Raw genomic sequence first — 53,197 nt, forward strand, 5'->3', positions numbered from 1 at the left:
TCAGTAGGCCTGCCAAGCAAGCAAGGACACCAGCAAACCGCTGCACGAGTACCCTGAGCATGCTGCAAACCGAGACGACGACAAAGCAGGCAGATAGCTAACAAAAAAGCGCCCCGAAGGGCGCCAAGGTGTTACCTGCCGCATTGCGCAGCCGCATGTACATTGAAACCGACTACTGCAGGGCGGCAGGCTGCATCATAAAAAGGCGTGGCGCCGTTGACAGCCATTGAGCCAGAAGATGCTTTATGTGCTCAGCAGACAAACGCTCGGCCAACTCAAGCCCTCGCTCAAAGTTAACCGGGTCGGCGTCCAAGCCGGTGCTTTGGGAAAGTGCTTGAGCCCATGAGGCAGCATCGTCCAAAGCCCGCCTCCTTGCATCTAGCCACTGCCCTTTAATATGATCAAGCTCAAGTCGGCTTGGGCCTGTCCGCGCCAAGGCCAGCACCGCCTCCCCGGTCATGCTTGCCAGCTCATCAAGGCGACGAGGGTTTGCACTGAACCGAATCCATAACATGAATGCCTCCTCAGGATGGCGAAGCAGCAAAGGGGTCGCGCCTACGGCATATACGGCGGACTCTTCACGACGTAATCGCTGCTGGACTCGCTCCCGCACCAGCTGACCGATCCAGTCTGCCGCAATGGCATCCGTCGGGGACCAAACAGCCGGAGCAATATATTGTAAATTGAGCACCCCTTTATCTTCGATACCCGCCGCCAGAACATGTCGACCACTACCTGTTTTAGGTTTCAGCCCACGAGAAGCAGACAGCACCGGAGCACTCCCCTCCTCTTCCAGACCAGCCAGCCATGTCTCAGCCAAACGCACCACCGATAAAGGATCAACATTGCCAACTACGGTAATCATCCAGTCCTTGCGGCTGCCAAACAATTGCCGGTGCCTGCCCAAAAGCTTGGGCACCGTCATTGCTTGTAATTCATCAAGCGTCGGTTCGCTGCCGACATCGCCACTTTGCAGGCCGTTCTTATAAATGAAACGAGTGAACGCAAGCTCGGCATCTTCAACGCGCTGTCGCGCAGGCCACTCTTGCCGAATCTTATCCAGCATCGTCTGCTGTATTGCTGGCGGTCGCAGCTTTACGCTCAGCAAAGCAAACAGATCTCCCAACCGCGCAACGGGCGCCGAGCCGGACAAACCATGCTGCATAGACAGAATGAACGGGCTGAGATCCAGCTGACGTTCACGAGACCAACTGTTGAGTAAACTGCTGTCCATCCCTGCATAGCCACCACGCTCGGCAAGCAGTATGGACAAGTTACCCATATGCCTGTCGATAGCAGACTCATCAGTCAAACCTCCAGCCGCCGTCGCTCGTAACTGAGCGCGCCCTTTAAAACCGGGACGTGCAAGCACCTGAATTTTCATACCGTTAGATAGCCGCCACTGGCCAAAACCTGGCAAGCCTGACCGCGGAATTGGCACAGCATTACCCATGGGCGGCCTCGGCAGGGAAATAGCTGGCATACGGGCCGGTAACTCACCTGGTGAAGGCGGCTTTGCCTTTAGTGAGGCACGGATCTTCGCCACGTCATTTTCGTCGAGTGCCGGGTCATCAGGCCGTGCTATCTGCAGAACCTGCATAGGCAAATCGTCCATACTCTGCCATACAGCACGCACGTGCTCTACAGCTGCTTTCGGAGCCCATTGCTGATGAAGCTCGCGCCATTGCCTGGGTGAAAGCCAAGGCAGTCGATAGTGCAGACTCTCGGTCAACCTGTCTGCCACCGTTGCCGGGTCTTGCTGCTGTCTTTCGACAGCCAGTGCGTTGTTCACCTCTTCATCAATCACAGTTACAAGCTCTTCTCGAAATGAGCCATGAACGCTCAAACGTTCAATTTCGGTCAGGACAGTTTGCAATGCCGGAACAGCATCAGACCCCACCGGTTCAAATGAGAGCTGATATTCGACACGACCTGGCGCAATCAATACCGACCCAGGCACCATACGCGGCGCTCGAATCGGCGCAGCGGGTTGTTGAGCCACACGTTCCAGACGCCGCACCAGCAAACGCAGTGCATGGCCCTCAAGCCAATCACGCCATACTGAAGCGCCTTCGTCCGGAGATGCATCCAATGTCCTCTGCCAGCTGATCACCACTTTGCGTCGATGATTCTCCGGGTCGACATACCGCTCAACCTGAAGAGCAGGACGGGGCGAAAACGTGGATGGCGGCAGCGCTGGCAGCGGCGCACGAGACTTGATGCCGCCAAAGGCATTGTCAATCATCGCCTTGACCTCAGCCACCTTCACATCTCCCACCACTACCACTGTCATACGCTCGGGGCGGTACCAAGCATCATAAAAGGCACGCGCCTGCTCAACAGGCGCATTACGCAGTACATCCTCCATGCCAATCACTTCACGATGGGAATACAAGCTACCTGCATAGCGCATTGCATCCTGAACCAAGCCCAGGCGATAAGACAAACCACGCCTCATCCGCCACTCTTCCAGAATTACACCCCGCTCCCCCTCGAATGCATCAGGTGCCATAGTCAGGCCAGATGACCAATCAGCCAATACCTGCAAAGCCAGTTTTGTTTTTACAGCACTGGCATTGGTCAGCGAAAACTTGTAGCGCGTGCAGTCATAACTTGTTACCGCATTGGCATGTGCCCCGATTGAGAGACCCAACTCCTCCAGCACCTGCAAGCCACCCGAACCAGGAAGCTGCGAACCAGGAAACAGGCGAGAACCTTTGAATGCCATGTGCTCGACTGCGTGTGCCAAACCGCGCTGCCACTCCGCTTCATGTAATGAACCTGCTGCTACGTTCAAGCGAAGCTCTAGATCACCTTTTTTACCGGGCGTTGGCAAGATTGCATACCGCAAGCCGTTTGCCAGTTCACCCTGTATCAGCGCCGGGTCAACCGCAATCGGAGCCGCACGCAACGGACAAGACAACAGCACCCACACCAACACACTCAACCGCATCAAACGGGGCATGCAATCTGCTCCTTTTTGTCGGTCGACAGCTGCCAAAACATATGCCGGGTATAAGCCATGCGGGGCAGTGACTGATGACTGATGGTTAAACTTGTTAGTTCTGGTAGCTCGCGGTACAGCTGCGCCAGTAAATCACGTGCACTGGCATCGTCCAGCTTATTGACAGGCTCATCCATCACGACCCAATCCGGACGGTGCAAGATGAGGCGAGCGAATGCAAAGCGCTGCTGCTCGCCTCCCGATAAGCGACGCATCCAGTCAGTACTTTCATCCAGGCAATCAACCAGGTTTGCCAGGCCACACGCACACAAAACTCGCTGGCAAGCGTCTCGCATCAATACAGAAGGCAAACGGGGGTAAGATAACGCAGCCATAAGCGTTCCCTCGGCAATATGGCTGTTCTGGGGAAGAAACATGCCGTTGCCGGCAGGCTTGCAAACAGATGATTCTGCTGCCAATGGCCACAGACCTGCCAGCAAACGGGTGAGCGTGGTTTTGCCGGCGCCCGAAGGGCCCTGCAGCCACAATCGTTCATGCAGACCAACCTGCAAAGACAAGGGTGCAAGCTTGGCGCCGTCGGGCAGTGCTACCACACCGCCGAATGCCAAGCACTCGTCACAGGCATGCGGTAACACCTCATTCTTCTGCACCTCATCAAGCGCCCGGCCAAATCCCGACAGACGCCGGAAGGTTGCGGCCAACTGCGCCAGATCCTTATACGCAAAAATAAACCAGCTTAATGCCATGCTCACCTGCACAAATGCCTGGCTGGTCTGCATCAGCCCACCCAGCTGCATTTTTCCTGACAAAAAGATGGGGATCGCAAAAAAGACGGGCACCAGTGCAGAGACTTGCCCGTATGTGATCGTAAAGATGCCGAGGCTTTTTTCTTTACGGATACGTGCGCTCTGCACACCTGCCACCTCATACATACACGCCATGGCACGCACTTGCTCAGCTTGTTCTGCACGCTGAAAGCTGATCGATTCTGCATGCGCTCTCTGACCAAGCAACACCCGCCTGAACTCCGCCTCTTTGCGCTGAATGCCGAACTGGATATCAACAAGCTCCGCACCCAACCAATGGGTTACCAGCGTACCGGCCAAGGTATAGATGACACAGGCCCAAACCAGATAACCCGGAACAGACGCACCCACACCAGGCAACGGCATGCTTGCGGACAGCTGCCAGAGAATGACACCAAACGACAGCAGAGACAGCAGCGAACTTAGCAAGCCAAAGCCCGTATCCAGCACGCCACGAGAAAACAAGGCCGCATCTTCAGCCACACGTTGGTCAGGATTGTCGTGGCCCGCCATCGCCTCCAGGCGATAGTGCCGCCCTGCATTCAGCCATCGCCCCAGCATCTGCCCGGTCAACCAGACTCGCCAGCGCAATGCCAGGCACTCCTTCAGGTAGGTCACAGCCACCCTCGACACAACAATGCCCGCCAGCAAAAACAAATAGTTCCCCAGCAGCGCATAGGTCTTGTCGGCATCCAGCACCTGCAGCGCATTGTAGAAATTGCCGCTCCAGCGATTGAGCTCAACCCCTAAGTAGACGCCCGCAACGGCAAGCCCTGTCGCCAGCCCCAGCAACAGCACATCGCCACGGCCCCGCACATCCCGCCAGTAACCAAACCGATCCGATATGTTCATGAAAATATACGCAAAATGTTAAAAATTATAAATGAGTATGATACATTGTAATTGCAACTAGTTCTCATTGCAAGTTTGCACAGCAGTAAACCATATTTCGCGCGATTTTACATTCATTAACGCGCAAAAACCGAGCAATTACACCAACAAAAAACCATAACTCAACATCATGTCTCATCCAACATTTCGCTACAAACCACTGATAGTCCTGCTTGCTTGTGCATCGCACCAAGCCTTGGCAGCAAAAGAGAGCGCCGAGTTACCTACTGTTCAGGTGGTAGCTCCGCGCAAAGACAAGCAAACCGGCAAGAGCATACTGGACGCCGAAAGCATAAAGGAACGCACCACTCAGAACGGCAATCTCACCGATTTGCTCAAAGACAACCCGGCTGTGCAGTTCTCCAATGCATCAGGAAACAGCATGACGCCGGGCGAGATAAAACCAGACCAGATTTCCATCCACGGCAGCCCTTACTGGCAAAACCAATTCAGGCTGGATGGCATGGGCGCCAACAATGATCTGGATCCAGCCGACACAGGCCAAGGGCAACTGGTAGTCAGCACAGGTTCGGACACACAAGGCTTTTATGTCGACAGCAGGTTGCTGGAATCCGTCACCGTCATGGACAGCAATGTTCCTGCCGAATATGGCGGCTTTACTGGCGGGGTGATTGATGCCAAAACCAAGCGTTACAGTGGCAGCGACCGTTTCGCTGCCAGTTGGCGAACCACCAGCGACAGCTGGACAAAGCAGCCGCTGGACCCCGAACTGGGGACGACCGCTAAAAGCAATGATGCAAGCGCACCGTCACGTTTCCAGCAGCAGTTCAAGAAAGACTTCTACACCCTGTCTGGCGAGAAAGGCCTGAGGGATGACCTCGGGGTGGTGATGTCGCTATCAAGGAGGGAATCGAGCATTCCATCAGAAGAAAACGGTGGCATTCTCGTTGGCGCCCCCGGACGACCAATGGTGGCGCTGGTTGACGACAGCAACAAACAACAAAAGCGGATCATCGATAACGCACTTGCAAAGTTTAGCTGGCAACCCGATGCTGGCACGACCGTGGACATTTCGCTGAACACTGCCAAAAGCAAAGAGTCGCTGTTTCTCAATGGCCTGAGCAATTCCGACTACACGCGTCATCACAACTCTTACGGTGCATCAATCAGCTGGGCACAAAACCTGGAAATTGGCCGCTTCGAAGCTATAGCAGGCATGGGGCAGCAAGATGACCAACGCAACACCGCTGCCAAAGAACGTCGCAAGATAGGTGATCTTGCAGAGCTGCGAGAACTGTTGACCCGCCAGGCAGATACCATGCCCTCACCCGGCAAAGAGCAATGGCTGGATATTCTGGACCGCGCGCCCATCCTTAATGAACATGGCGGTTACGGCAACCTGCAAAGCCGTCAACGTACATACGAGGCCCGCTTCAAATTCGAATCCAGGCCCGTAAATACCGGGTCCACCAGCCATACGCTTTCCACAGGGATACAACTGGCAAAAGTAAAAGCCGGCTACATGCGCCCCGAAGATAGCGTACAGGTTACCTATGGCTGCCGATACGATACAAATGGCTGCAGCGGTATTTTCGACCCGGCGTCCCGCACGGTCTTTCCCAAAGGAGAATCTGGCACCAGCTTTGCCAGCAACGGTATCTGGCTGGAAGACCGCCTCGACTATGGCCGCGTGGAGGCACGGCTTGGCATACGTGCCGACCGCGACGACTTCCTGCATCAGACGAATTTTGCACCCCGACTGGCCCTGAGTTGGGATGTCAACGGCGACGGTCGCTGGCTAATGAATGCCGGCATGAACCGCTACTACGGCCGATCCATGCTGGCGTACAAACTTAAGGAAGCAGAAAACCGGGGGCTTTATCAAGAAACGCTTGACTGGTCTTCTGGCGGCAGCGAACCCGACATCTACCGAACAGACCTGGGCCAGGACTATGGCGGCTACGATGGCTTGCGTGCTCCTTATGAAGATGAAGCCCTGCTTGGCTTGGCCTATCGTGGCGACAGTGCCATCACCGGCATACGTTACATCCGCCGAGACGGACACGACCCGGTAACAAGAGACCGGCAATATCCGGAGGCCATTGCCTTGCAAACCCGATTGCGGCTGCTGGAAGACCGATTGCGCAGCCCCGGCCTGAGCAATACAGAACGCACCGCACTTCGACGGGAAATCGCCCAGTTCCGTCGCGATAATGCCGACATGCTGAACAAGGCCACCTTTCTTAAATACACCAACCGCGGACAAAGCCGCTACGACGCGGCAATCGTAGAACTGAGAAACGCCAAGCCGTTCACCCTGGCAGGCAGTTACACGCAAGCATCTTTGTCTTTTACCCTCAGCCGGCAAAGAACCAGCTTGCAAGGCAGCAATGGCTACAACAGCATCACCGCTGACTATCATGTCAGAACGGACAAGGTTTGGCATAACAACCAACTGGTCGATATCAGTTCGCTAAACTCGCCAGACTTTAACCGTCCGCGCGCCCTAAACCTGAACATTTCGACACAGTGGCCTGCGTACGGCCTGAACCTGAACCATCAGCTACGCTGGCGCAGCAAGGTCACCCAACCCGAGCAAGACCGCAACAGCATCAAAAAAGTGGGCAACGACTACTTCTACTCGATTAGGGATGAGCACCTGCCAAGCACCTTTACCTGGGACGCAAAACTCTTGTGGAAGCCCGCCTTTGCTGCCGGTGCCTATGCATCACTGGAGGTCAGCAACCTGCTGAACAAGCGTAATGTAACGGGAACCTATACCTATGGCGACAAACGCTATCGTCGCTACGAAACCGGCCGGCAGTTCTGGGCCGAGGTAGGATACGAGTACTGACGTTCAGACCAAGGCCTGTTAACACTTGTTTTATCGCAGCGGCCGGTTCTGCCCGGATGCAGCGCGCGAAAAACGGCCCGCCGCAGGGTCATTCCCTGCCAGGGCCGTTTGACAAAGCGATGCGCCGGGCAAAACCAGGCCCCGAGGGCCTGGTGACCCATTTTTCATCGCCACCAGGTTTTCGGCGGCTTGCAGCGGGTGTGGAAAACCCGCAGTACATGGAGTTCGTCGCCTGCCACGCGGTACGGGACGAGGTACGGATAGTGGTCAATAACCAGCTCTCGCGTACCAGGTACTCGGCCAGCTCGGCCGGCGGCAGGAAAGTCGGCCAGCGCGTCGACCTTGGCTTTGACGTACTCGAACATCTCGGCGGCGGTTGTCGGGTTCTCCTGAGCAACGCACTCCGCCTCGGCGTTCAGGTTCTGAATCGCCTTGCGCAGCCACCTAACCTGCATTGCGTTTCCACTTCGCGCTGATGGCATTCACTTCGTCGTCACTGGCGAAGTCCCCTGCGTCGGCCTCACTGATGGCCTGTTGAATCTCGGCGATCTGCCAAGCCTCGCGGTCGATGTAGTCGCGGATAGCCTGTCCGGCCAGGAAAGACTTGGTGCGGCCGGTGGCCGCTGCCAGTGCGTCGAGCTGACGGGTCAGCTCGTCTGGCAGGCGTAAAGACATCATGCCCATGACGTACTCCTTGCGTTGTATTACAGTGATTTCATTGTAAATCATGGTGAAGTGAGAGTCATGGCGAGGAAGATGATGAGCGCCGTGATGTGGCAGGCAAGCCAAAATGAAAAATGGGCTCAGGGCTTTTCAGAATCAGCATCAACAGTGCATTTATACGAATTTTTCGTACACTTTCCACACAAGCTGTTTCAAACAAGAAACAAATTGATAATTATTCTCAATGATGCTAGCATCTTGAGTTGCTTTGCAACAATAGAAATGCTACACGATGGAACGCCCCTCCCCATTCACTGCGTTGCGTGCTTCACCTCTATTTGACGACGTAGACGATTCTGCGCTGCAAGCACTGGCATGCACAGCCCAGTGGCTACCGGTGCGCCATGGGCAGCAAGTATTTGCTATCGGAGAGCCAGCAGACCACTTCTACACCATTGTTAGCGGGGAGATTCAACTCTACCGCCCGTCCTTTCGTGGCCACGATACGCTGTTTCAGGTTCTGGAGGCTGGTGCGCTGCTAGCCGAGGCGCCAATGTTTCTCAAACCACCACTCCACCCGCTGACTGCGCGCGCCAGCAAGAAAACACAGCTGTATGCCTACCCGCGAGAGGCACTTCTTGCGCTGTGTAATACATCCCCGGAACTGATGCAAACCCTGCTTGCCGCCTTGGTACGACGGCTATACCGGGCAGTAAGCCGTATCGAGTGCCTGTCACTGAACAATGCCAGTCAGCGCCTGGCTACCTATTTGCTGGAGCTGCACTGCCCCCACGACGGGCACTGCGTCAACGGGCCGGTCAATATCAATTTACCAATAAACATCACGATGCTTGCCGGCCATCTTGCGATGACGCCGGAGACCTTGTCGCGGCAACTGCAAAAGTTCCGGCAACAAGGGCTGCTCCGTGGCAAAGGACGCGCGCTAACGCTGCTTGATCCAGCGAGACTGTGCGAATACGTTGGCCTGAATGCTTCTGATTTTTCCGGCAAGACAACACCTCTGACGGCCGGTTGTTGCAACCTGGCACCGGATTAGCCGGCCCGTCTGTTTATATATGAAAATTGCAATTAAAAATTAACAATAGCTTCCTGCCAAGCAAAAAATATCAATTTTCCACAAAAACGGCATGTAAATAGCAAAAATACAAATCATGACAATTATCATTGGTATCTGAATTGCATTGAATGATAATTGCTCTCATTGGCCATTTTGGCTTTCAAGGAGCTACGTTCATGCCATTCAAACCAAAAAAATCAGCCTTGTTGATATCAAGCCTGTACCTGCTAAGTCCGCTAACACTGACACAGGCCGCAGAGCCCGCCGCGCCGGCACCCGGGAAAACAGAAACCGCCAGGAAAGCCGAGGTCGAGCTGCCTACCGTCGTGGTCAAAGGCAAACGGAACACCGATGCCGCTGCCAAGAAGAAAGTCTACGAAGAAAACATCACCAGCACTTACATTGACCGCGAGGACCTGACACGTACCCAGATCACCTCTCCCGCGGACGTACTCAAAGGTATGAACGGCGTTTACAGCATGGACCCGCGCAACGGCAGTTCCATTACGCCCAATGTGCGTGGTTTGTCCGGTGAGGGACGGGTGCCGCTGACCGTGGATGGCACGGAACAATCCACCAACGTCTTTTTGCAGGTCTACGGCGTAGGCAACCGCAACTACGTCGATCCGGCGATGTTCCGCAGCGTCGAAGTAGAAAAAGGCCCGTCGCTTAGCCGGGGAATCAAGAGCGGTGTGGGCGGGGCAATCAATGTCCGCACCATCGAGGCTGGCGACATCATTCCCGAGGGCAAGAACTTCGGCATCGAGGTCAATGCCGAAATCTCGGGCAACAGTACCAAGCCGCAGGTCGATGCCAGTTCCTACTTCGGCAGGGACTACCGCAGTATTCCCGGAGCTGGCCTTGGTTCGAATTACAACGTAATGGTGGACCAGCCGGTACCGAACACCAAGGGGAAAAGCAGCCTCCTCAACCTCAACGACCATTCGGAAATGATATCCATCGCCGGGCGCAACGAGGTCACCGACATACTGTTTGCCTACAGCCAGCGCGACAAGGGCAACTACTTTGCCGGCAAGCAGGGTGCCGAACGTTATACCAATAACGATGCGTATGCCGAAAACAGCACTGCCCAGTATTTCCCCAACCTGACCAAGCTGTATTTCCCCGGCAACGAGGTGCTCAGCACAGCCAGCCACACCGAGACCACCCTGCTCAAAAACAACTGGTACCTGCCCAATGCGCACAAGATCGGCCTGAGCGTCATGCGTACCGACATGGAGTATGGCGAAACCAACGCCGGCCAATCCATTCTGTCGCTCGGCTTTGCCGAGGCGCTGGCCAGGAATAAAAACCCGATCGGCCAACTGGTGGCCGAGTGGCCGCGCTCCAAGCTGCGGCTGGATACCTACAAGCTCAGCCACGAATGGAAACCCGAAGGCTCGCCCTGGATCAATCTGCAGGCCAACCTGTGGCAGACCAAGGCGAACGGCGTGCGCCACCAGACCGGCAACAGCCCGTACTTCATCAATAAAAGCGCCGCAATGGAAAGTTACACCAAACTGATCGGCGACTGGCGTACCTGCCGCACCGGTTCGATCGCGGACATCCTGACCAATAATCTGCCCAGCGGCAGACCGGGCCAGGACTGCTATTTCAGCCCGGACCTCAGCCTCAGCATGGGCGCCACCGAGCCGGTGGAGCCGGACCACGACGGCACCATCATCGCCGGCAGCGCGCAATGGACGCGCCACGAACGTACCGGCTTCGACTTCAGCAACCAGATGCGGCTGGCCAGCAACCTGCGCCTGACGGTGGGTGGCGGCCTGCAGCGCGAAAAGCTGGACGAGCGCGTATCCAATATGGAGATTTCCGGCTGGTTCTTCCCCGGCGGGCAAGCCTTCCACTACGCCGCGGCCAACTACGGCCCGCGCTCCGGCGAGCGCCGCGAAGCCACCGGCACGTTCAACTTCGAATGGGAGCCAACCCCCTGGCTCTCGCTGAGCGCCGGCGCCCGCTACAACCGCTATTCGGCCAACGACACCGGGCTGGCGGAGCGCCGACGGCAGCAGATCGCCACCGCCCAGGCCACCCGGCTCAAGACCGGGGTGCAGCTGAAATACGCCACGCTGATGACCGAGGCGGAATGGGCCAAATACAAAGAGCTGGCGAATGCGATGGAGGATGCACGAAGCAAGATCAATTATGACGACCCCAGTGTTTATAAAACCTGGGATGTTTACGCTGATGCGTCCGGTGCGAAAATCCCGGTCCGGATAACACTGCCTACAGAAGACCCGGCGTTCAAGGCCGCGTATCAGGCGCTGGCCGATTACGCCGGCCAACACAATGCAAACCCGTTCCCCAATATAGGGCAAGGTTATTATGGTAGTTGGGGGGGGGCGGGGGTGACGCACGGCGATGGCTATAGATCCTTTTATACTAAAGCGACAGAAAACGGGACTGACCCCGATCCTTATTCGTCTGATAAAACGGCACCCTATTGGCAAACGACGCTTGTCCTGCCCGTCGTCAACGGCAAGGTCGATTCGTCGAAGAGCCCGTTTGCCAATGGTGAGCTGAGCCTTGACCAGACAGCCAGCTATACCGAAGGAGGACAGACAGGGACTTTCCACAAGGTCATCCAGGCATCCGGCACCAACAACAAGGGCGAGACACTTTACACAAACATTACGGAGGCCGAGTCCTGGAGCGCGCCGGATACCCAGTCCGGCCATGCCTGGTCGCCGGTGCTGTCCGCCACGCTGCGGCCAACCCTTTACGGCACCGTCTTCCTGCGCCATGCCCAGACCACGCGCTTCCCCAGCCTTTTCGAGCTGGCCTCTACATCAACGAATCTGGAGGGCGTCGGCATGCTGGGCGTCAGCGGCGCCAGCAAGCCGGAGCGCAGCACCAACTGGGAGATCGGCTACGCCCACGACCTGACGCAGTTCTTCCCCGATCTGCGCATGGCCGATGCCCGCCTGAGCTATTTCGATACAGAGATCAAGGATTTCATCGAACGGGATTCACACCTGGCCGTCATCCAGTACGACAAAAAGAAGACCAGCGGCATCGAATTCCAGTCGCGCTTCGACAGCGGGCGCTTCTTCGGCAGCCTGGGCGCCACTTACCGGCGCAAGCAGGAGCTGTGCGACAAGGATTACGCATACCAGTTCGACATGTACCGCAACCGCATGCCCGAGTGCATGACCGGCGGTTTCCCCGACACGCTGACGGCTACCAGCCTGCAGCCCAGATATTCGGTCAACCTGGAGCTGGGCACCCGCCTGCTCAACGAACAGCTGGAGCTGGGCCTGCGCTCGACATACCACGCCAAGGCGCAAAACAAGCAGATGGACGATCTGCTGAGCAAGCCTTATTTCAAGGAAATCTGGACTCAAAACACCATGTCGCAGCTGTACTGGCACTCGGTGGTGCTGCATGACTTCTACTCGCGCTGGCGCGTACGCAAGGACCTCGACCTGAGCCTGAAGATCAGCAACCTGACCGACCGTTATTACATGGACCCGATGTCGAAGATCGCGGCGCCAGGGCCGGGCCGCACCCTGACCGTGGGGATGCGCGCACGCTTCTGAAACCCTTACCGGATTTTGCTGGCTTTAATCAAACCAGTGTTCATGCAGTGCTTTTCTTTAAACCCAAGGAGTAATCTCATGCAAAAAACCGTACTGACCCTGGCCCTGGCCCTGTCCTTCGCCGGTACTTCCGCCGTTGCCGCTACCGTGGCTGGCGGCTCGACCAACACGGCTACCGTTGTTGCCGGTTCGTCTACGCTGTTCGGCTCGGGCAATGCCGGGCTGAAGCTGGCTGGCTCGTCAGCCTACATCAACCTGGCCGGCGGCCCGGTGACGCAATCCAACAACGCCATTGCCCGCGGCCCGGAATCCAACGGCAAGACCTACCTCAAGGGCAAGGACATCAACATTCTGGCCGGGCTGGTGATGGGCGATACCAAGATCGCGCAGGTGTGGAAGAACAATGTCAGCTACAACGGCGACACCACCAGCATCAACAGCGTGCGCCAGATGATCGTACCGCCCGCGCTGGTATCGTCGATCATGCCGAACTTCGGCGGTCTGGTGATCGGCAAGGTGGAAGGCAGCAATGTCTATTTCGGCGAGTGGTCGCCCAAAGGCAGCAACTATGCCGTAGAGGTCAGCACCGACCTGAACATGGGCAGTGCACAGCACACGGCGTGGTACGTGGGTGAAAACCCGACCACCACCATGCCGACCCTGGTCAACGCCAAGTACAACGTGGTGGGCATCAACCAGCACAACCCGGAAAGCCCGAATGTCTACAAGGGGGTGCTGACTGCCAACTACACAGCGGGTGACAAGTCGCTGACCGGCAGCCTGGTTCGTGGTTCTTCGACGCTTGACTTTGCCAACACTGTCATCAATCCCAACGGTAGTTTCTCGAAAGGAACCACCATCTCCGGCCAGTTCTACAACAACGCCAATGCCCTGGCAGGCGTCTACAAAGCCGGTGCAGGTGCACAGGGTGACGTCGCCTTCGGCGGCGCGCGCCAGTGAGGCTTGCTGATGTTTGACCGCTCCCTGCCGGCAGCCACCGGCAGAGAGCGTCAAACGGGCAAGACCGGGTGGTACCTCATCCGGGCATGATTTGCACAGGTCGCACCTTGGGAGGCCGGCTCGCCGGCCTCCATCTTATTCTAAAAACCTCAATTGGCCACGAAACCCACGAAAGAATACGAAAAAATCAGTGCGATAGTGAGCGCGAGCGGCTCACCCGATGGATGTGCAGCCACCGGCCGGCAATGACTTGAATTTTCGTGTTTTTCCGTGGGTTTTGTGGCAATAACTGCGGTTTTCAGGTTTCTTGCACACATTGCCATTTCCGGGGTTTGTTTGATGATGTCTTGCCGTTTTTGTGCGGGCTGGCTGCTGCTGGCTTGCCTGGCCCGGTCTGCCGCCGGGGCCGACGACGATAGCACCCGCTTGCTGCGGGAGCAGACCAGCCGCGCCATTGAGCAGAAAACGCAGGCTGTAGAAGCACAGGAACCGCCCCCCGGCACCCTGCTCTACGAAGGGCAGATTTACCAGGTGCCCGACCAGCTGGATGCGCTGGAGCCTGCCATCTACGTCGCCATCAATAGCAGGCAATGGCGCCAGCTGCCGGATTTCATTTCCCGCTATCGCCAGCTGGCTGGGCATCGCCCGGCACTGGCGGCAATGGCGGAAGGCCTGCTGGCACATTCACAGGGCAATTACCCGCTGGCGCTGCGGCATATGCAGCTGGCGAGCGAGCAAGAGCCGGACGATATACGCATCGCACTGGAGCTGGCCCGGTTGCAGTTCGAGGATAATCAGGACAGCAACGCGCGCAAGGGCTTTGCACGTGTGCTGGAGGCGGATTTGCCGCCACAGGCGCAGATGCAGGTGCGGCAGTTCCAGCAGGCGCTGGATGCGCGCAGCGGCTGGCACGGCAGCGCGGCGCTGGGCTGGGGGTATAACGACAACATAAACCAGGGGAATGGCTACCACAGCTGCTTGCAGTCCCTGGCGAATATCTGCCTGTTCGAGCGGCAGATGCCGCAAGCCATAAGCACGCCGTTGACCAACTATGAATTGTCGCTACGGCGGCGCATTAATCTGTCTGGCAACCATAACCTGCAGATCATGCCGATGAGCTATGGTAGTTATTACTCGCGGATCAACCCATCCGAATCCGCCAGCATCCGGGACTACAGCAACAATCTGGCGATGCTGCAACTGGGGTATCAGTATCTGGATAGCGGGGATAGCCTGTCGTTCACGCCCTATCTGGAACACTTTTACCGCAACCGCCACAGTGATTATCTGGCCCACGGCGTACAGCTGGAGTGGCAACACACCCTGAACAGGCAGTGGCAGCTGGGAAGCAGCCTGGATGCCAAGCGCTATGAATACACAAGCAAAGGGCAGCAAACCGGCGCCGACTATAAACAGTACCAGTGGAGCGGCATGGTTGCCTTTTCTCCGTCTGCCAACACCAGTTTGTATGGCGGTATCGACCTCACGCGCAAGCGCTACGATACGGCACAGGCCAGCAGCAGGGACTGGGCTGTGCGCACGGGTGTCTACCACGCATTTGCCGGTAGTGCCGGTGCCTTTGTCAATGCCATGGCTGTCTATCGCGATAGCCGCAATGATGCCTTCGATGGCTTTTTGGGGGCGCAGCGGCACGACCGCCAACAGGTGTACATCCTCAGGGCCGGCGTGAACAAATGGTCATTTGCCGGCCTGGCACCGGAACTGCGTGTACGGCATAGCATCAACCGCAGCAATCTGGACTGGGCGTTCGGCTTCAGACAGACAGAAGTGAGCTTGATGCTACGCAGCAATTTTTGAGCATCTGCACCGATCCCGTAACAGATCAATGTCATTACCCAAAGGGAAGAATCAGGCATCAGCGACCGTGTAGCGGGCGGTTGCGACCAACGTTAGTGTTGCAATTCGAGCTTCAGGAGGCCGGCCACGCAATGGGTCAAACCGGTGAGTGGGTCTTCAGCCAGTCGCGCAACGCGTCGTTCAAACGCGTTTGCCAGCCCTTGCCGGTAGCCTTGAATGCCTGCGCCACGTCAGGGGACAGCCGGATGGTGATGCGCTCCTTGGTGGGCGCTTTCTGCGCGCCGCGCGCGCCGAGTTTGCGGCGCAGCGATTCGGGCAGCGCCGAAAAAGGCACAGCGCCCTGGAAGTCCTCTGCGGTCAGCTCGCGAACTTCACCTTCGGTGTCAGTCAAGGGTTTGTGGTTTGCCATGTTTCTTTGCCTCACGGGTGTTGGCTTTGCGGAAACTGACAACGCGGATACCGTCCGCCGTTTCCACGAAGCACAGGAAGTGCAGGCGGCTATCCAGATAGCCAATGGCAATCCGGCGCAGCTCGCCGTAATCGTGGCGATCATCAACCAGATAGGTCGCTGTTTCGAAGTCAAACCCGGCCGCCCGCTCAAACGACAGCCCTCGTTCGCGTATATTCTTGGAGCCGTCGCCTATCAGCGAGCTATACAGGGTCAGCCGCCCGGCTGGCCGTTTTGTTTTGCAGGGAAGTTCCCGATGGCGCGGCGACGGATGCGGCGGTTACAATTGCCGTTTTCCGGTCGCCCAGGCACAAGCCATAACAATCAAGGGTGCGCGCGATCGCCGGAAGCGCAGCGCCCCCTGCAAAACCCAGAGTCGAACATGTCCCTATCCCGCTTGCTACGTCCTGCGCTGCCCTTGGCGCTGGCACTGCTGCCGTCGCTGGCTCACGCCAGCGTCAATGGCGCAGAACTGTCCATGCTGTGGGCCGTGCCCTTTGCCGGCCTGCTGTTAAGCATTGCCCTGATGCCGCTGCTGGCCCCGGCCGTCTGGCACCACCATTTCGGCAAGATCGCCGCCGGCTGGGCGCTGGCCTTCGTGCTGCCGTTTGCGGCCAACCATGGCCTGGCCGGCGTCAGCCACGACATCCTGCACACGATGGTGCTGGAGTACGTGCCATTCATCATCCTGCTGGTGGCGCTGTTCGCCGTCGCCGGCGGCATCTACATCAACGGCAACCTGCACGGCTCGCCGCTGCTCAATAGTGGCGTGCTGGCCACCGGCACCGTGCTGGCCAGCTTCACCGGCACCACCGGCGCCTCGATGCTGCTGATCCGCCCGCTGTTGCGCGCCAACGACAACCGCCGCCACAAGACCCACGTGTTCGTGTTCTTCATCTTCCTGGTCGCCAATATCGGCGGCTCGCTGACGCCGCTGGGCGATCCGCCGCTGTTCCTCGGCTTCCTCAAGGGCGTCGGCTTCGGCTGGACCATCGAGCACATGCTGGCGCCGATGTTCAGCGCCAGCCTGATCCTGCTGCTGGTGTTCTTCGTGCTGGACAGCTACTTCTACCGCAAGGAAAGCGCGCAGACGCTGGCGCGCGACCCGACCCCGGACAGCCCGCTGCGCATCGAGGGCAAGCTCAACTTCCTGCTGCTGGGCGGCGTGGTGGTGGCGGTGCTGCTGTCCGGCGTGTGGCAGCCGGGCGTGGTGTGGCAGGTATACGGCCTCGACATCGAGCTGCAGAACGTGGTGCGCGACCTGCTGCTGCTGGCGATGGCGGGTCTGTCGCTGAAGCTGACGCCACGCCGCTGCCGCGAGGCCAACGCCTTCAACTGGGCGCCGATGCTGGAAGTGGCCAAACTGTTCGCCGGCATCTTCATCAGCATGATCCCGGTGCTGGCGATGCTGAAGGCCGGCCCGGACGGCGCCTTCGCCGGCCTGGTACGCATGGTGACCGCCCCCGACGGCACCCCGGTCAATGTCGCCTACTTCTGGCTCACCGGTGCGCTGTCCAGCTTCCTCGACAATGCGCCGACCTATCTGGTGTTCTTCAACCTGGCCGGCGGCGACGCGCAACAGCTGATGGGCGCCGGTGCCAACACCCTGCTGGCGATCTCGATGGGCGCGGTGTTCATGGGCGCCAACAGCTATATCGGCAACGCCCCCAACTTCATGGTGAAGGCGATCGCGGAAGAGCGCGGCGTGGTGATGCCGAGCTTCTTCGGCTACATCGGCTGGGCCTGTGCCTTCCTGATCCCGACCTTCCTGCTGCTCACCGTGCTGTTCTTCTGACGCTGACGCCGCCCTTGCGGCCAACCTTGCGCAAGGTTGGCCGCAAACAAAAAAGCCGCCCTCGGGTGGCTTTTTTCATGCGCTGGCGCTCACAGCCGGTAACTGCTCACCGTCATCAGCTTGGCGGACAGCTTCATCATGCCCTTCACCGGCAGCGGCAGGCGGGCCGCGCCCAGCTGCTGCGCCATGTCGGCGTGTTTCAGCTCGTCGTCACGCATCTGGCTGACGATGGCGCGGCTCTTGTCGTCCTGCGCCGGCAGCTCGCTGAGATGGCTGTCGAGATGGGCGCCGACCTGATGCTCGGTTTCCTGCAGGAAGCCGAGGTTCCACTTGTCGCCGAGCAGGCCGGCGGTGACGCCGATCGCCAGCGAGCCGGTGTACCACAGCGGGTTGAACAGGCTGGGGCGGCCGCCCAGCTCGCGGATGCGGCGCTCGGTCCACGCCAGATGCTCCACCTCCTCGAACGCGGCATGGCGCAACGCCTCGCGCGCCGCCGGATCGCGCGCGGTCAGCGCCTGGCCCTGGTACAGCGCCTGCGCGCACACCTCGCCGCAGTGGTTGACGCGCATCAGCCCCAGCGCGTGGCGTTTGTCCGCGGCGGACAGCTCCGCCTCGGCGACATCACGGTCGGGGTGCGGGCGCGCGCTGCTGGCCGGCACAAACAGGGTGCGCAGGCCGCGGTCGAATTCGGAAATCAGCTTGTCTAGCATCATGTATGGTTATGGCTCTCATCAACAGACGCGATTATACCTCGGCTGGGCTGCTGTTATAATTGCCGGGTTTATTCCTGACGACTCAACCGGAAAAGGACTTCCACGCATGAATATCGACCTCATCGGCCCGGGCAAGAACATGCCGAACGACGTTAACGTCGTTATCGAGATCACCGCCAACAGCGCCCCGATCAAGTACGAATTCGACAAGGAAAGCGGCGCGCTGTGCGTGGACCGTTTCATGGGCACCTCGATGTTCTACCCGGCCAACTACGGTTTCGTGCCGCAGACCATCGCCGGTGACGGCGACCCGGTCGACGTGCTGGTGGTGACCCCGTTCCCGCTGCCGCCGGGCGTACTGATCCGCGTGCGCATGCTGGGCCTGATCAAGATGGAAGACGACGGCGGTGTCGACGCCAAGCTGATCGCGGTACCGGTGGAAAAACTGTGCCCGATGTACAAGGACATCCAGAAGCTGGAAGACCTGCCGCAGCTGCTGCGCGACCAGATGGTGCACTTCTTCGAGCACTACAAGGATCTGGAAAAAGGCAAATGGGTCAAAATCCAGGGTTGGGGTACACTGGAAGACGCCACCCGCGAACTGGAAGAAGGCATCGAGCGCGCCAAGCAGGGTTGATCCCCCGATGGCCGACACAGCCGGTGGCACGCGCCACCGGCTTTTTTCATTCCGTTTTCAGGCAGCCCCACCATGACCCGACTCTCCCTCGACGCCCTGCTGGTACTGGACGCCATCGACCGCCGCGGCAGTTTTGCCGCCGCCGCCGAGGCGCTGTTCCGCGTGCCGTCCGCCATCACCTACAGCGTGCAGAAGCTGGAACAGGACCTGGGCGTGATGTTGTTCGACCGCAGCGGCCACAAGGCCAAGCTGACCTCGGCCGGGCTGCTGCTGCTGCAGGAAGGCCGCACGCTGCTGGATTCGGCGGCGATGCTGGAGCAGCGGGTGAAGACCCATGCCACCGGCTGGGAGGGCGAGCTGCGCATTGCCATCTCCGCGCTGCTGCCGTTCGCACGCGTGATCCAGCTGGTACGCGAATTCGACGAGCTGGGCGCGCAGACCGAACTGCGCCTGACGCGCGAGAACTTCGGCGGCATGTGGGATGCGCTGATCGACGGTCGCGCCGATCTGTCCATCGGCGCACCGGACATGCCGGTGCAGGGCAACCTGTACTGCCGCGAAATGGGGCGTGCCTCCTTCGGCTTCTGCGTCGCGCCGACCCACCCGCTGGCACAGGCGGACGAGCCGATCCCGGCACACGAGCTGCGCAAGCACCGAATCATCGTGCTGGCCGACAGCTCGCGCATGCTGACGCCGCGCAGTGCCTCGATCCAGGAAGGCCAGGCGCGGCTGACGGTATCCAGCCTCGACGACAAGATCGACATGCAGTGCGCCGGCCTCGGTATCGGCTATTTGCCACTGCAGCATGTGCAAAAACCGCTGGCCGACGGCCGTCTGCTGCTCAAGGCAGTGGAAGACGCGCGCGATCCCGTGCCACTATATTACGCATGGCAAACCAAGGAGCCGGGGCAGGCGATGGCCTGGTTCCTGCAGCGTTTGCGCGACTTTGACTGGCAACTGATGTAAGCACCGGATGGACCTGCCCGCCACCCCCGCCACCACCCTCGACGCGTTGCAGCAGCGGCTGGCCGACTGCGGCCTGCAGCCTGCGGCCAACCGTGACGGCACGGCGCTGTGCTGGCAGGGCTTGCGCCTGGGCAGCAGCGATAGCGCGGACATCGACATCGAGCTGGCAGCTACCCCGCACCCGGCGGCACGGCAGTACGGTTTCATGCTCTTCGTCGGCTGCACCCCGGCCTTGCGCGAGCAGGCGCGGCCGCTGCTGGACGCCCTCGCCCCGGCCGCCGGTGCCTGGCTGTGGTGCGGCCCGCGCGGCGCCGGCCGCTTCTGCCAGCGCGTGTTCGACGCCTTCCTCTACATCAACGGCCCGCTGCTGCGCGAGACGATGCGGCACGGCCGGATGCAGCCGGACTGGCCGGCGTTCTTCGCCAGCCAGCTGCAGCTGGGGCAGCAGTTGCTGGCACTGGCGCAGCAGTACCGCCGCGCGCAGCACGACGACAGCCAGCCGGATCTGGGCGCGCTGCTGCAGGAATTCGCGCGGCCGCCGCTACTGCACAGCCACTACGCGCTGACGCTGGCGCGACTGCTGGAGCTGGGCCTTGCCCAGCAGCAGCTGACACAAGCCGTCTTCGAGCAGCTGCTGCGGCCGGCACCCTGAGCCCGCCATCCATGCACAAAAAAGCCACCTGACGAGGCGGCTTTGTCATGACCGGTGGCTGACTTACGGCTTGCTGCCGCTCATATCCTTGGACAGGAAGAAGGCGTCGGAGAAGAACTCGTCTTCCGGCAGCTTGCGCTCGCCGATGAAGGACTTGTGCGCGGCCTCGACCATGATCGGCGCGCCGCAGGCGTACACCTGATAGCCGGACAGATCGTCGAAATCGTCCAGCACCGCCTGGTGCACGAAACCGCTGCGGCCAGGCCAGTCATGCTCCGGCTGCGCGTCGGATACCACCGGGATAAAGGTGATGTTGACGTTTTGCGCCTGCCACTTGGTCGCCAGCTCCGCCATGTACAGGTCGTGCGGCGTGCGCGCGCCCCAGTAGAACACGATCGGGCGGGTGATGCCGTGGTGGATGGCGTGCTCGATGATGCCCTTGATCGGTGCAAAACCGGTGCCGCTGGCCACCATGATGATCGGTTTGTCGGAATCCTCGCGCAGGAAGAAGGAGCCCAGCGGCCCCTTGAAGCGCATGATTTCCTTTTCCTTCATGCTGTGGAATACGTACTCGGAGAAAGAACCGCCCGGCTGGTGCCGGATGTGCAGCTCGATGAAGGCGTCGTCGTGCGGTGCGTTGGCGATGGAGAAACTGCGCTTCTTGCCGTCCTTCATCAGGATGTCGATGTACTGGCCGGCCATGAACTGCAGGCGCTCGGACACCGGCAGCTTCAGTTTCAGCACCGCCACATCGTGTATCTTCTCGATGCGCTCCACGCGGCACGGCAGGGTCTTGATCTGGATGTCGCCGATGCCGGCCAGCTCGCGCACCTCGATGGTGATGTCACCCTGCGGCCTGGCACAGCAGAACAGCGCCATGCCCTGGGCGCGGTCAGCCTCGGACAATGCCTTGTCCTGCACGCCGCCGAGTTCTACCTCGCCGGCAACAACCTTGCCCTTACAGGCGCCACAGGCACCATCGCGGCAACCGTAAGGAAGACCGACGTTCTGGCGCAAGGCAGCCTCAAGAATGGTTTCATGCGTTTCAACCGCAAAAGAATGGCCGCTCGGAAGCACCGTTACCTGACACGTCATCTTGTTCCCTTAAACTTCGCTAAAATGGCCGTCATGCGAACCCTGTTGATCATCGGCACCGGCGACATCGCCCGGCGTGCCCTGCCCCTGCTGCTGCCGCACTGGCGGATACTGGCGCTGACGCGCCGCCCGGAAACCGCCGCGCAATGGCGACAGCTGGGAGCCCGGCCAGTGCCGGGCGATCTGGATGATGCGCGCAGCCTTGGGCGCCTCGCCGGCCTGGCCGACGCGGTACTGTATACGGCGCCGCCGCCGGAATGCGGCAATACCGACCCCAGAATGCGCAAGGCCTTGTCGCAACTGGCAAAAACGGGGAGTCTACCACAGCAAATCGTCTATATCAGCACCAGCGGCGTGTATGGCAATGCCGATGGCAAGCTGCTGGATGAGTGCGCGCCGCTGCGGCCAACGTCAGCCCGTGCACACCGCCGCGTCGACGCCGAACACGCCTTGCGCAGCTTTGCCATCGCCCACGGCAGCGCGCTGACCATCCTGCGCGCACCGGGCATCTACGCCGCCGAGCGCCTGCCCGTCACTCGCCTCCTCAACGGCACGCCGCTGATCGATGCCGCCGAGGACAGCATCGGCAACCATATCCATGCCGACGACCTGGCACGGCTGTGCGCCGCCGCGCTGCAGCAGCCGCACGGCGGCATCCGCGTCTACAATGCCTGCGACAGCCAGCCGCTACCGGTCGGCCAGTGGTACGACAAGCTGGCCGATACGCTGGGCTACCCGCGCGCGCCGCGCCTGCCGCGTGACGAGGTGCGCCGGCAGGTGTCGCCGGGGCTGTGGTCGTTCCTGGCCGAATCACGGCGCCTGAGCAATGCACGCGTGCTGCGCGAGCTGCCCGGCTGCATTCATTATCCGACGGTGGACGAGCTGCTGCGCCGGCTGTAGCGCCGCCTTGCGGCCAACCCTGGCTGCCACCATGAAGAAACCCCGCCGTGGCGCGTGCCGCGGCGGGGTTCTGTGTTATGAGTGGCGGCCGTGTCAGATCGCCTCGCTGGCACCTTCGCACGGGCTGGTCAGCCGGTCGCGCGCCAGTGCGGCCAGTGCGTCGAGATCGTCGTTGAGATGCTGCTGCATATGGCGCAACGCACCGCGCAGGATGGCGCTGGCCAGCAGCGCCTCGTCGCACTGGAACACCTCGGCCATCGCGCGCAGCTCGGCGCAGGTTTCGTGGCACAAGGGCAGCGACAGATGGCGCACCGGTTCCACACACAGCAACGCCGCCAACTCTTGCCCTTCGGCACGGCATTCTTCCAGCTGTTTCACAAAGTCGTGCAATTCATCATTCATGTGACACCTCCCGTGTCCGTTGCTACGTCCGCCTTCCCCTCACACAGCATGGCACATACTGCCGCTTTGCCAAGGTGAATCGGCGGCGGAATTGATCTGCGCCAGGATGCCGCCGGCGGGGCGGCGGCGCAGCCCTACCGCTGAGGGCCAAGATTCGGTAACATCGCGATCTTTTTGCAGTTTTTGAGTGACGACCATGGAAAATCCGGCCTTCAACCGCGCCATCCGCAGCTTCGTACTGCGTCAGGGCCATCTGTCTCCTGCGCAGCAGCGCGCCATCGACGAAGGCATGCCGAAATGGGGTATCCAGTATCAGGCGGCGCCGCTGGACCTGCAGCAGGCCTTCGGCCGCGCGGCACCGAAAATCCTGGAAATCGGCTTCGGCATGGGCGGCGCCACCGCCGAAATCGCCGCCGGCAATCCGGACAAGGACTACCTCGGCATCGAGGTGCACTCGCCGGGGGTGGGCAACCTGTTCAAGCTGATCGACGAGCAGCAGCTGAGCAACCTGCGCCTGATCCGCCACGACGCGGTGGAGGTGCTGGACAACATGCTGCCGGACGGCTCGCTGGACGGCGTGCACATCTTCTTCCCCGATCCGTGGCACAAGAAGCGCCACAACAAGCGCCGCCTGATCCAGGCGCCGTTGGTGGAAAAACTGGTGCGCAAGCTGAAGCCGGGCGGCTACCTGCACGCCGCCACCGATTGGGAAGACTACGCCATCCAGATCATGGAAGTGTTCAGCGCCAATGCCGATCTGGCCAACAGCGCCGACGGCTACGCGCCGCGTCCGGACTACCGCCCGCTGACCAAGTTCGAGGCGCGCGGCATCCGCCTCGGCCACGGCGTGTGGGACGTGATCTTTACCCGCAAGTAAGCATCTTGCCGCAGTGTTTTGTGGCGGCACTCAGGCAGCGGCCTGCAGCAGCGCCTCGATATCGCCGGCGATGTCGTGCGGCTCCGCCGCCGGCTCGTAGCGTTTCACCAGCCGCCCCTTGCGGTCGATCAGGAACTTGGTGAAGTTCCACTTCACCGGATGCGGGTGCTTGCCGTCGGCGCCGGTCAGCCAGCGCCACAGCGGGATGGCGCCCGCGCCGTTGACATCGCCCTTTTCGTACAGCGGGAAGCTGACGCCGAAGCGGCTGACGCAGAAATCATGGATCGCACGGGCGTCGCCCGGCTCCTGGCCGCCGAACTGGTTGCAGGGAAAACCCAGCACGCAGAAGCCCTGCCCCTGATAGCTGCTGTGCAGCTCCTGCAGGCCGGCATACTGCCGGGTGTAGCCGCATTCGCTGGCGGTGTTGACGATCAGCAGCACCTGGCCGCGGTACTGCGCCAGGGGTTGCAACAGGCCATCACCAAGTTTGGCCGCAAAGTCTGCAATCGTGGTCATGGTGGGTCTCCATCCGTATAATGCCGCTTTTCCGAGTAAATCAGTCAACCATGATGTTCGCACCCAGCCGACAGGATGCCCGCCGTTTCTTTTTCGATGCCTGGCAGAAGCAGCAGGCCGGTCAGCCGCTGACCGATCTGGAGAAGCTGCTGTTCAGCGTGATCACGCTGCATCCGGAATACCACGACATGCTCAACCACCCGCAACAGTACGCCGAGCGCGAATGGCTGCCGGAACAGGGCGAAACCAATCCCTTCCTGCACATGAGCATGCATCTGGCGCTGGAAGAACAGCTATCGATCAACCAGCCACCCGGCATCCGTGCGCTGTACCGGCAGCTGTTGCAGCAGACGGGCAACGAGCACGACGCACAGCACGAGGTACTGGACTGCCTGGGCGAGATGATCTGGCAGGCGCAGCGTTACGGCGGCGGGCCGGATGTCAACATGTACCTGTCCTGTATCCGCGGCAAGCTGGGGCAGGATCCGGAAGATACCCCGCGCCTAAACCTGAAAGACATGGACGACTGAGACCGTTCTGACACCGGCCACTCATTGCGCGGCCGCGCTGCCAGCACCCCGGGGCCATCCGGCGATACGCCGTGATGGCCTCTTTGTTATGGCCAAGGTCGCCGCCTTTTTCAAACGGCAATTGCCGGCGGCTGCCGCTCACGCCAGCCGCTGACGCAGGCATCAAGCTGGTCCAGCGTCAACAGCGTGGCCCGCGCGGGCAGCCGCTTCAGGCCGCGGCAGCCGGCACCGCCGAGCCAGACCTCAATCCCGTCCGGCAGCAGGGTGTCCAGCACCGCGACGTCCGTCTGCGGGCTGGCCTCGTAGGAGGCGGAAAAGGACAGCACCACCACGTCGACGCGGTGCTTGTGCGCCGCGCTGGCGATATCGGTGAGCGGCATCTGCGTGCCGAAGGCGATGGCGTCGCAGCCGGCCAGGCGCAGCAGCGCTTCCACCATCAGCAGGCCGATCAGGTGCTGCTCGCCCGGGCAGGTGGTCAGCATCACCCGCGGCGACTGCAGGCCGGCGGGGATGCCGGCCAGGGTCTCGCGCAGCACGCGCTTGACCTCTTCCGAGTACAGGTGTTCCTCGTATACGCGCAGCTCGCCGCGCATCCACGCCTCGCCGACCAGCGGGTTGGCCACGGCCAGAAAATCACCGACGAAGCGGCGCAGGCCGAGCTCGAACAGGCGGTGGCGCAGCAGCTCGCGCACCGCCAGCGCGTCGTGGCCGCTCAGCGCGTCGATCAGGCCGGCGCAGACATCCGGCACCACCCGCGCCGGGGTGTGCACCTGCGCCAAGGCCTCCAGCTGCGCCATGCTCTGCCCGACCAGCTTGCCGGGGCGGAAGCCGAGATCCATCAGCCGCCGCACCTGCTTCAGCTTGCCGACCTGCGCCGCGCTGTACAGACGGTCGCCGGCGGCATCGCGCGCCGGCTGCGGAAAGCCGTAGCGGCGCTCCCACATTCGCAACAGGTCCTTGGAGATGCCGGTTTCGCGTTCGACGGCGGCGATGGGCAGGCCGCCATCGCTCGGGGCGGAGTCTTCGTTCATCATTTGTACAAGCTGGCGTCCCGACAACACATCGACAAGGCCGGCATTATGCCATGCGCCGTTTGATCACACGCAGCAAGGCACCGACGAGCGGCAGTTTTTCGTACACCCCTTCCGCCGCATCCCAGTAGTCGCGGTGCGCGGCGATGCGGCCGTCGGCGGCGAGGGTCAGCAGCGTGCCGCCGTGGATCTGCTGCGCCCGGCCACCCAGCTCGAAGCGGAAATCCCAGCTGACGAAGGCCTTGTCGTCCTGCGCCACCACCTCGCCGATCACGAAGCGCGGCACCTGCAGCCGCCGGAACATGTTCGCGTACAAGGCCTTGATCGCGTCGCGGCCGTGCACCTGCTGGAACGGGTCGCGGAAGGTGGCGGACTCGGCGTAGACGGCGTCGATGTCATCCAGCGTCTGCGGCGACAGCGAGGCAAACCAGTCCAGATGGCGGGCAAGTTGGGGATTCATAGTCCGGTAACCCTGTGGGCGAGCCAGAAGTACAGGCGGTAGGGCAACAGTGCGGCCAACTTCAGCGGCCACGAGAAGCGCTTCGGGAAATGGATGTCGAACTCGCCGCGGGCGAAGCCGCGCACGATCTGCTGCGCCGCCTGTTCCGGCGTCAGCAGTGCCGGCATGGCAAACCCGTTCTGCGCGGTGAGGCGGGTGGCGACAAAGCCGGGATTGATCACGTGCACGCCGATGCCGTGGCGGTGCAGGTCGAGGTACAGCGTCTGCGCGAAGTGGTTCACCGCCGCCTTGGTGGCGCCGTACACCAGGCCGTTGGGCATGCCGCCCCAGCCGGCAACGCTGGCCACCAGTGCGATGGCGCCGCCGGACTGCGCCAGCAGCTGCGGCACCAGCGCCGCGCTGCCGTACATCACCCCCAGCAGGTTGACGTCGACCATGCGCCGCGCCAGCTCCGGTGTCAGTTGCCAGGCGCGCAGCGGGGTGTAGTCGCCGGCCAGCATCACCACCAGGTCGATGCCCTGCCACTGTTGCAGCAACTGGTCGCGGCAGCGCTGCCAGTCCTCGGGGCGGGTCACGTCCAGTGGCAGCAGCCACATCCGCTCGTGGCCGCTGGCGACCTCGCGCAGCGCCGCCTCGTGGCGGCCGGACAGCGCCACCCAGGCGCCGAGGCGGTGCAGCTCGCGCGCCAGCGCCGCGCCGATGCCGTGGCCGGCGCCGACCAGCCACACGCGGCGGTTGTGCCAGTCCTGCAAGCGGGGGTTCAGGCTCACGGCTGCGCCCCCTTGCGGAACATCAGCGTGACTTCGCCCAGGCGCACGCCCCACTTGCTCATCACCGAGCGGTTCAGCACCGTGTGCTCGTCCAGCTGGTACATCCAGTCGTCAAAACGCACCTCGTACACCTTGCCGTCCACCGGCAGGCGCAGCGTGTAGTCCCAGAACAGCGCAAAGCCTTCGGTGTGTCCGCTGGCCTGCCCCACCACGTCGCTGGCGGTGCCGCGGTAGCGGCCATCGGGCAGCTTTTGCAGCGTCCACACCCGGCGCTGTTTTTCGCCGTCGTCGTAAATGAAGTGTTCGTCCAGCACGCCGCGGTCGCCCTGCCAGCTGCCGTTCATCTGCACGCTGAAGCGGCGCAGCACCTTGCCGCTGCGGTCCTGGAACATGCCCTGTGCCGTCAGCGGACCGTTGAAATACGTTTGCAGGTCAAAGCTTGGCCGCGTGCCGCGGTAGTCGTCGATGCTGGCGCTGGAACACGCCGCCAGCAGCCCGCACAGCATGGCCAGCACGGCGGCTTTCCGTATCCGGATCATGTTCTTGCTCCCGAGAAGATGGCTGCCGGTGGCAGGGCCGCCAGCTTGAGCAGCGCCGGGGTGTGCACGTACAGCGGCAGCGCCACCATCGCCAGCGGCAGGCCGCCGAGGCCGCTCAGTGCCAGCTGGCGCGTGCCCGGCGCGTTCATCCGCGGCCACCCAGCAGCTGCTCGCGCACCGCCGGCGCCCGCGATGCCGGATCCAGCCAGATGCGGAAAAACAGCTGCCCGAACAGCGGGTCGTCGATGCGGTGGGTCGGGCGGCCGTTGAACCAGAAGCGCACCACCGCGCCGTCCATGGCGCCGAGCAGCACGTCGCCCTCCTGCACGTCGGGAAAGGCGCGCCGCATGTGCTCGGCCCACGCCACGCGGACGCGCTCCGGCATGCCGTAGCGCAGCATTTCCTCGAGGCTGGTTTCTACCAGCCTGGCGCCGGCAATGCTGCGCGCGTAGCGGATCTCCAGCGCGAACGGCCGCGCCCACTGGAAGGGCTGTGCCGCCGGGGTGTACAGCGCCGAGTCGTGCAGCTTGAAGCCGAACCAGCGCAGCGTGCCCTGGCCGCGCAGTTGCAAACCGTTCAGTTCTGCCGGCAGTGCCATGGCATTTCCCATCTGTGCGACAAGCAGCGCCACGCTAGCGGCGACGGATTTCCAGTTGGCAGACATCGGTGCGTCCCGCGTCGAAACCGGCGATGCAGTAGTGCAGGTAGAACTGCCACAGGCGCACGAAGGCCTGATCGAAGCCCTGGCCATACACCTGCGGCAGCGCGGCGTTGAAATCATGCAACCAGCGCCGCAGTGTCTCGGCGTAGTCGCGACCAAAGGTGTAGCGCTCGGCCAGCTGCAGCCCGGCGCCGGCGATGTCGCGCTCCAGCGCCGCCGGCGACGGCAGCATGCCGCCGGGGAAGATGAACTGCTGGATGAAGTCGGTGCCGCGCTGGTAGCGCGCGAAATGCTCGTCGCCGATGGTGATCACCTGCACCATCGCCCGGCCGCCGGGCTTGAGGCGCTCGTGCAGGGTGCGGAAGTAGCGCGGCCACCAGCGCGCGCCGACCGCCTCCAGCATCTCGATCGACACGATGTGGTCGAACTGGCCGTCGATGTCGCGGTAGTCCTGCAACCGCAGATCGGCCTGCTGCGCCAGCCCGGCTGCGGCCAACCTTTGCTGCGCCCATTCCAGCTGCGACGGCGACAGGGTCACGCCGGTGACGTGCACACCGCGGCTGCGGATCGCGTACTCGGCAAAGCCGCCCCAGCCGCAGCCGATTTCCAGGATGCGCTGCCCCGGCTGCGCATCGAGCCGCGCCAGGATGCGTTCGTACTTGGCCTCCTGCGCCGCGGCCAACGTCTGCCCGGCCTCGCCGCTGAAGATGGCGGCGGAGTAGGTCATACCCGGGTCCAGCCACAGCCGGTAGAAGTCGTTGCCGATGTCGTAGTGGGCGTGGATGTTGCGGCGACTGCCACGTCGGGTATTGGCGCGCGTCAGGTGCTTCAGCCAGTAGCCGGCGGTGCCCAGCCAGCTGCCGTGGATCGCCTGCTCGAAGGCGGCCTCGTTGGCCAGTGCCAGCTGCAGCAGCGACGTCCAGTCCGGCGACGTCAGCCAGCCGTCGCGCCAGGCCTCGGCCAGGCCGATGTCGCCGGCCAGCACGATGCGGCGCAGCGCGCGCCAGTCGTAGACCTGCAGCTGTGCCTGCGGGCCGGGATGAGCGCCACGGAACTGGTAGCTGCTGCCGTCGGGGGTGATCAGCGTCAGCTCGCCGTACTGCAGGCGCGACAGTGCCAGCAGCAGCGGGCGCACCAGCAGCGGCACGCGCAAGGGCAACGGAGAAGCGAGGGTACGCGAGGATGAATTCATGACAACTCTCCGGGAGAAACCGAGCTGGCCGCGTGGCCATCCTTGCCGAAAAACGGGACTTTCTTGCGCCACAGCCGCAGCGCCTGCCAGTGGATGCGCAGCCACACCGCCACGGTGAGCAGGCCGGTGGCCAGCAGCAGTTGCCACAGCCGCGCCGGCGAGTACGGCATCGGCGTGCCCTGCTGGGTGGCGACGAAGTCGTTGTGCTCGTCGTCGCGGCGGTACTCGATGCGCACCGCGAAGCGGCCATCCGCCGCGCGCAGGAAGCGGAAGCGGTAGCTGCCCTCCACCTGGAAGAACGGCGACACCTGCAGCGCCTTGCCGGTGCTCAGCAGGTCGCGGCGGCCGATGGCGCGATGGTCCGGGTGGTGCAGGCAGTAGTCGTGATGCTGGCCGAAGGTGTTGCTGACCTCGACCCATACCGCGCGCAGCGTGGCGACGGCATCGAACACCAGGTAGAAGCTGACCGGGTTGAACACGTAGCCGAACAGGCTGGGCAGGGTGTGCAGCTCGATGCGCGCGATGTCATGCACCCCGCTTGCGGCCAACCTTGCCGTCAGCCACGGCAGCAGCGGCGAGCCGTCGCGCGGGCCGTGGTGACGGCGCTGCCAGCTCACCCCCGGCGCGAGGCGAATGCTGGCCGGCTCCGGCTGCCCCGGCAGCAGCGTCAGCGCGAGCCAGGCGTGCCGGTAGCTGAACTGGTGGCGGATCGGCGCGCTGCGGCCGTGCCAGACATGGCCGCGATAGAGGCTGAACGCGGTCATGGCGCGACCACCGCCGGCTGCGGTTGCAGCGGCGGTGCGGCCAGCGGCACGCTGATGTCCCACGGGATAGGCGCGCCGAGCGCCTGCGCCACCGCCATGCCGGCCTTGAGGCCGTCCTCGTGGAAGCCGTAGCCAGCCCAGGCGCCGGCAAACCAGGTGCGCTGGCGGCCCTGTATCGTCGCCAGCGACTGCTGCGCGGCGATGGCGGCGCGGTCGAACAGCGGGTGGGCGTAGTCGAATTCCGCCAGCTTGCCCTGCGGCTCGCGGTAGGGGTTCAGCGTCACGATCACCGGGCTGCGGAACGGCAGCCCCTGCAGCTGGTTGAGCAGGTAGCTGACCATCACCGGCTGCGACGACGGCCCGCCCTCGCCCATGCGGTAATTCCATGCCGCCCACGCCTGGCGCCGCGCCGGCAGGAAGGAAGCGTCGGTGTGCAGCACCGCGCGGTTGGGCTGGTAACGCAACTGCGACAGCAGCGCCCGTTCCGCCTCGCTGGCGTCGCCGAGCAGCGCCAGCGCCTGGTCGCTGTGGCAGGCCAGCACCAGCTGCTCGAAGTGCTCGTCGCCGTGGCGGCTGGACAGCGTGACGCCGCGTCCGTCGCGGCGCACCTGGTGCACCGGCGACGACAGCCGCAGCTCGCCGATGCCGGCCACCATGCGCCGCACGTACTCGCGCGCGCCGCCCTGCACCGTTTTCCACTGCGGCCGGTCCAGTATCTGCATCAGGCCGTGGTTGGCGCAGAAATCGAAGAAGGTCGAGGCCGGAAACGCGGCCATGTCGCGGGTGGAGCTGGACCAGATCGCGGCCCCCATCGGCAGCAGATACCAGTCGCGCAGCGCATCGCTGAAGCGGTAACGGTCGAGGATCTGCCCCAGCGTCTCGCCGCTGTCGCGGCTTTCCCGCTGCAGCTGCGGTGCCAGCCGGTGCAGGCGCAGGATGTTGCCGACCATGCGCCAGAAGGTTGGCCGCAGCAGGTTGCGCTTCTGCGCGAACAGGGTGGCGACGCTGCTGCCGGCCCACTCCACGTTTTCCTGCTCCAGCACCACAGAGAAGGTCATCTCGCTGGCGCGCACCGGCACCCCCAGCAGCGCAAACAGGCGGATCAGGTTGGGATAGGTGCGGTCGTTGTGCACCAGGAAGCCGGTGTCCACCGGCGCGCGGACGCCTTCCAGCTCGACGTCGACGGTATTGCTGTGACCGCCGGCGTAGGCCGCGGCCTCGAACAGCACCACCTGGTGTCCGGCCCGGCTCAAGAGCCAGGCCGAGGACAGGCCGGCAATGCCGGCACCCACCACCGCAATTTTCATGATGTCAGTCCTTTATCGATACTGCGTTATCGATCAATCATTCTATTTTGTCAAATACTTGTCCTGTACAAAAATGAAAAGTTCAACAAAAAAGCCTGACATCGTCAGGCTTTGTCCATCACAAGCACACGGTTTCAGTCCAGCCGGTTCTGCCTTTCGCCGCGCTGCCAGGCCTCGATATTGCCGACCAGCTGCGCCGCCAGTCTGGCCATCGCCTCGCCGCTGGCCCAACCGACGTGTGGCGTCACGATCAGGTGCGGCAGGCGCGCCTTCAGCAGCGGGTTGCCGTCGCGCGGCGGCTCCACCGACAGCACGTCGAAGCCGGCGCCGCCGAGCTGGCCGAATTTCAGTGCCGCCACCAGCGCCTCCTCGTCCACCAGCCCGCCGCGCGCGGTGTTGACCAGCACTGCACCCGGCTTCATCGCCATCAGCTCCGGTTGCGCGATCAGGTTGCGGGTGTCGTCGTTCAGCGGGCAGTGCAGCGAGATCACGTCGGAGCTGGCCAGCAGCGCGTCAAACGCCACGTAGCCGTCGCGCACCGTGGCCGCGCCCTTGCGCTCGGCAAACTGCACGTGCATGCCGAAGGCACGGGCGCGCGCCGCCATCGCCTGGCCGATGCCGCCGCTGCCGACGATGCCCAGCGTCGCGCCCTGCAGGTCGCGGATCGGCGCGCCGAAGTGGCAGAACTGCGCCGCCTGCTGCCACACCCCGGCGGCGACATCGCGCTGGTAGGCCGGCAGGTTGCGCATCAGCGCCATCATCAGCATGAAGGCGTGCTCCGCCACGGTGTCGTCGCCGTAGTGGCGGATGTTGCACACCGCGATGCCGCGCTCGCGGCAGGCGGCAACATCGATGTGGTTGTAGCCGGTGGCAGCGATGGCCAGCAGCTTCAGCCGCGGCAATGCGGCCAACGTGGCCGCGTCGAACGCGACCTTGTTGCTGATCACGATGTCGGCATCGGCACAGTGGGCCAGCAGTTGCTCGCGGCTGGTGGACGGATAGGCGGTGAAGCGGTGCGGAAAGATACAAGACGGCACCGGGACAGGCAGGCTGTCCCGGTCGACAAACACGATGTGATGGCTCATGGAATGGACGGGTGCTAGCGCTCGAAGTTGATCAGGGCGCGGTAGGCATGCCAGCTGGACAGCCCGATCAGGGGCATGATGATCAGCAGACCAATGAGCCAGGTGGCAAAGCCGATCGCGGTCAGGAACACGATCATAGCTGCCCACACCAGCATCGTCAGCAAATTGCGGTACACCGCCCGCACGCTCATCACCATTGCGGTGATGGTATCGACATCCTTGTCCAGCATCATCGGAATGGCGCAGACGCTGAGCGCGAACACTGCCGCGGCAAAGAAGAGGCCGGTGCCGAAGTAGGCAAGCAGGAACGGCAGGTTTTCGGTGGTAAAGGCCGAAACCACCAGCTGGTCCAGCGACGGCACGCTACCTTCGAAGAACAGCGCAAACATCAGCAGCGAAACACGGAACCAGCCGAACACCAGCACCGCCAGCAAGGCGGCAAACAGGGTAAAACCCGGCAGGTTGCTGCGCCACGCGGTAATGCTGTGCATCAGCATCGGGCCGTGCCGTGCCGACTCCAGCTGGCGTGCAATGTCGTACAGGCCGATGGCAAGGAACGGGCCCGCCAGCAGGAACAGCGTTGCCAAGGTCAGCATGAACTGGGGCGCAAAATCAAAGTACAAGTTGAGCAAAAAGCCCATCACCACAAATGCGGCACCATAGAACAGCGAATCTGCCGGCGCCCGCCGCAGGTCCTGCCAGCCCATGCGCAACCACTGCAACGGCTGGTCGGGAGTGACATGCCTGACGACTATATGCTCATGAGAAGGTAGGTGGGTAATGTCCATTGCCGTTCCTTTATGCCAGATAAGACCACAGGCAGAAATTCACCCGTATTTATTTATAAGCCATTGAAGAACAAAGACAATATCAAGATTTCGACGGTTCGCCGGCGGACTGCTAAAATGCCGCTTCCGCTAATGCAGCAAACAAGGATATCCCATGGCAGAACTGATCATCGAAGACCTGCTGGCAGGCGACGGCGCAGAAGCCATCGTCGCTCAGGAAGTGACTGTGCACTACACCGGCTGGCTGACCGATGGCACCAAATTCGATTCCAGCAAGGATCGCTACCAGCCGTTCAGCTTCGTACTGGGTGAAGGCTACGTGATTAAGGGCTGGGATCAGGGCGTACAGGGCATGAAGGTCGGCGGCAAGCGCAAGCTGACCATTCCGGCCGAGTTGGGCTACGGCGCCCGCGGCGCCGGCGGCGTGATTCCGCCGCATGCGACGCTGGTATTCGAGGTCGAACTGCTGCAGGTTGGCTGACGGCGCCCGGCAATCAACAATGCTCCGCACTGCGATAATGCCGCTCATCTGCCCGGATGAACGGCATTATTCATGATGCCGGGCGGAGCCTGCCCTCCGGCGGCCCCTCAACCGTCGGACAACACCTTGATATGTGCCGCGACACTGCGCGCCAGTGCCGACAGGTCGTAGCCTCCCTCCAGTACCGACACGATACGTCCCTCGCAATGGGTGGCGGCCAGTTGCAGCAGCTTGCGCGTCACCCACTCGTAGTCGGCCTCGGTCAGTGCCAGCGAAGCCATGTCGTCTTCACGGTGGGCGTCAAAACCGGCCGAGATGAAGATCATTTCGGGCTTGAATTCTTCCAGTTGCGGCAGCCACAGGTACTCGACTGCCTCGCGGAATTCGCGGCTGCCGCTGCCGGCTTTCAGCGGCACATGATGCATGTTCGTCCCCAGTGGCTGGTCGCCGCTGTAGGGGAAGAACGGGTGCTGGAAAATCGACACCATCATCACCCGCGGATCATCACGGAAGATTTCCTCGGTGCCATTGCCGTGATGGACATCGAAATCGACGATGGCAACACGCTGAAACCTGTAAACAGATAGCGCATGGGCAATGCCGACCGCGATATTGTTGAAAAAGCAGAAGCCCATCGAGCGGGCGCTTTCGGCGTGGTGTCCCGGCGGCCGGATCGAGCAGAATGCATTCGGTGCCTCCCTGTTGCACACCATGTCGACAGCCTTCACCACCGCACCGGCGGCGCGCCTGGCGGCCTGCAGGGTGCCAGGGCACATCGCGGTATCCGGGTCGACACGGAAGGTGCCGGTCGATGGAGAACACGCCTCAATATATTCCACGTAATGCGGCGGGTGCACACGAGCCAGTTGCTGTTCGCTCACCAGCGGCGCCTCCACCTCCTGCAGGCTGTCGAACAGCTGCACGGCCATCAGTTGGTCCTTGATGGCGACCAGACGTTCCGGGCATTCCGGATGGCCGCTACCCATATTGTGCTGCAGGCAGTCGGAGTGACTGATAAAGGCGGTGAGACCGCCGCCGGTCAGGTGCGATTTGAGCCAGGTGAGCACGCGCGTTTCCTTGTTGCGTTGTGGTGGCAAAAGGGATATATGAAATCTATATAAAGTGTGCGGCCAACGGTCTTCAAATGCAATCCATCTCCCTTGCGTATCGTCAACTGAATGCGTTGATCCTGGGTAAACCACTACAAATCCGCCTGGCCCTGACCTGCGTGCTGGCCGGCGGCCACCTGCTGATCGAGGATGTGCCGGGCGTCGGCAAGACTACGCTGGCGCATGCGCTGGCCGGGGTGCTGGGGCTGGACTATCGCCGGGTGCAGTTCACCAGCGACCTGCTGCCGGCCGACATGCTGGGGGTGAGCCTGTTCCGTCCCGACGAAGGGCGTTTCGAGTTTCAGCCGGGGCCGGTGTTTTCGCAATTGCTGCTGGCCGACGAGATCAACCGCGCCTCGCCCAAGGTGCAGTCGGCGCTGCTGGAGGCGATGGAGGAGCGCCAGGTATCGATCGACGGCCGGACGCACGCACTGCCCAAACCGTTTTTCGTGATCGCCACCCAGAATCCGGATGGCCAGCTGGGCACCTTCCCGCTGCCGGAGTCGCAGCTGGACCGCTTCCTGATGCGCATCTCGCTGGGCTATCCGTCACCGGAGTCGGAGCGCGCCCTGCTGCTGGCCGGTGACCGGCGGCAGGCCCTGTCGGCGCTGCCAGCGGCGCTGAATGCCGGCGAGCTGCTGGCGCTACAGCAGAAGGCCACGCAGATCACCGTCAGCAGTGCGCTGGCCGAGTACGTGCTGGCCTTGCTGCTGGCCAGTCGCAAGCGCGAGCTGTTCATGCACGGCCTCAGCCCGCGTGCCGGCCTGGCCGTTCTGGCCGCCGCCCGTGCCTGGGCAATGCTGAACGGCCGCGATCATGTGCTGCCGGAGGACGTGAAGGCGGTATTCGTAGCGGTGTGCGCGCATCGCCTGCAGTCGCGGCTGCCGGGCATGAACAGCATTGATGCCGCACAGCGGCTGCTGGACCATGTCCCGCTGGCGTAAGGCGGCGTCGTCCTGGATGCTGCTCCGGCTGCCGCGACAGCAGCAACTGGTGCTGGGGCAGTCGCGCATCTATCTGCTGCCGACCCCATTTGGCTGGGGCTTGCTGCTGGTGGCGTGGGCGGTGTGGATCGGCGCGCTGAACTACGCGGTCAGTCTCGCCTATGTGCTGTCGTTCTGGATCGTGTCGCTGGTGCTGATTGCGGTGGTGCTGGCGTATCGCCAGCTGGCCGGCCTCGCGATCCGCTGCGGGGCGGCCGACGATGTGGTGGCTGGCAGTCACGCACTGTTTCCGCTGCAATTGCAGTGGCCGGAGGAGGAGCCGCGGCTGTTGCACCTCGGCTGGCATGACGAGGCCGGCGGCATGGCGCTGGACCGGCCCGGCGAGGTGTTGTTGCCGCGACTGACGCTGCAACGCGGCCAGATGACGATACCGCCGCTGCGTGTCTATTCCGAATCGCCACTGGGGCTGGTGCGGGCCTTTGCCTATCTGCGGCTGCAGGCGCAGGTGTGCGTTTATCCACAGCCCTGCGCCGACGAGCGGGCGGCGGCCAGCCTGCCCGACGGCGGCCAGTCGCGCGAGGCACAGCCGGTGCCGGGCGAGCTGTTTTCCCACCTGGTGGCCTGGCAGCCAGAGCTGGGCGCCCGGCGTATCGCCTGGAAAGCCTACGCCCGCCGCGGCGTGCTGCTGGCGCGGCGTTTCGAGGAGCCGCAAGCGGCGCGCTCGACCTGCCTGCTGGAGTGGTCGGCCTATCCGGCGCAGATGGCGGCGGAGGCCCGCCTGTCGCGACTATGCTGGCAGCTGCTGGCGGCGGGGCGACGCGGCGAGGACGTCGTCCTGCGGCTGCCGCAGCAGGAGTTGCGGCTGACGGCGGGCGAGGTGCGGCCGGGGCTGCGCGCGCTGGCCGGCTTTGGAGTACGGGATGCGCAGTGAACCGCGTCTGGCCCACTTTGCCGTACTGGCAGCGCTGGCACTGACCGTGCTGCCGCTGTTTTTGCAGTTGCCGCCGTGGGTGCCGCTGCTGTTCGCGCTGCAGCTGGGCGGCCGTGCGTGGCTGGCGTGGCAGGACCGGCAACTGCCGCATCGCGTGTGGTTGCTGCTGGCGATGATCGTGCCGGTGCTGCTGTTGTGGCTCAGTCTGCGCACCCTGGTTGGCCGCGAAGGCGGCGTGGCACTGCTACTGTTGCTGACCGGATTCAAGGCCTTCGAGACGGTGACGCTGCGCGATTGGCGCGTGCTGCTGGGGCTGGGTTTTTTCCTGGCGGCGACGCCGCTGCTGTTCGACCAGAGCCTGCCGTCAGCCTTGTGGCTGCTGCTGTCGCTGTTCGTGTTGACCTGGGCGATGGTGTTGCTCGCCGGGGTCGACAGTGCCGCCAGTCCGCGTGCCGCCGCGCTGGCGCTGCTGTACGCGATGCCGCTGATGCTGCTGCTGTTCGTCGCCATGCCGCGGCTGCCCGGCCCGCTGTGGAGCATGCCGACAATGGACCAGCGTGCCACCAGCGGCCTCAGTGACAGCCTGGCGCCGGGCAGTATCGGGCAGATGATCCCGTCGCGCGAGCCGGCGTTTACCGCCCAGTTTCGCGGTCGCCAGCCGGTGCGCGAACAACTGTACTGGCGGGTGATGGTGTTCGACCGTTTCGACGGCGCGCGCTGGACGGCTGGCAGTGTGCCGGACAGCGGCGCCGCCTTGGCATCGGGCGCGGCCGGCGAGCTGTCGTACTCGATCACCGCCACGCCGTTCAAGGGCGCGCTACCGGTGCTGGAGCACGCGGTGTGGGCCGGCGAGGGCGTACAGCAGGTCGCCGCCCAGCTGCTGCGGCGCATCGATGCCCGTAACGAGGCGCGCCTGCGCTACGACGTGCGCAGCGTGGCGCAGGCTGCCTATCCGGCGGCGCTGAGTGCCGAGCAGCGCGATCACTATCTGCAACTGCCTGCGGCCAACCTGCGCACCCGGCAACAGGGGGAATTCTTTGGGCGCCAGTTTCGGGACGAGGCCGGGCGCCTGGTGGCGTTGCGAGCCTGGCTGCAGCAGCAGGGACTGCGCTATACGCTATCGCCACCGCTGCTGCAGGGCGATGTGGTCGACGATTTCCTGTTTTCCAGCCGCCAGGGATTTTGCGAGCACTTCGCCTCGGCCTTTGCCACCCTGGCCCGTGCCGCGGGCCTGCCGGCACGAATCGTGGTCGGCTTTCAGGGCGGCGAATTCAATACGGGCGGGCAGTTCTGGCTGGTGCGCTCCTCCGATGCCCACGCCTGGACCGAGGTGTGGCTGCAGGGCCACTGGCAGCGGGTGGATCCGACGGCGCTGGTGGCGCCGTCGCGCGTCGTCAGCGAGGTCGGCGAGCTGGTGCCGGAGGCGCAGGCGGTAGTGCCGGTGCTGGGGCGACGTCCACCCGCCTGGTGGCGCAGCGCCCACGCGCAATGGCAGCGGGCGGGCTTTGTCTGGCAGCAGTGGGTGGTGGATTACGATGCCCGGAGGCAGCAGAGCCTGTTCCAGCGCCTGGGGCTGGGCCGGGTAGGCGTGGGCAGTGTGATGACGGTGTTGCTGCTCGGCGGTGTGGTGCTGGTGTTGCCGTTGCTGTTATGGCTGTTGTGGCGCCGGCCACCGCCGCGCAGCTATCCGGTGCGCGGCTGGCAACTGCTGGTGTTGCGCCTGCAGCAGGCCGGTGTTGCCGCACAGGCCAGCGACACGCCGGCACAGCTGCGCGACAAGGCCAAGGGGCTGGCGCCATCATTGCAACAGCAACTGGCACGCCTGCTCGCTGACTGGCAGCAATGGCGTTACGCCGAAGGCGCCACCGATGCCGATCCGCGTTGGCGCGGTTGGTGGTGGCAGGTGCGCCACTTCCGCCCGCCAAGGTTGGCCGCAAGCGGTTTCTCAGCATCTGGCAAAGCCACGATGGACTGAATCAGTGCGGCCGTGTTATCCCGAAAGTGACCGCAAACCGGACCGCCATGCATGGCATGCTACACGACAGCAGAAAATCAAAAAGCCAACCCGAAGGATTGGCTTTTTGTTTGAAATTCCTGGTTGCGGGAGCAGGATTTGAACCTACGACCTTCGGGTTATGAGCCCGACGAGCTACCAGACTGCTCCATCCCGCGACTGAGAAAGAGATAGTACTCTATTTAAATCAGGCCGTCAAGCATTAAACGCTCCAGCTTACCCAACCCCAGTACCAAGTCGCCAGAATGACTACACCGAACCCGATACGGTACCAGGCAAACACCTCATAAGTATGGGTGGCAATAAAGCGCACCAGAGTACGCACCGCCAGCAAGGCACTGACAAAGGCAGCCGCAAAGCCGACCACGAACATAGGCGCATCGCTCAACGACAGCACGTCGCGATGCTTGTACAAGTCGTAAAAGGTGGCGGCAAACATGGTCGGCACCGCCAGGAAGAAGGAAAACTCGGCGGCGACCTTGCGATCCAGCCCGAAGAACATGCCGCCAATGATGGTGGCCCCGGAGCGCGAGGTGCCCGGAATCATGGCCAGCACTTGGGCACAGCCGACCTTCAGCGCATCGCGCCAGCCGATATCATCCACTTGGTGTATCCGTACGCTATGAGTGCGCCGCTCGGCATACAGGATCAGCAGCCCACCAACGACCAGTGCGGTGGCAACACTGACCGGATTGAAGAAGTAATACTTGATCTGCTTGATGAACAACAGCCCCATCACCGCGGCCGGCAGGAATGCCACCAGCAGGTTCAGCACGAAGCGTTGTGCCTTGGGGTCGGAACGCAAACCGGTAGCGACACTGACGAAACGCTGCCGGTATTCAAACAGCACCGCCAGGATCGCCCCCAGCTGGATCGCCACTTCGAACACCTTGCCCTCGTTGAAAAAGCCGATCAGATCGCCGACCACGATCAGGTGGCCGGTACTGGATACCGGCAGAAACTCGGTCAGTCCCTCGATCACCCCCAATAGCAATGCTTTTGCCAAAAACAGCCAGTCCACCATGCCCCCGATCTTTCACTTCAATATAAAAGGGCCGTCCACAGACGACCCTTGCACAACCCGCCGGCGGTGCTTATTTGCCGCTCGCCACCTTGGCCACCAGCTCGTTGACTACTTGCAGCAGGCGTGCAGGCTCTACCGGCTGCGCCATGTACTTGCCACCGACCACGATTGCCGGCGTGCCCTGCACCGCATAATCGCGGGTCATCTTGCTGGCGCGGGCCACCTGCGCATTCACGCCAAACGATTTGTAGGTCTGCATGAAGCTGGCGGTATTGACACCCTGGCCTGGCAGCCACTGGCGCAGCTTGGCCTCGTCGGCCAGGTCGATGTTCTTCTTCATCACCGCATCAAATGCCGGCTGATGCAGCTTTCCCAGCGTTTTGGTGGCATTGAAGGTGGCATACAGGCGGGCCAGCCCTTCCGTCGGCTTGTTCCACACGATCTGCTCACGACGGAACTGCACATTGGCCGGCAGCTTCTTGCGCCAGGCTTCCAGTGCCGGATCGAGGTTGTAGCAATGAACGCAGTTGTAAGAGAAGAACTCGATCACCTCTACCTTGCCGGCGGCAACGGTTGCCTGCGGCTTGGTCAGTACGGTGTAGTCACGGCCCTCGACCAGTGCGGCATGCGCCAATGATGACGACAGCAATAATGCGGCTAATACCCATTTTTTCATTATGAAATCCACGAGATTATTGTTTGGCTGACAACTTCACCACCACGACTTCGATACCATCCTGCCGCAGGCGCTGGCGCAAGGCATCGACATCGGCAGCCCGCTCGAACGGACCAATCCGTACCCGGTGAACCAGACCCTTTTCCGGCACATTGCTGGACAGGATATTGGCCTCTACCCCCATCAGGGCCAGCTTGGCCTTCATATTGTCAGCATCGCTTTCGTTGTTGAATGCACCGGCCTGCAGATAGATCCTGACCGGCACGGCTGTCGGACGCTCGGTCTTGGTATCGGTTCCCTGCACCGGGTCTACCGGCACGGCTTCCAGCTGCCCGGGCAGTATCTTGTAAAAATCAAAGCGCTGCTCGTCGTCTTTTGGCGTCACGGCGGTGCTTTGCGATGCGGCCGCTTTCGGTGCCGTCACCACCGGAGCCGGTTCGGCGGTATTCAGTTTCGCCCCCGGAGCCAGCACCTCGGCAACCGGTTCCGACGCGGCAGCACGCGTGGCCTGCAGACGTTCCAGATTGCTATACGGCACACTGGCCTTGTTCATGTAAAACGCCACGCCTATCGCCACACCGACGCCGACAATCAGGCCGACCAGCACGCCGGTCATCATACCGCCGCCACCTTTGCTGTTGCCGGCCGGCTTGCGGGAGGAACTGCGCACCTGCTTCAAATCTCGATTACTCATGAAACTCACTAGAATGGAGGGTGTTGCCAACAATACGGGGATTCAACGACTGCCAAAGCCGGCCAACCCTCGCCTGAATTGCACAGCCTGCAACAGATGCGTCCGTGCCGGATAAGCGTGCCCGCCAAGATCCGCCAGCGTGCGTGCAATGCGCAGTACCCGGAAATATGCCCGTGCCGACAAGTCCAGCTTGTCCAGCATCTGGTTCAATGATGCGCAGTCCGCTGCAGGCAAGGGACAGACCTCGGCCAGCTCCGCCGAGGTCAATTCGGCATTGATCTTGCCCTGTCGCTGCAGCTGCCGCTCGCGTGCCATGGTTACCCGCTCACGCACCACCCGACTGTCCTCACCACCGGGCAAAGCCTGCAGCTCGTCCAGCGACAGGCAGCCGACCTCCACCATCAGGTCAAAGCGGTCCAGCAGCGGGCCGGATATTTTAGCGCGATATCGGCTGACCTGCTCAGGCGTACAGCGGCAGGGCTTGCGCGGATGGCCAAGATAGCCGCACGGGCAGGGATTCATCGCGGCCAGCAACTGGAAACGCGCGGGGTAGGAAACCTGTCGCGCTGCTCTGGAGATATGGATCTCGCCGCTCTCCAGCGGTTCCCGCAGCACTTCAAGGACTTTTCGATCGTATTCGGGCAACTCGTCCAGAAATAGTACACCGCGATGGGCAAGGCTGATCTCGCCGGGACGCGGATCGGAGCCGCCGCCGACCAAGGCCACCGCCGAGGCTGTGTGATGAGGCGAGCGGTAGGGACGAGTACGCCAGTGCGACAAGGTAAAACCCTGGCTGCCCAGCGACTGTACTGCAGCGCTTTCCAGTGCTTCATCCAGCGTCATTGGCGGCAGGATGCCGGGCAGGCGTGCGGCCAACATTGATTTGCCGGTACCCGGCGGCCCCTGCATCAGCAGACTGTGCCCGCCAGCGGCAGCCAGCTCCAGTGCCAGCTTGGCCGCCCCCTGCCCCCGAACCTCGGACAAATCGGGATAGTTTTGCTCGGCAGGCCGTACTTGTGCTGCTGACACCTCCGGCAGACGGCTAATCCCGGCCAGATGTGCACACACCTCTGCCAGAGTGCCGGCAGAAAAAATGCTGACGCCATGCACCAGTGCGGCCTCGCTGGCACTGGCATGCGGCAGGATGAATGCACGGCCGCTGCCACGTGCGGCATTGATCATTGCCAGTGCGCCACGTACCGGACGCAATTCGCCCCCCAGTCCCAGCTCACCCGCCATTTCATAGCCGGCCAGTTGCTCTGCCGGCAGCTGCCCGGCTGCTGCCAGCAAGGCGACCGCCAGCGGCAAATCGAAACGCCCGGATTCCTTGGGCAGATCGGCGGGCGCCAGGTTGACGGTAATGCGTCGTGCCGGAAAATCAAAGCCGGATTGCAGCAGCGCGGCACGCACCCGCTCGCGGCTTTCCTTGACCTCGGTATCCGGCAGGCCGACCAGTGTGAACGACGGCAGGCCGTTTGACAGGTGTACCTCGACACTGACTTGCGGAGCACACAAGCCGGACAGGGCACGGCTGAGGCAAACGGCCAGCGTCATGCTTACTGTGCGTCGGAGCCGTCAGCAGGAGCCTCTGCCGCCGGGCCGGTAGCGGCTTCCAGCGCCTGCAGGCGCGCTTCCAGCTGCGTCAGCTGCTCGCGGGTGCGCGCCAGCACTTCCTGCTGCACGTCGAATTCCTCACGCGTCACCAGATCCATGCGCGCAAAGGTGGCGCCCATCATCGCCTTGATGTTCTTCTCGATGTCCTTGGCCGGACTGGCGGCTATGGTTTCGCTGATCTTGTTGCTGATTTCATCGAACAGTTTCTGGCTAAGCATGGCAATTCCTTGACTTTGTCATGATGGATTGAATTTGAGTTTAGCAAAAAGTGCCGCCCCCTGCAGCGGCCCGCACGCACCACACTGAAGCATGCCGCCTCCCGACTGCGGTGCATGGTGCAGAAAATGATGCACCAAAAAGGCAATCCCATCGCAAATTACTGATAAATAACAAGAATAAACACTGGCACGGTTCATGCATTGGCCAGATTGTCTTTTTACGCACAACCTCGCATCAAGGAGTCAAACATGAAACTGGTCAGCGCGATTATCAAGCCGTTCAAACTTGACGAAGTCCGGGAAGCGCTTTCTGCCATCGGTGTCCAGGGCATTACCGTTACCGAAGTCAAAGGCTTCGGACGTCAGAAGGGGCATACCGAGCTGTATCGTGGCGCCGAATATGTGGTGGACTTCCTGCCCAAGGTCAAACTGGAGATCGCCATCGCCAACGAGTTGCTGGATCAGGTGGTCGAGGCGATTGAGGGGGCCGCCCGCACCGGCAAGATTGGTGACGGCAAGATTTTCGTGATGGATCTGGAGCAGGTCGTCCGCATCCGCACCGGTGAAACCGGCGCCGATGCCGTTTAAGGCCCAATGCAAGGGGAAATACAATGAAAAAACTGTCAATCGGCGCCCCGGCGCTACTATCGGCACTATTTACGGCCCCCAGCTTTGCCAACTTGCCGCAACTGGTTGCCACCAGCACCATCAGCGGCGGTGACACCGCCTGGATACTGACTTCCACCGCACTGGTGCTGTTCATGACCATTCCCGGCCTGGCCCTGTTCTACGCCGGCATGGTGCGCAAGAAAAACGTGCTGTCCACGCTGATGCAGAGCTTTGCCATCTGCGCCATGATCACCGTGCTGTGGACGGTGATCGGCTATAGCCTGGCATTCATGCCGGGCAACCCGTATATCGGCGGTCTCGACCGCATCTTCCTCGACGGTATGCTGTACCTGAAAGATGAAGCCAAGCTGACGGTACATCCGCTGGCCGCCTCCATCCCGGAAGGCGTGTTCATGATGTTCCAGATGACGTTTGCCATCATCACCCCGGCACTGATCGCCGGTGCCTTCGCCGAACGCATGAAGTTTTCGTCGATGATGGTGTTCATGGCGCTGTGGTCGCTGCTCGTGTATGTCCCGGTTGCACACTGGGTATGGGCACCCGGTGGCTGGATGTTTGATCATGGCGTACTCGATTTTGCCGGTGGTACCGTGGTGCACATCAACGCCGGTATTGCCGGCCTGGTTGCGGCACTGGTACTGGGCAAGCGTATCGGTTACGGCCGCGAAGCGATGGCACCGCATAATCTGGTGCTGACCCTGGTAGGGACCTCAATGCTGTGGGTCGGCTGGTTTGGCTTCAATGCCGGCTCGGCGGTCGCGGCCGATGGCCGTGCCGCAATGGCCATGGTGGCGACCCAGGTTGCCACAGGCATGGCAGCACTGGCATGGATGACCGCAGAATGGATCAGCAAAGGCAAGCCTTCGGTACTTGGCATTGCCTCCGGCGCTGTCGCCGGCCTGGTTGCCATCACCCCGGCAGCAGGCTTTGTCGATGCCAAGGGTGCATTGGCCATCGGTCTGATCTCCGGTCTGGTATGCTTCTGGAGTGCCACTTCGCTGAAACACATGCTGAAGTATGACGACTCGCTGGACGCCTTTGGTGTACATGGCGTTGGCGGCCTGCTCGGCGCCATCCTTACCGGCGTGTTTGCGGTGAAGGAGATCGGTGGCGTGGAAGGCAGCGTGATGACCCAGACCGTGGGTGCGCTGGCCACCGCCATCTACTGCGCCATCGTCACCTTCATACTGCTGAAGATCATCGATGCGGTGATGGGGCTGCGTGTCAGTGAGGAAGAAGAACGCGAAGGCCTGGACGTGGCGCTGCACGGCGAACGCATCGAGTAAATGCGCCAACTGCCTGCGGCCAACGTTGGCCGCAATCATGACCGCCCGCCTGCCGGGCGGTTTTTTCTTGCCACCACGGCTATGGCACTCACGTGACGGGTGACGGCACACGCCGCGACCGTACCGCTGGCAACCGCCCCTACCCTGCGCCCAAGCGCCCGGACCATCTGCGGCCAACCTTGCCGCTGGTGCCACAAAAAAACCGCCCAACTTCGGGCGGTTTTCTGATTGTCAGCGACAGCCGCGTGACTTACTTGACGATACGCAGGTGCGCACGCGACGGCTTGTCCTTGCCGCTGGCCGGTGTGTCGGTCGCGCCCGACTCCGGCTCGGCAGCCGGCTGCGGCCGCTCGCCGGTGACCGGCTCCAGCTCGAAGCCCATGCCCTCGCCGGTTTCGCGCGAGAAGATGGACAGCACATTGCCGATCGGTACCCAGATATCGCGGCTGACCCCGCCAAAGCGCGCCGAGAACGACAGCCATTCATTGTCGATCTGCAGGTTCTTGGTGGCGTTGTAGCCGATGTTGAGCACGATTTCGTTATCCTTCACGAACTCCAGCGGCACCGTGACGTTGCCATCTACATGCACCACCAGGTATGGGGTCTGCTCGTTGTCGGTGCACCACTGATGTAGTGCGCGGATCAGGTAGGGCTTGGTACTGGTCGACACGACAGCACCCCTTATTTGCGCATGGCTTTTTCAGCCGGGGTCAGCGAATCGATGAACGACTGGCGCTGGAACAGGCGCTCTGCGTACTTCAGGATCGGCGCCGCGCTCTTGCCCAGGTCAATTCCGTAGTGCTCCAGACGCCACATCAGCGGCGCGATCGCCACGTCGATCATCGAGAACTCCTCGCCGAGCATGAACTTCTGCTTGGCGAAAATCGGGGCGATAGTCACCAGGCCATCGCGAATGCCGTCGCGGGCCTTGGTGGCTTCCTTGCCGCCGGCACCGTTTTCCAGCGCCTTGACGTGCACGAACAACTCCTGCTCGAAGCGGAACAGAAACAGGCGCGCGCGGGCACGCATCACCGGATCGGCCGGCATCAGCTGCGGGTGCGGGAAGCGCTCGTCGATGTACTCGTTGATGATGTTGGACTCATGCAGGATCAGGTCGCGTTCGACCAGCACCGGTACCTCGTTGTACGGGTTCATCACAGCCAGGTCTTCCGGCTTGTTGTGAATATCCACGTCGATGATCTCGAAGTCCATGCCTTTCTCGAACAACACGATACGGCAGCGCTGGCTGAAAGGGCAGGTAGTGCCGGAATAGAGGGTCATCATGACGAATTGGATTCCTTAGTGCGGACGAGTTGATGAAATAACAGGCAATTTTAGCACTTTCGACTTGACAATTACCAGCAAAGTTTCACAAGACCATGATTGCAAAATAAAAAAGCGATGCCGCAGCATCGCTTTCTTTACAGCCCGGACCTGCTCAATGCACGTCTTTCCAGTATTCCTTCTTCAGGAAATAGGACACCGGCAACAGCAGCAAGGACAGGAACAGCAGTACCATGTAGCCGATTTGCTGGCGCTTGACCTGCATCGGTTCGGCCATGTACACCATGAAGTTGGTCAGATCGGCCATGCGCTTGTCAAACTCGGCGGTATTGGCCTTGCCGTTTTCCAGCTTGGTCAGCGTGCCGGCCTTGATCAGCTTCAGCTTGTGCTCTTCGTGGCCTTCGGCATTTTTCACGGTTTCCAGCACCTGCTCACCCTGCCAGTCCCACATGATGTGCGGCATCCCCACCTTGTCGAATACCAGGTTGTTCCAGCCGGTCGGACGGGTATCATCGCGGTAGAAACCACGCAGATAACCGTACAGGTAATCGGCACCACGCGAACGCGCGATTACCGACAGGTCCGGCGGTACCGCACCGAACCATACCTTGGCATCCTTCTTGTCCATGGCCACGTTCATCTGCTCGCCGATCTTGTCCGTCGCCAGCATCAGGTTGCCCTTGATCTGGTCTTCGGTCAGGCCGATTTCGGTCAGACGGTTGTAGCGCATGGCGCTGGCCGAGTGGCAGGACAGGCAGTTGTTGACGAAAATCTGTGCGCCGCGCTGCAGGCTTTCGGTGTCCTGGACGTTGATCGGCGCCTTTTCCAGCACCGGACCTTCTGCGGATGCAATAGCACCGGCAGCAGGAACAATGAGGGCAACGGCGGCAATCAGTTGACGAATAGTCTTGTTCATAGTGCCCCCTCTATCAGATGAGTTTCGCAAACAGTGCTGCAACCGCCAGTGTCACGGCCACCAATACGGCAAAGCGCACCTGCCGGGCAGGCGTGCTCATGGTGACGCGGGTCGGAACCGGGGTCGAACCTGCATCATTCCTGGTGTAGAACGGCATGGCCAGGAAGAATGCGAAATAGACGAAGGACAGCAGCTGAGCCACCACGGTGCGCAGGTTGGTAGTCGGCATCGCACCCAGGATGCCAAGCCCGATGAAGCTGATGATGAACAGCACCAGCATGGTCTTGAACTTGGTGCCACGATAGCGGATCGACTTCACCGGCGACTTGTCCAGCCACGGCAGGAAGGCAATCAACACCACCGCCGCACCCATCGCCAGCACGCCCCATACCTGGGTACCGGCAAACGACGGCACCGCACGCAGAATCGCGTAGAACGGGGTAAAGTACCATACCGGCGCGATGTGTGCCGGGGTCTTCAGCGGGTCAGCCTGGTCGAAGTTGGGATGCTCCAGGAAGTAGCCACCCATCTCCGGTACAAAGAACACGATGGCGGAGAACACGATCAGGAATACCGCCACTCCCAGGATGTCTTTCACGGTGTAGTAAGGATGGAACGGAATGCCGTCCAGTGGTATGCCCTTGTCGTCCTTCAGTTTCTTGATCTCGACACCGTCCGGGTTGTTGGAACCGACTTCATGCAGTGCAATCAGGTGAGCCACAACCAATGCCAGCAGGATCAACGGTACCGCAATCACGTGCAGGGCGAAGAAGCGGTTCAGCGTTGCGTCGCCGACCACGAAATCACCGCGGATGAATACCGACAAGTCCGGACCGATCACCGGGATCGAGGCAAACAGGTTGACGATCACCTGCGCACCCCAGAACGACATCTGCCCCCACGGCAGCAGGTAGCCCATGAACGCCTCGGCCATCAGGCACAGGAAGATCAGGGTGCCGAACACCCATACCAGTTCACGCGGCTGCTTGTAGGAACCGTAGATCAGGCCGCGGAACATGTGCAGGTACACCACCACGAAGAACATGGAGGCGCCGGTGGAGTGCATGTAGCGGATAACCCAGCCACCGGCCACGTCACGCATGATGTACTCGACCGATGCAAACGCCACCGGGATACCGGCACCGTTCAGCGTGCCATCCGGTTTGTAGTTCATGGTCAGGAAAATGCCGGTCACGATCTGGATCACCAGCACCAGCATCGCCAGGCTGCCGAAGAAGTACCAGAAGTTGAAGTTTTTCGGTGCGTAGTATTCGGTGATATGGTCTTTCAGCATCGACGACAGCGGAAAGCGGTCATCGATCCAGTTCAGCAGTTGTTGTCCTTTGCTCATGTTTTTCCCCTCGCTTATTTGTCGTCGCCAATCAGCAGACGGGTATCGGACATATACTTGTGCGGCGGAATTTCCATATTTTTCGGCGCCGGCACACCGCTATAGACACGGGCAGCCAAGTCGAACTTGGAGCCATGGCAAGGACAGTAGAAACCACCTAGCCATTTCGGCCCCAGATCGGCAGGAGCGATATCCGGACGATGGGTTGGCGAACAGCCCAAGTGCGTGCAAATCCCGACCGCAACCAGAATCTCCGGCTTGATGGAGCGGGTTGCATTCTTGCAGTATTCCGGCTGTTCCGGCGATTCCGATTTCGGATCCAGCAATTCACCTTCGATGGTCGCCAGGTTCTTCAACTGCTCCGGGGTGCGGGACAGCACCCAGACCGGCTTGCCGCGCCATTCGACGTTAATCTTCTGGCCCGGCTCCAGTTTGCTGATATCGACCTCGACCGGCGCACCAGCAGCCTTGGCACGCTCAGAAGGTGCAAAGCTCATCAAAAACGGCACCGCCACACCGGCTGCCGCCACACCACCAACCGCGCTGGTGGCTAGCGTCAGAAAGCGACGACGCCCCGTATCAACGTGTTGTTCACTCATTGCAGTCATCCTCAAACATGGAAACCGAGCCCTAAAACTTAAAACCGTGTAATTCTACCTGATTACCGAATGGAACCTGAAGGGCGCTCCGCAAATCACTTGATCCGCATCATGGACGCCGCATCAGACCGGGTTGTACAGGTCAATAAATTGCACATCCAGTGCATATTCTGTAGCCAGCCACTCACCCAGTACTTTTACACCATAACGCTCGGTCACATGATGACCTGCCGCAAGAAATACGACACCGGTCTCTTCTGCGCAGTGGAAATTATGCTCTGAGACTTCCCCGGAAATGAACACATCTGCCCCTAGCGCAATCGCCTGCTCGAAATAACCCTGCGCGCCACCGGTACACCACGCAATACGCCGGGCATGACGTTGCGCGTTACCCAGCAGCAGTGGCGTGCGCCCCAGGCGGCAGGCCAGCCGTGCGGCAAAATCGGCCGCCGAGCCCTGCCCCCAGTCACCCAGCCACAACAAGGGTTCCGTCGCAACTGGTTGCGGATTGGCAATATCAAGCTGCCGTGCCAATTGCATGTTATTACCCAGTTCGGGGTGAGCATCCAGCGGCAGGTGGTAGGCCAGCAGGCTGATGCCGTGTTGCAGCAGGCTGGCAATACGCTGGCGCTTGATGCCGATGATCGGCGCCGCCTCGTTTTTCCAGAAATAGCCGTGATGCACCACGATGGCATCAGCCTGCACCGCGATGGCGGCGTCGATCAGCGCCTGCGAGGCGGTAACGCCGGTCACGATCTTCCTGACCTCGCTGCGCCCCTCCACCTGCAAGCCGTTGGGGGCGTAATCCTTGAAGCGGGCCGGCTCCAGTTTGGCGTCGAGCACCGCCAGCAATTCCGTCAATTGCATGATCATCTCCTTGAATTGCCGCCATTGTGCCAGAGCAGCGCCGGAACACAATGCGGCCAACCTTGGCGCAAGGTTGGCCGCAATAAAAAACTGCTCGTGTCAAGCCATTTATGCAAATCGCACGAGGTCTAAAACTCTATGTGGGACGCAAGGTTAGCTCTGTTTGGGGCCGCTTGAAGCGACTCGGGCGACGTGGGCTAGGTGCCACATAAGAGCGACAGGAAAGAAAGCCGGGTCGCGTTGCATCGTGCACGTTTCCCAACAGCAGACCGACTTGCGTTTCCATAATAGCCCAACTGACCGACTCCCAGAACGATGAAAGCGCAGCCCGTAGGCTGCGCTTTCATCGTGAGCGGCTGTTGGGTGCGTTCGCTTCGTCAGCCTGATTTGGGCGGTGCGGCCTTGCCCCTACCTCCCTTCCTGAATCCCCTATCCGCTGCCATGAACGCCTCTAGCATGTGCGGGATCAGCGTCGTTGCATCGACCGCCTCGCCATACGCCTGCGAGTGCAGCGCGGCGTAGCGGTCGAGGTCGGCTTTCAGGCTGACCGGGCACGCAAAGGTCAGCTTGACGCTTTCGGTCTTGGGCAGAGGCCCAAGCCGCAGCTTCTTGGTGGTGTTCATTTCGCAACTCCACGGTTGAAGAACAACGGCTGGTAGGGACGCAACACAAGATCGCGGTTGACGATGATCCGCACCGGCAGGCCCGGCCGCTCGGTCAGCGTCGGCTGGATGTTCATGTTGCGCCGGGTCATCTCCTGGCCGACCTGGTTGATGCTGTCCTGCGCGCTGTCGCGCCCAGCGATGACGATGCGGTTGCCGTCCTGCCGGTTCTCCGGCGCAGCCAACTCGGCACCCACGCCCAGCAGGGTCGTCAGCGCCGCGCCGGCAAAAACGCGATCCCAATGCCAATCGACACCATCCTCCAGCCCGGCATAGCCGGCCGGATCGGTGCCCGCGAGGTTGTCGAGCTTCAGCGATGACGTGTCTGGCAGGATGACGCGGTTCCACACCACCTGCACCCGGCTCTGCCCGTAGCTCACCTGGCTGTTGTACTTGCCCAGGATGCGCGAACCCTGCGGGATCAGCAGGAACTTACCCGTGGCCGTGTCATAGACCGGCTCTGTCACCGTGGCGATCACGTCACCCGGCAAGTCCGACTTGATGCCCGTCACCAGCGCCCCGGCGATCACCGTTCCAGCCATGACCTGATACGGCGAGGACGGCATTTGCAGATTGCCGGAATTGCGGGTTTCCGTAGAGCCGCCTTTCAGGAAAGCCTCTTTCTGGTCTTGCCGGTTCTGCACGGCGGTCGGGTCGGATGGCTGCGCCGCTGTCGAGGCCGGCCCGGCGGCCAGCGGGTCGAAGCCGGCCAAGGTGCTGCCGGGCGCAGCCGCAGCGACTTGGGCCGTGCCTGGCGCGGTGGCTTTGCCCTGAGCGCCGGAGCGGAAGAACACCGACGAACCCGCTGCCGCATCAGCCTCCTTGCGCCGTGCATCCTCCGGGTCGTGGCCCGGTGGCGTATATGTCGGCGTCACCGGCTGCTGCGACTTCACGATGGCCGGGCCAAGATCGCCCGGCAGCGGTGGCCCCAGTTCCGGCACCTTGGCCGGCAGCTTGGAATAGTCCGAAGGCAGGCCGTCCAGCCCTTCGGACTTGGACACGCGATCGACGTTGTACAGCTCGGTCTGCTCGCCCGCGCCGCGCCGATGCGGCTGCAATGACCAGATCGTGGCCCCGAGCACGGCGACCGACAGGCCGCCGGTGAGGATGGCCAAAGTGCGCCGGTTCAGGCGCGTGACCGGGCGCGGTTGAGCGCGCAGCGCCGCCGCCTCGGGCGCGACCTTGCCCGCCTGCGGAGCAAGATCAGGGGAGTCGTCCTGGCTCATGGTCAGTTCCTCCGCGTTCCGTCCGTGCGCTCGATCCGCACCACGTCGCCCTTGTCACCGCCCAGGCGCAACTCGGCCGCGCCGAACAGGCGATCCACGATGTAGTACGGCGAGCGGAAGCGGTAATTCACCAGTTGCCCGTCACCCTGCGCGCCGATGACGAACAGCGGCGGCAGCTCGCCCTGGGCGATGCCCGGCGGGAACTGGATATAGACCTTCTCGCCGTCGTCGAAGGCGCGCAGCGGCTTCCACGGCGGATTGCTGCCGCTGACCGCATAGCGGAAACGGATCTTCCCCAGCGACAGGCCCGCATCGACTGGCGCGGCGGCGCTGGCCGCCTGCGCCTGTCGCTGCAAGGCCAGCATCTTGTCCTTCGGGTACTCCCAGGACGCCGATGCCATCCACGTCTTCTCGGTCGAGGTCAGCTCCAGCAGGTAGGTGCGCCGGCTGGTGGTGATGACCAGATTCGTCTTGAGGCCGGAGCGGATCGGCTTGACCATCACATTGACGCGCAGCGCATCACCGCTGCCGCTCGATGTGTCCCCAACGATCCAGCGCACCGTGTCGCCAGCGGCCACCGTCACCAGTTCTTCGCCCGGCTGGAGCGCGATCACGGTCACACGGCCCACGGCCGCATAGACCTGATACAGCGCGCCATCCGTGAACGGCCAGACCTGAATCGCATTGACGTAGCCTTCGCGCGTCGGCGCAATGCGCGCTTCTGCGTTGGCGCGGGACACGCGCACGGTTTCATCGGCGGGTTCTGCTGTGGGCTTGGCGTCCGGGATGGGTTTCATCTGCGCCGGCATTGGCAGCACCTCGGGCACAGCCACGACTTCGACCGGCTTCGGCGCCTCGGGAAGCGGCTGGGCCTGCACCGGTTCATCGAGCGAAATCGACGGCGGCGGCTTGCCCTGCGTGGCGCAGCCAGAGAACAGCACGGTCGAAGCCAGAAGCATCGTAAGCGTCCAGCCCGTCCACCTATCCACC

Annotated in this window: 55 protein-coding genes and 1 tRNA gene; 18 read left to right on the plus strand and 38 right to left on the minus strand. The window is 61.9% G+C overall.

The genetic code is table 11. The annotated features are described in order from the left end of the window. Positions 1 to 172: 172 nt before the first annotated feature. A complete protein-coding gene (locus IE083_RS09780) occupies positions 173 to 2,965 on the minus strand; it encodes a M16 family metallopeptidase (protein ID WP_189353420.1) in 2,793 nt (930 codons plus the stop codon). Beyond that, positions 2,953 to 4,623: an ABC transporter ATP-binding protein/permease gene (locus tag IE083_RS09785; RefSeq protein WP_189353421.1), complete on the minus strand. Its 1,671-nt coding sequence runs from the start codon at positions 4,621 to 4,623 to the stop codon at positions 2,953 to 2,955. Before IE083_RS09785 ends, IE083_RS09780 begins: the two co-directional genes overlap by 13 nt. A 169-nt stretch (positions 4,624 to 4,792) precedes the next feature. Between IE083_RS09785 and IE083_RS09790 the strand changes: the two genes are divergently transcribed. Continuing rightward, positions 4,793 to 7,477: a TonB-dependent receptor plug domain-containing protein gene (locus IE083_RS09790; RefSeq protein ID WP_189353422.1), complete on the plus strand. Its 2,685-nt coding sequence runs from the start codon at positions 4,793 to 4,795 to the stop codon at positions 7,475 to 7,477. Between the two features lie 164 nt (positions 7,478 to 7,641). Here the strand turns inward: IE083_RS09790 and IE083_RS09795 are convergent, their stop codons facing one another. Continuing rightward, entirely contained in the window at positions 7,642 to 7,932 is a 291-nt protein-coding gene (locus IE083_RS09795) for a type II toxin-antitoxin system RelE/ParE family toxin (protein WP_189353423.1), read from the minus strand. Beyond that, positions 7,922 to 8,155: a type II toxin-antitoxin system RelB family antitoxin gene (relB, locus tag IE083_RS09800; RefSeq protein ID WP_229799703.1), complete on the minus strand. Its 234-nt coding sequence runs from the start codon at positions 8,153 to 8,155 to the stop codon at positions 7,922 to 7,924. Before relB ends, IE083_RS09795 begins: the two co-directional genes overlap by 11 nt. A gap of 277 nt (positions 8,156 to 8,432) precedes the next feature. On the opposite strand from relB, the gene IE083_RS09805 reads away from it, so the two are divergent. The 4 genes from IE083_RS09805 to IE083_RS09820 all read left to right on the plus strand — a co-directional run bounded on the left by IE083_RS09805 (position 8,433) and on the right by IE083_RS09820 (position 15,553). After that, a complete protein-coding gene (locus tag IE083_RS09805) occupies positions 8,433 to 9,197 on the plus strand; it encodes a Crp/Fnr family transcriptional regulator (protein WP_189353425.1) in 765 nt (254 codons plus the stop codon). A gap of 347 nt (positions 9,198 to 9,544) precedes the next feature. Next, positions 9,545 to 12,775, plus strand: coding sequence for a TonB-dependent receptor domain-containing protein (locus tag IE083_RS09810; protein ID WP_189353426.1), 3,231 nt, complete (start codon positions 9,545 to 9,547; stop codon positions 12,773 to 12,775). A gap of 78 nt (positions 12,776 to 12,853) precedes the next feature. Continuing rightward, on the plus strand, positions 12,854 to 13,735 hold the full coding sequence (locus tag IE083_RS09815; RefSeq protein ID WP_189353427.1) for a Slam-dependent surface lipoprotein: 882 nt from the start codon (positions 12,854 to 12,856) through the stop codon (positions 13,733 to 13,735). A 270-nt stretch (positions 13,736 to 14,005) separates the two neighbouring features. Next, positions 14,006 to 15,553, plus strand: a complete 1,548-nt coding sequence (locus IE083_RS09820) for a porin family protein (RefSeq protein WP_189353428.1) — start codon at positions 14,006 to 14,008, stop codon at positions 15,551 to 15,553. 136 nt (positions 15,554 to 15,689) lie between these two features. Here the strand turns inward: IE083_RS09820 and IE083_RS09825 are convergent, their stop codons facing one another. Beyond that, positions 15,690 to 15,962 carry a BrnA antitoxin family protein gene (locus tag IE083_RS09825; RefSeq protein ID WP_189353429.1) on the minus strand — a complete coding sequence of 91 codons (273 nt, stop codon included), beginning with the start codon at positions 15,960 to 15,962 and terminating at the stop codon, positions 15,690 to 15,692. Beyond that, positions 15,937 to 16,218 (minus strand): BrnT family toxin, encoded by a 282-nt coding sequence (locus IE083_RS09830; protein ID WP_308426741.1) that lies wholly within the window; start codon positions 16,216 to 16,218, stop codon positions 15,937 to 15,939. Before IE083_RS09830 ends, IE083_RS09825 begins: the two co-directional genes overlap by 26 nt. Before the next feature lie 165 nt (positions 16,219 to 16,383). On the opposite strand from IE083_RS09830, the gene IE083_RS09835 reads away from it, so the two are divergent. Beyond that, on the plus strand, positions 16,384 to 17,796 hold the full coding sequence (locus IE083_RS09835) for a sodium:proton antiporter (protein WP_189353430.1): 1,413 nt from the start codon (positions 16,384 to 16,386) through the stop codon (positions 17,794 to 17,796). Positions 17,797 to 17,885: 89 nt separating this feature from the next. Here the strand turns inward: IE083_RS09835 and coq7 are convergent, their stop codons facing one another. Continuing rightward, positions 17,886 to 18,506: a 2-polyprenyl-3-methyl-6-methoxy-1,4-benzoquinone monooxygenase gene (coq7, locus tag IE083_RS09840; protein WP_189353471.1), complete on the minus strand. Its 621-nt coding sequence runs from the start codon at positions 18,504 to 18,506 to the stop codon at positions 17,886 to 17,888. A 109-nt stretch (positions 18,507 to 18,615) separates the two neighbouring features. On the opposite strand from coq7, the gene ppa reads away from it, so the two are divergent. The 3 genes from ppa to IE083_RS09855 all read left to right on the plus strand — a co-directional run bounded on the left by ppa (position 18,616) and on the right by IE083_RS09855 (position 20,764). After that, the gene (gene ppa / locus IE083_RS09845; protein ID WP_189353431.1) at positions 18,616 to 19,146 is read left to right on the plus strand and encodes an inorganic diphosphatase; all 531 of its coding nucleotides are present in this window, start codon (positions 18,616 to 18,618) and stop codon (positions 19,144 to 19,146) included. A 72-nt stretch (positions 19,147 to 19,218) separates the two neighbouring features. Then, the gene (locus IE083_RS09850) at positions 19,219 to 20,112 is read left to right on the plus strand and encodes a LysR family transcriptional regulator (protein WP_189353432.1); all 894 of its coding nucleotides are present in this window, start codon (positions 19,219 to 19,221) and stop codon (positions 20,110 to 20,112) included. A 7-nt stretch (positions 20,113 to 20,119) separates the two neighbouring features. Then, the gene (locus tag IE083_RS09855; RefSeq protein ID WP_189353433.1) at positions 20,120 to 20,764 is read left to right on the plus strand and encodes a hypothetical protein; all 645 of its coding nucleotides are present in this window, start codon (positions 20,120 to 20,122) and stop codon (positions 20,762 to 20,764) included. Positions 20,765 to 20,827: 63 nt separating this feature from the next. Here IE083_RS09855 and IE083_RS09860 read toward each other — a convergent pair whose 3' ends face one another. After that, entirely contained in the window at positions 20,828 to 21,859 is a 1,032-nt protein-coding gene (locus IE083_RS09860; RefSeq protein ID WP_189353434.1) for a CDP-6-deoxy-delta-3,4-glucoseen reductase, read from the minus strand. 33 nt (positions 21,860 to 21,892) lie between these two features. On the opposite strand from IE083_RS09860, the gene IE083_RS09865 reads away from it, so the two are divergent. Beyond that, positions 21,893 to 22,759, plus strand: coding sequence for an SDR family oxidoreductase (locus IE083_RS09865; RefSeq protein ID WP_189353435.1), 867 nt, complete (start codon positions 21,893 to 21,895; stop codon positions 22,757 to 22,759). Positions 22,760 to 22,852: 93 nt separating this feature from the next. Here IE083_RS09865 and IE083_RS09870 read toward each other — a convergent pair whose 3' ends face one another. After that, positions 22,853 to 23,161, minus strand: coding sequence for a hypothetical protein (locus tag IE083_RS09870; RefSeq protein ID WP_189353436.1), 309 nt, complete (start codon positions 23,159 to 23,161; stop codon positions 22,853 to 22,855). 39 nt (positions 23,162 to 23,200) lie between these two features. Then, a complete protein-coding gene (locus IE083_RS09875) occupies positions 23,201 to 23,359 on the minus strand; it encodes a hypothetical protein (protein WP_189353437.1) in 159 nt (52 codons plus the stop codon). Between IE083_RS09875 and trmB the strand changes: the two genes are divergently transcribed. After that, positions 23,358 to 24,038 (plus strand): tRNA (guanosine(46)-N7)-methyltransferase TrmB, encoded by a 681-nt coding sequence (gene trmB / locus IE083_RS09880; RefSeq protein WP_189353438.1) that lies wholly within the window; start codon positions 23,358 to 23,360, stop codon positions 24,036 to 24,038. The genes IE083_RS09875 and trmB overlap by 2 nt on opposite strands. Positions 24,039 to 24,068: 30 nt before the next feature. Here the strand turns inward: trmB and IE083_RS09885 are convergent, their stop codons facing one another. Continuing rightward, positions 24,069 to 24,554 carry a glutathione peroxidase gene (locus tag IE083_RS09885; protein WP_189353439.1) on the minus strand — a complete coding sequence of 162 codons (486 nt, stop codon included), beginning with the start codon at positions 24,552 to 24,554 and terminating at the stop codon, positions 24,069 to 24,071. Positions 24,555 to 24,604: 50 nt separating this feature from the next. Here IE083_RS09885 and IE083_RS09890 point away from each other — a divergent pair, with 50 nt between their 5' ends. Continuing rightward, positions 24,605 to 25,084: a DUF1841 family protein gene (locus tag IE083_RS09890; RefSeq protein WP_229799704.1), complete on the plus strand. Its 480-nt coding sequence runs from the start codon at positions 24,605 to 24,607 to the stop codon at positions 25,082 to 25,084. A gap of 110 nt (positions 25,085 to 25,194) precedes the next feature. On the opposite strand, the gene IE083_RS09895 is transcribed toward IE083_RS09890, so the two are convergent. The 11 genes from IE083_RS09895 to IE083_RS09945 all read right to left on the minus strand — a co-directional run bounded on the left by IE083_RS09895 (position 25,195) and on the right by IE083_RS09945 (position 33,681). Continuing rightward, positions 25,195 to 26,118 (minus strand): MerR family transcriptional regulator, encoded by a 924-nt coding sequence (locus IE083_RS09895; RefSeq protein ID WP_189353440.1) that lies wholly within the window; start codon positions 26,116 to 26,118, stop codon positions 25,195 to 25,197. A 43-nt stretch (positions 26,119 to 26,161) separates the two neighbouring features. Next, a complete protein-coding gene (locus tag IE083_RS09900) occupies positions 26,162 to 26,575 on the minus strand; it encodes a nuclear transport factor 2 family protein (protein ID WP_189353441.1) in 414 nt (137 codons plus the stop codon). Beyond that, positions 26,572 to 27,345: an SDR family NAD(P)-dependent oxidoreductase gene (locus IE083_RS09905; protein WP_189353442.1), complete on the minus strand. Its 774-nt coding sequence runs from the start codon at positions 27,343 to 27,345 to the stop codon at positions 26,572 to 26,574. Before IE083_RS09905 ends, IE083_RS09900 begins: the two co-directional genes overlap by 4 nt. Continuing rightward, on the minus strand, positions 27,342 to 27,884 hold the full coding sequence (locus IE083_RS09910) for a DUF3833 domain-containing protein (RefSeq protein ID WP_189353443.1): 543 nt from the start codon (positions 27,882 to 27,884) through the stop codon (positions 27,342 to 27,344). Before IE083_RS09910 ends, IE083_RS09905 begins: the two co-directional genes overlap by 4 nt. After that, complete coding sequence (locus IE083_RS09915; RefSeq protein WP_189353444.1) at positions 27,881 to 28,033, minus strand: hypothetical protein; 153 nt, start codon at positions 28,031 to 28,033, stop codon at positions 27,881 to 27,883. Before IE083_RS09915 ends, IE083_RS09910 begins: the two co-directional genes overlap by 4 nt. Next, positions 28,030 to 28,548 carry a chalcone isomerase family protein gene (locus tag IE083_RS09920; protein ID WP_189353445.1) on the minus strand — a complete coding sequence of 173 codons (519 nt, stop codon included), beginning with the start codon at positions 28,546 to 28,548 and terminating at the stop codon, positions 28,030 to 28,032. Before IE083_RS09920 ends, IE083_RS09915 begins: the two co-directional genes overlap by 4 nt. Further along, entirely contained in the window at positions 28,517 to 29,737 is a 1,221-nt protein-coding gene (locus IE083_RS09925; RefSeq protein ID WP_189353446.1) for an SAM-dependent methyltransferase, read from the minus strand. The genes IE083_RS09920 and IE083_RS09925 overlap by 32 nt, the downstream gene beginning before the upstream one ends. After that, complete coding sequence (locus tag IE083_RS09930) at positions 29,734 to 30,501, minus strand: DUF1365 domain-containing protein (RefSeq protein WP_189353447.1); 768 nt, start codon at positions 30,499 to 30,501, stop codon at positions 29,734 to 29,736. The genes IE083_RS09925 and IE083_RS09930 overlap by 4 nt, the downstream gene beginning before the upstream one ends. Then, positions 30,498 to 31,808 carry an NAD(P)/FAD-dependent oxidoreductase gene (locus IE083_RS09935; RefSeq protein WP_189353448.1) on the minus strand — a complete coding sequence of 437 codons (1,311 nt, stop codon included), beginning with the start codon at positions 31,806 to 31,808 and terminating at the stop codon, positions 30,498 to 30,500. Before IE083_RS09935 ends, IE083_RS09930 begins: the two co-directional genes overlap by 4 nt. Before the next feature lie 134 nt (positions 31,809 to 31,942). Further along, positions 31,943 to 32,893, minus strand: coding sequence for a D-2-hydroxyacid dehydrogenase (locus IE083_RS09940; protein WP_189353449.1), 951 nt, complete (start codon positions 32,891 to 32,893; stop codon positions 31,943 to 31,945). A gap of 14 nt (positions 32,894 to 32,907) precedes the next feature. Beyond that, positions 32,908 to 33,681, minus strand: coding sequence for a DUF2189 domain-containing protein (locus IE083_RS09945; protein ID WP_189353450.1), 774 nt, complete (start codon positions 33,679 to 33,681; stop codon positions 32,908 to 32,910). Between the two features lie 154 nt (positions 33,682 to 33,835). On the opposite strand from IE083_RS09945, the gene IE083_RS09950 reads away from it, so the two are divergent. Further along, positions 33,836 to 34,162, plus strand: coding sequence for an FKBP-type peptidyl-prolyl cis-trans isomerase (locus tag IE083_RS09950; RefSeq protein ID WP_189353451.1), 327 nt, complete (start codon positions 33,836 to 33,838; stop codon positions 34,160 to 34,162). Between the two features lie 107 nt (positions 34,163 to 34,269). Here IE083_RS09950 and IE083_RS09955 read toward each other — a convergent pair whose 3' ends face one another. Further along, entirely contained in the window at positions 34,270 to 35,229 is a 960-nt protein-coding gene (locus tag IE083_RS09955; protein WP_189353452.1) for a histone deacetylase family protein, read from the minus strand. Between the two features lie 77 nt (positions 35,230 to 35,306). On the opposite strand from IE083_RS09955, the gene IE083_RS09960 reads away from it, so the two are divergent. Genes IE083_RS09960 through IE083_RS09970 form a run of 3 tightly spaced genes read left to right on the plus strand, consistent with a single transcriptional unit; the run spans position 35,307 to position 39,121 of the window. Further along, positions 35,307 to 36,215, plus strand: coding sequence for an AAA family ATPase (locus tag IE083_RS09960; RefSeq protein WP_189353453.1), 909 nt, complete (start codon positions 35,307 to 35,309; stop codon positions 36,213 to 36,215). Further along, positions 36,199 to 37,146 carry a DUF58 domain-containing protein gene (locus IE083_RS09965; protein ID WP_189353454.1) on the plus strand — a complete coding sequence of 316 codons (948 nt, stop codon included), beginning with the start codon at positions 36,199 to 36,201 and terminating at the stop codon, positions 37,144 to 37,146. The genes IE083_RS09960 and IE083_RS09965 overlap by 17 nt, the downstream gene beginning before the upstream one ends. Then, positions 37,136 to 39,121: a transglutaminase TgpA family protein gene (locus IE083_RS09970; protein ID WP_189353455.1), complete on the plus strand. Its 1,986-nt coding sequence runs from the start codon at positions 37,136 to 37,138 to the stop codon at positions 39,119 to 39,121. The genes IE083_RS09965 and IE083_RS09970 overlap by 11 nt, the downstream gene beginning before the upstream one ends. A 120-nt stretch (positions 39,122 to 39,241) precedes the next feature. Here IE083_RS09970 and IE083_RS09975 read toward each other — a convergent pair. The 6 genes from IE083_RS09975 to IE083_RS10000 form a co-directional block, all read right to left on the minus strand. Then, positions 39,242 to 39,318: transfer RNA gene (locus IE083_RS09975), tRNA-Met, on the minus strand. 44 nt (positions 39,319 to 39,362) lie between these two features. Next, positions 39,363 to 40,181, minus strand: a complete 819-nt coding sequence (locus IE083_RS09980) for an undecaprenyl-diphosphate phosphatase (protein ID WP_189353473.1) — start codon at positions 40,179 to 40,181, stop codon at positions 39,363 to 39,365. Positions 40,182 to 40,254: 73 nt separating this feature from the next. Continuing rightward, a complete protein-coding gene (locus IE083_RS09985) occupies positions 40,255 to 40,860 on the minus strand; it encodes a thiol:disulfide interchange protein DsbA/DsbL (protein WP_189353456.1) in 606 nt (201 codons plus the stop codon). Positions 40,861 to 40,876: 16 nt separating this feature from the next. Further along, entirely contained in the window at positions 40,877 to 41,587 is a 711-nt protein-coding gene (locus tag IE083_RS09990; protein ID WP_229799705.1) for an SPOR domain-containing protein, read from the minus strand. A 9-nt stretch (positions 41,588 to 41,596) separates the two neighbouring features. Then, positions 41,597 to 43,108 carry a YifB family Mg chelatase-like AAA ATPase gene (locus IE083_RS09995; RefSeq protein ID WP_189353457.1) on the minus strand — a complete coding sequence of 504 codons (1,512 nt, stop codon included), beginning with the start codon at positions 43,106 to 43,108 and terminating at the stop codon, positions 41,597 to 41,599. A 2-nt stretch (positions 43,109 to 43,110) separates the two neighbouring features. After that, positions 43,111 to 43,386, minus strand: coding sequence for an accessory factor UbiK family protein (locus IE083_RS10000; RefSeq protein ID WP_189353458.1), 276 nt, complete (start codon positions 43,384 to 43,386; stop codon positions 43,111 to 43,113). A gap of 249 nt (positions 43,387 to 43,635) precedes the next feature. Here IE083_RS10000 and glnK point away from each other — a divergent pair, with 249 nt between their 5' ends. Together glnK and IE083_RS10010 are read left to right on the plus strand one after the other, a co-directional pair. Next, entirely contained in the window at positions 43,636 to 43,974 is a 339-nt protein-coding gene (gene glnK / locus IE083_RS10005; RefSeq protein WP_189353459.1) for a P-II family nitrogen regulator, read from the plus strand. A gap of 23 nt (positions 43,975 to 43,997) precedes the next feature. Next, entirely contained in the window at positions 43,998 to 45,302 is a 1,305-nt protein-coding gene (locus tag IE083_RS10010; protein WP_189353460.1) for an ammonium transporter, read from the plus strand. Positions 45,303 to 45,552: 250 nt separating this feature from the next. Here the strand turns inward: IE083_RS10010 and IE083_RS10015 are convergent, their stop codons facing one another. From IE083_RS10015 to trbG, 9 genes are all read right to left on the minus strand, one after another. Then, complete coding sequence (locus IE083_RS10015; protein WP_189353461.1) at positions 45,553 to 45,972, minus strand: ClpXP protease specificity-enhancing factor; 420 nt, start codon at positions 45,970 to 45,972, stop codon at positions 45,553 to 45,555. An 11-nt stretch (positions 45,973 to 45,983) separates the two neighbouring features. Then, entirely contained in the window at positions 45,984 to 46,586 is a 603-nt protein-coding gene (locus IE083_RS10020; protein WP_189353462.1) for a glutathione S-transferase N-terminal domain-containing protein, read from the minus strand. Between the two features lie 154 nt (positions 46,587 to 46,740). Then, on the minus strand, positions 46,741 to 47,502 hold the full coding sequence (locus IE083_RS10025) for a cytochrome c1 (RefSeq protein ID WP_189353463.1): 762 nt from the start codon (positions 47,500 to 47,502) through the stop codon (positions 46,741 to 46,743). Positions 47,503 to 47,515: 13 nt separating this feature from the next. After that, positions 47,516 to 48,853 carry a cytochrome b gene (locus IE083_RS10030; protein ID WP_189353464.1) on the minus strand — a complete coding sequence of 446 codons (1,338 nt, stop codon included), beginning with the start codon at positions 48,851 to 48,853 and terminating at the stop codon, positions 47,516 to 47,518. Between the two features lie 14 nt (positions 48,854 to 48,867). Next, the gene (gene petA / locus IE083_RS10035; protein ID WP_189353465.1) at positions 48,868 to 49,452 is read right to left on the minus strand and encodes a ubiquinol-cytochrome c reductase iron-sulfur subunit; all 585 of its coding nucleotides are present in this window, start codon (positions 49,450 to 49,452) and stop codon (positions 48,868 to 48,870) included. 123 nt (positions 49,453 to 49,575) lie between these two features. Then, positions 49,576 to 50,319, minus strand: a complete 744-nt coding sequence (locus tag IE083_RS10040; RefSeq protein ID WP_189353466.1) for a Nif3-like dinuclear metal center hexameric protein — start codon at positions 50,317 to 50,319, stop codon at positions 49,576 to 49,578. Between the two features lie 377 nt (positions 50,320 to 50,696). Continuing rightward, entirely contained in the window at positions 50,697 to 50,942 is a 246-nt protein-coding gene (locus IE083_RS10045) for a DUF2274 domain-containing protein (RefSeq protein ID WP_189353467.1), read from the minus strand. Beyond that, a complete protein-coding gene (locus tag IE083_RS10050; RefSeq protein ID WP_189353468.1) occupies positions 50,939 to 52,207 on the minus strand; it encodes a TraB/TrbI/VirB10 family type IV secretion system protein in 1,269 nt (422 codons plus the stop codon). The genes IE083_RS10045 and IE083_RS10050 overlap by 4 nt, the downstream gene beginning before the upstream one ends. A 2-nt stretch (positions 52,208 to 52,209) precedes the next feature. Continuing rightward, on the minus strand, positions 52,210 to 53,197 hold a 988-nt coding region (trbG, locus tag IE083_RS10055; protein ID WP_444545829.1), incomplete at its 5' end, for a P-type conjugative transfer protein TrbG.

The organism is Vogesella fluminis, from assembly GCF_014652335.1.
Classification (GTDB): domain Bacteria; phylum Pseudomonadota; class Gammaproteobacteria; order Burkholderiales; family Chromobacteriaceae; genus Vogesella; species Vogesella fluminis.

Bases quoted from the DNA above. Each gene is read 5' to 3' on its own strand.
- IE083_RS10030 (WP_189353464.1), bottom strand. From the start codon at position 48,853: ATGAGCAAAGGACAACAACTGCTGAACTGGATCGATGACCGCTTTCCG.
- IE083_RS09805 (WP_189353425.1), top strand. From the start codon at position 8,433: ATGGAACGCCCCTCCCCATTCACTGCGTTGCGTGCTTCACCTCTATTT.
- IE083_RS09780 (WP_189353420.1), bottom strand. From the start codon at position 2,965: ATGCCCCGTTTGATGCGGTTGAGTGTGTTGGTGTGGGTGCTGTTGTCT.
- IE083_RS09795 (WP_189353423.1), bottom strand. From the start codon at position 7,932: ATGCAGGTTAGGTGGCTGCGCAAGGCGATTCAGAACCTGAACGCCGAG.
- coq7 (WP_189353471.1), bottom strand. From the start codon at position 18,506: ATGCTAGACAAGCTGATTTCCGAATTCGACCGCGGCCTGCGCACCCTG.
- ppa (WP_189353431.1), top strand. From the start codon at position 18,616: ATGAATATCGACCTCATCGGCCCGGGCAAGAACATGCCGAACGACGTT.
- IE083_RS10025 (WP_189353463.1), bottom strand. From the start codon at position 47,502: ATGAACAAGACTATTCGTCAACTGATTGCCGCCGTTGCCCTCATTGTT.
- trmB (WP_189353438.1), top strand. From the start codon at position 23,358: ATGGAAAATCCGGCCTTCAACCGCGCCATCCGCAGCTTCGTACTGCGT.
- IE083_RS09900 (WP_189353441.1), bottom strand. From the start codon at position 26,575: ATGAATCCCCAACTTGCCCGCCATCTGGACTGGTTTGCCTCGCTGTCG.
- glnK (WP_189353459.1), top strand. From the start codon at position 43,636: ATGAAACTGGTCAGCGCGATTATCAAGCCGTTCAAACTTGACGAAGTC.
- IE083_RS10020 (WP_189353462.1), bottom strand. From the start codon at position 46,586: ATGATGACCCTCTATTCCGGCACTACCTGCCCTTTCAGCCAGCGCTGC.
- IE083_RS09935 (WP_189353448.1), bottom strand. From the start codon at position 31,808: ATGAAAATTGCGGTGGTGGGTGCCGGCATTGCCGGCCTGTCCTCGGCC.
- IE083_RS10050 (WP_189353468.1), bottom strand. From the start codon at position 52,207: ATGAGCCAGGACGACTCCCCTGATCTTGCTCCGCAGGCGGGCAAGGTC.
- IE083_RS09815 (WP_189353427.1), top strand. From the start codon at position 12,854: ATGCAAAAAACCGTACTGACCCTGGCCCTGGCCCTGTCCTTCGCCGGT.
- IE083_RS10045 (WP_189353467.1), bottom strand. From the start codon at position 50,942: ATGAACACCACCAAGAAGCTGCGGCTTGGGCCTCTGCCCAAGACCGAA.
- IE083_RS09970 (WP_189353455.1), top strand. From the start codon at position 37,136: ATGCGCAGTGAACCGCGTCTGGCCCACTTTGCCGTACTGGCAGCGCTG.
- IE083_RS09865 (WP_189353435.1), top strand. From the start codon at position 21,893: ATGCGAACCCTGTTGATCATCGGCACCGGCGACATCGCCCGGCGTGCC.
- IE083_RS09915 (WP_189353444.1), bottom strand. From the start codon at position 28,033: ATGAACGCGCCGGGCACGCGCCAGCTGGCACTGAGCGGCCTCGGCGGC.
- IE083_RS09890 (WP_229799704.1), top strand. From the start codon at position 24,605: ATGATGTTCGCACCCAGCCGACAGGATGCCCGCCGTTTCTTTTTCGAT.
- IE083_RS09870 (WP_189353436.1), bottom strand. From the start codon at position 23,161: ATGAATGATGAATTGCACGACTTTGTGAAACAGCTGGAAGAATGCCGT.
- IE083_RS09925 (WP_189353446.1), bottom strand. From the start codon at position 29,737: ATGAATTCATCCTCGCGTACCCTCGCTTCTCCGTTGCCCTTGCGCGTG.
- IE083_RS09860 (WP_189353434.1), bottom strand. From the start codon at position 21,859: ATGACGTGTCAGGTAACGGTGCTTCCGAGCGGCCATTCTTTTGCGGTT.
- IE083_RS09920 (WP_189353445.1), bottom strand. From the start codon at position 28,548: ATGTCTGCCAACTGGAAATCCGTCGCCGCTAGCGTGGCGCTGCTTGTC.
- IE083_RS09790 (WP_189353422.1), top strand. From the start codon at position 4,793: ATGTCTCATCCAACATTTCGCTACAAACCACTGATAGTCCTGCTTGCT.
- relB (WP_229799703.1), bottom strand. From the start codon at position 8,155: ATGATGTCTTTACGCCTGCCAGACGAGCTGACCCGTCAGCTCGACGCA.
- IE083_RS10000 (WP_189353458.1), bottom strand. From the start codon at position 43,386: ATGCTTAGCCAGAAACTGTTCGATGAAATCAGCAACAAGATCAGCGAA.
- IE083_RS09940 (WP_189353449.1), bottom strand. From the start codon at position 32,893: ATGAGCCATCACATCGTGTTTGTCGACCGGGACAGCCTGCCTGTCCCG.
- IE083_RS09785 (WP_189353421.1), bottom strand. From the start codon at position 4,623: ATGAACATATCGGATCGGTTTGGTTACTGGCGGGATGTGCGGGGCCGT.
- IE083_RS09910 (WP_189353443.1), bottom strand. From the start codon at position 27,884: ATGATCCGGATACGGAAAGCCGCCGTGCTGGCCATGCTGTGCGGGCTG.
- IE083_RS09960 (WP_189353453.1), top strand. From the start codon at position 35,307: ATGCAATCCATCTCCCTTGCGTATCGTCAACTGAATGCGTTGATCCTG.
- IE083_RS09855 (WP_189353433.1), top strand. From the start codon at position 20,120: ATGGACCTGCCCGCCACCCCCGCCACCACCCTCGACGCGTTGCAGCAG.
- IE083_RS09850 (WP_189353432.1), top strand. From the start codon at position 19,219: ATGACCCGACTCTCCCTCGACGCCCTGCTGGTACTGGACGCCATCGAC.
- IE083_RS09895 (WP_189353440.1), bottom strand. From the start codon at position 26,118: ATGATGAACGAAGACTCCGCCCCGAGCGATGGCGGCCTGCCCATCGCC.
- IE083_RS09945 (WP_189353450.1), bottom strand. From the start codon at position 33,681: ATGGACATTACCCACCTACCTTCTCATGAGCATATAGTCGTCAGGCAT.
- IE083_RS09985 (WP_189353456.1), bottom strand. From the start codon at position 40,860: ATGAAAAAATGGGTATTAGCCGCATTATTGCTGTCGTCATCATTGGCG.
- IE083_RS09825 (WP_189353429.1), bottom strand. From the start codon at position 15,962: ATGGCAAACCACAAACCCTTGACTGACACCGAAGGTGAAGTTCGCGAG.
- IE083_RS09875 (WP_189353437.1), bottom strand. From the start codon at position 23,359: ATGGTCGTCACTCAAAAACTGCAAAAAGATCGCGATGTTACCGAATCT.
- IE083_RS09835 (WP_189353430.1), top strand. From the start codon at position 16,384: ATGTCCCTATCCCGCTTGCTACGTCCTGCGCTGCCCTTGGCGCTGGCA.
- petA (WP_189353465.1), bottom strand. From the start codon at position 49,452: ATGAGTGAACAACACGTTGATACGGGGCGTCGTCGCTTTCTGACGCTA.
- IE083_RS09965 (WP_189353454.1), top strand. From the start codon at position 36,199: ATGTCCCGCTGGCGTAAGGCGGCGTCGTCCTGGATGCTGCTCCGGCTG.
- IE083_RS09950 (WP_189353451.1), top strand. From the start codon at position 33,836: ATGGCAGAACTGATCATCGAAGACCTGCTGGCAGGCGACGGCGCAGAA.
- IE083_RS10040 (WP_189353466.1), bottom strand. From the start codon at position 50,319: ATGCAATTGACGGAATTGCTGGCGGTGCTCGACGCCAAACTGGAGCCG.
- IE083_RS09995 (WP_189353457.1), bottom strand. From the start codon at position 43,108: ATGACGCTGGCCGTTTGCCTCAGCCGTGCCCTGTCCGGCTTGTGTGCT.
- IE083_RS09885 (WP_189353439.1), bottom strand. From the start codon at position 24,554: ATGACCACGATTGCAGACTTTGCGGCCAAACTTGGTGATGGCCTGTTG.
- IE083_RS10010 (WP_189353460.1), top strand. From the start codon at position 43,998: ATGAAAAAACTGTCAATCGGCGCCCCGGCGCTACTATCGGCACTATTT.
- IE083_RS09930 (WP_189353447.1), bottom strand. From the start codon at position 30,501: ATGACCGCGTTCAGCCTCTATCGCGGCCATGTCTGGCACGGCCGCAGC.